This is a genomic window from Tautonia sociabilis (assembly GCF_003977685.1).
In the GTDB taxonomy this organism is placed as follows: domain Bacteria; phylum Planctomycetota; class Planctomycetia; order Isosphaerales; family Isosphaeraceae; genus Tautonia; species Tautonia sociabilis.
This window is the reverse complement of the sequence record NZ_RYZH01000007.1, coordinates 115,344-161,033: the sequence shown is the minus strand read 5'-3', so window position 1 is coordinate 161,033 and position 45,690 is coordinate 115,344. Positions and strand designations below refer to the sequence as shown.

The following is a 45,690-nucleotide window of genomic DNA, read 5'->3' as shown; positions in this document are numbered from 1 at the left end:
GATCCGACCCGACCCGACCCGACCCGACCGGCGAGCGTTCCCGAGACATCCTACGATCGGAGGCCAAGCTCCCCGGAAGGACGCCCGTTCGGGGCCGGTTCAGCCCACCCATCCCGCCGCCGCCGTCACCCACTGGATCAGGGGCACCAGCGCCACGTTCGCCGCAAAGATCAGCAGGACCGACGCCACCACCCCTCGTGTGGCCGATCCGCCGATCGCCTCCGTCGACCGCTCCGATCTGAGGCCCTCCCAGCACCCGACCAGCCCGACAATCAGCCCGAAGATCGCCGTCTTGAGCGTGCCGGGCACCACGTCCGCCAACCTCAGGGAGTCAAGGCAGCGCTCGCCGAAGGCTCGAGCCGAGAGCGATCCTCCCAACAGCTCGGCCGCCAGGCCGCCCAGCAGGGCCGAGGCGTCGAGCACCACCGTCAGCAGCGGCACCGCCAGCGTGCAGGCCACCACCCGAGGGGCGACCAGGCTTGGGATCGGAGGAGCCCCGAGCACCTCGGCGGCGTCCAGCTCCTCGGTCAGCACCTTGGAACTCAGCTCCGCCGCCAGCCCCGCCCCCAGCCGGGCCGCCACCAAGAGGGACGCCAGCATCGGTCCCGTCTCCACCAGCACGGCCGCCGCCAGCACGCTCGGCAGGGTCGCCTCCACGCCGTATCGGATCAGCAGCCTCCGGGTCTGCAACCAGGTCACCAGCCCGATGCTCGCCCCCGCCACCGCCACGACCGGCAGGCTCCCCCAGGCCACCCGCTCGAACTGCCGGAGCACGTCCCCCGGCCTCCTGATCGGCGCCAGCGTCGCCGACAGCGTCGCCCTCAGGGCGAACTCGGCGAACCGGCCCAGGCTCATCAGCATCCCCAGGAGCACCGATTCCGCCTCCTCGACCGCGACCACCCCCGGTCTGTTCGGCCCTTCCCCCCCGATCTCAAGGGAGACAGCCCCACCGGCCTCCACGTTCGATGACGGCCCAGGGCCGCCCCCCTTCCCAGAACAGGACCCCGGCCCGCCTCCTGATCGCACCCGTTGCCGGCCCGGCACCGGAACGATCGGGCAAGATGGGATGACCGTGTCGAGTACGGTATGATAGGCTATCCGTGATGGCTTCCCTGGCCGATCCCACGACCGGAAGGCCGAACGCCCGTCCCCTCCCCTCGAGCAGGCCCGCCATGAGCGACCTCCCCCGAGACGACTCCTGGAAGGCGATCCATCACCGGCTCGTCCCCCTGATGCGGCCGGACAACCGCACGAACATTCTCTACCTGGTCAAGGAGTACGTGCTGCTGGGCCTGGTGCTGACCGCCTGCGGCCTTTGCTTCGCGAGGTGGTCCGACGGCCTCCTGCCGACCTGGGCCTTCCTGCCGATCTCGGCGCTGGGGATCTTCGCCGTCGGGGCGATTCAGCACCGCTTCTCGGCCCTGGCCCACGACGCGAGCCACTACGCCCTGTTCCGGAACAAGCTGGCCAACGAGCTGGCCAGCGACCTTCTTCTGATGTTTCCCATCTTCGGGATGACGCAGCGGTTCCGGGCCACGCACCTGGGGCACCACCAGTACCTCAACGACCCGGAACGCGACCCCGACATCGTCCGGCTCAACCACCCCGTCCCGCACCGGTTTCCCATGCCCAAGGGGGCGTTCGTCCGCCGCTATGTGATCGCCGCGGCTCTTTGGCCGCCGGCCACGCTGCGCTACCTGTTCGGCCAGGCGAAGGGGGCCAACTCCAGCCAGGGGGCGGTATCGAACAACCTCCGGACGATCTACCGGTTCCGCCTCGGCCGGCAGCTTCGGGGGGCCTACTGGCTGTCGGTCCTGACGGTCGTGCACGCGATGGGGCTCTGGCCCCAGTTCTTCCTCTACTGGGTGCTCCCGGCGCTGACGATCTTCCCCATGCTCATGCAGCTCCGGGAGATCTCCCACCACAGTAACGCGCCGGGGGAGGACCGGATCTCCGGCTCCCGGATCTTCCGGGTCAACCCGATCTGGGCCGCCTGTGTTTTTCCCTACGGGCAGGACGACCATCTGACCCACCATCTCTTCGCCATGCTGCCGCACTACAACATGAAGGCGGCCAACCGGATTCTGCTCGAAGACCCGAGCATCCGCGACCGGGCCGTGATCTGCCGGGGGTTCTTCTTCCGGACTTTCGGGACCGACGGCCCCTCGGTGCTCGACGTGCTCTCCCGACAGCCCGAGCCCGGCGACCTGATCTGGGACGGCCCTCCCCGACGGCCGGATCCCGATCCCGTTCGGGAGCCGGTTGCCGCCTCCCCGGAGCCCGCCCTCGCCCCTGCCTCGGGGGCCTGACCGATTCCGATCTTCCCGCCAACCCTCGATGCCCCGATGGCCCACGCCCCCCTTTCGGTCGACGACCTGGCCGCACTCCAGTCCGAGCTGCGCTCCGACCTGCTGCGGGTTGCCCTCCGGGACCGCTGGGAACGCCCGCTGCTGGCAATCGGCTGGCTGCACCTGCTTGCCTTCGCGGTCCACCAGGGGGCGGCGATGGCGCTGAACGCGAGCTGGCCCCACCTGATCCTCTGGCCCGCCGAGGTCGCCGCCGACGTGATGCTGCTCCGGCTGATGCTCGGCCCGTCCTGGTGGCGATCGACTCCGCTGGCGGGGGTCCTCGCCCGGGTCTGGATCACCTTCCTGATCCTCTCCTTCAATGCCGTCACGCTGAACGCGATGACCGGCCTGGGCCTCCGCTGGTACTTCCTCGTCTGGGCCGGCCTGGCCTCGTTCGGTTTCGCCACCACCGCCTGGCTTTGCGGGGTCGGGTTCCTGATCCCCGCCTTCGTCATGTATTTCTCCAGCCTGGCGATGGTCCGATGGATCGAGTGGAGCTTCCTGCTCCAGGGGATCACCTGGTGGCTTGTCCTCCAGGGGATCGCCCTCTGGCTCGTCCGACGCCGGCTCCGGTCCGACTCCGGCGCCGACGACTTCGCCTTCGACGGCTGATCGCCCCATGTCTCCCACCGCCGTCCCCGACCCGACGCCCCCCCGCCTGCACGTTGTGCTCTACCAGCCGGAGATCGCCAGCAACGCCGGGTCGATCGGCCGGACGTGCGTGGCGGTTGGGGCCCGGCTCTGGCTGGTCCGGCCGTTGGGGTTCCTGGTCGGCGACCGCCACCTGAAGCGGGCCGGCCTGGACTACTGGGAGCACCTCGACTGGCGCCTTGTCGACGACCTTGACGAGGCGGTCGCGGCCATTTCCCCCGGCCGCCTCTGGTCCTTCAGCACCCGGGCGGGCCGGTCCTACACCAACGCCCGCTACCTCCCCGGCGACGCCCTCCTCTTCGGCCCCGAGAGCCGAGGGCTTCCTCCCCGGCTGGTCGAGGATCGGCCCGAGTTCGCCGTCCGGATCCCCATGCGAGCCGAGGCCCGCAGCCTGAACCTGGCGGTCTCGGCGGCGGTGGGCGCCTTCGAGGCGGTCCGGCAGCTCGACGAGCCGACGGCCGGCTGATCCTCGATCCTCGATCCTCGGCCGGCGCCGTCCGGTCCTCCCCGGCCGGGACACGAGGGCGGGCGGACCCCTCCGACCGACCGCCGGGGAGCCCGCAGACCCCCCGAAGCCTGCCTCCTCCTCGTCCCCGGGCTCGCCAAGCTCGACCCGGCCGCCGGGCCGAACCGACCCGGGGAGCACCCTCGGGCCGACTCGACCGTCGAGCCCACCCGCCGGGAGGCCGCGGAGGCCTCCCGGAACCAGGGGGGCGCCGGCGACGAGGGCCGGGAGTGCCTCGATCGGGGCGGGCCCGGATTCCGAGGCTGGGGAGACGGCGAGACGCCCCGGAAGGCCGGGACGCCTCGTCCTCGGTCACGGCGGGGTCGCCTCAGAGCGCGTGGAGGTCGGCGGCGACGATCGTCACGCCGCTGTCCAGGTGCAGCCGTTCGACGGCCTCCTCGCTGACGGTGAACGTCATGCTGTGCCGAGGAGCCAGGGAGAAGCCGGCGATCATCGACGGGGAGATGTCCGGCTCGGCCGCCGCCCCGGCGACGGCCAGGCCGTTGAGCAGCAGGGGGGAGGCGTTGTCCACCCGCAGCTTGTAGGTCTGGTGGCCGTCGACCTTCTTCCCCTTGGTCACCTGGCCGCGCACCAGGCGGCCGAGGATCCCGCCGGCCAGGTTGTCGGCCAGCTGCTCGGCCGGGGCGTCGGTGGGGATCGCCAGGGAGAACTTGCCCATCGGGGCCCAGGAGCGGGCCTCGGCGTCGCTGGCGTAGACCAGCACGGTCGCCTCCCGGTCGGACCCCTCGGCCGGCGCCTTGTGGAACCGGATCAGGCAGGCGAGCGACGACTCCTCGGGGGAGGCCGGCGCGTCGAGCCCGACCTCCATACCGAACATTCGGGACCCGCCCAAAACCTGGCAGAGCGGCTCGGCAATCGGGTCGCTTCCGTCCATCTCGATGGAGATCCGCCCCGGAGCGGCCAGCGGAGCCTCCTCCCCGGTCCGTTCCAGCCGCTCGACGAACTGGCGGGCCAGGGTCACTTCAAAGCCGTTGGCCCAGCTGCGGGACAGCTCCGACAGCGAGGTCCAGTCCAGGTCATAGATCAGGTGCCAGAGGACCAGCTGGGAGACGGCCTCGGGGGCCTTCTCCAGCGCCAGTTGACGCAAGGCCTTCTGGACCAGGGGGTCGCGTCCCGCGTCGGTCTGGGCGATGTCGGCCAGCCGAAGGGGCTCCCCCTCGCTGGGCAGGACGGCTCGGCCGCCGACCGGCGGGGCCAGGCTCACGGCTCGGGTGCGGAGGTTCCGGGTCTGACCGGGCTGGAGCGCGGCCGTCGGCAGGCCGGTCGGCGGCACCGAGCGGAACCCCCCGCCCATGCCGCCCATGCCCATGCCTCCCATGCCCATACCGCCCATGCCCATGCCGCCCATGCCCATACCGCCCATACCGCCCATCATGCCACCGCCCATCATGCCCATGCCGCCCATCATGAGGGAGGTGTAGTCCCAGGTATCGGGCTCGATCATCCGCATGATCATCATGCCGAGCATCATCATGCCCATCGAGGCCGGCATGGTGCCGCCGCCCATCATGCCACGGCCCATGCCCATACCGCCCATGCCGCCCATACCTCCCATGCCACCCATGCCACCCATACCGCCCATACCCCCGCCGAAGCCACCCATGCCGCCCATACCGCCGCCGAAGCCGCCCATGCCGCCCATACCGCCGCCGAAGCCGCCCATGCCGCCGAACTGGCCGGCGGCGCCGGAGGCGACCAGACCGGGGGGCAGCACCACCCGAAGGGGATGACTTGTGGTGTTGGTGACCGAGATGGTCATCGTCCCGCCCCGGGCTCCCTCGGCGCTCAGGCGGAGCTGACCGGTTCGGGCACCGTCGAGGAGGCCGAGGATCGGGGGGGAGTCATCGGGGACGGGGACCGAGGCGGTGGGGACCGAGGGGGCCTCCACCGTCGGCGACGGAGAGGTCGCGGGATCGTCCCCGTTTCCGGAATGAGACTGCGCCGAGGCGAACGAACCGAGGAACACGCTGAGGCCGCCGATCGCGGCGGCGAAGTATCGAGAGAACGTGCCTGAGGACATCGTTGAGAGGCTCTCGATGGGCAGGGCGATCACGCGCACCGGCGTCGTCGGGGAGAACCGTACCTAGGGCCACCCAGGCCGACGAAACGCTGGAGGGCGGATTGTCGATCACCAGCATTCTACGCGCGAATCCCTCGCCCAAGTCCCACGTCGCGGCCGAGAGGACCGCGACGACAACCCGTCAGTCGATCCGACGATTGGGGACACGTGCTTATTCGCGCCGGAGTCGGTTGCCGATTCCAAGGAGGCCGGCGATTCCGAACGGCCCCCCAAACGCGCAACGACGCCGCCACGGATGCATCCGTGGCGGCGTCGCGGGAGGGACCAACCCGGGTGATCAGTCGATCCGACGATCAGGGGAGGCTCAAAGGCCGCTCAGGTCGGCGGCGACGATCGTCACGCCGCTCTCCAGGTCCAGTCGCTTGACGGATTCCTCGGTGACGGTGAACGTCATGCTCCGGCGGGGGGAGAGGGCGAAGCCGGCGATCATCGCCGGGGAGACATCCGGTGCCGTGGTCGCCCCGGCGACGGCCAGGCCGTTGAGCAGCAGGGGGGAGGCGTTGTCCACCCGCAGCTTGTAGGTCTGGTGGCCGTCGACCTTCTTCCCCTTGGTCACCTGGCCGCGCACCAGGCGGCCGAGGATTCCGCCGGCCAGGTTATCGGCCAGCTGCTCGGCCGGGGCGTCGGCGGGGATCGCCAGGGAGAACTTGCCCATCGGGGCCCAGGAGCGGGCCTCGGCATCGCTGGCGTAGACCAGCACGGTCGCCTCCCGGTCGGACCCCTCGGCCGGCGCCTCATGGGCCCGGATCAGGCAGGCCAGGGCCGGACCCTCGGGGGAGGCCGGCGCGTCGAACTCGACGGCGAGCCCCAGCATCGGCACGCCCTGGAGCACCTCCCGCAGCGAGGCCGACAGCTCCTCGTCCCCCTGGAACTCCAAGTAGAGCGTCGCCGGGGCGATCGGGCTGAGCTCCGACTCCGGCTGGGTGATCCGATCGGCGAACTGCCGAGCCAGGGTCAGCTCCTGCGCGTTGGCCCAGCCGCGGGAGAGCCGGCCGATGGTCGCCCAGTCCAGGTCATAGATCAGGTACCAGAGGACCAGCTGGGAGACGGCCTCGGGGGCCTTCTCCAGCGCCAGTTGACGCAAGGCCTTCTGGACCAGGGGGTCGCGTCCCGCGTCGGTCTGGGCGATGTCGGCCAGCCGAAGGGGCTCCCCCTCGCTGGGCAGGACGGCTCGGCCGTCGACCGGCGGGGCCAGGCTCACGGCTCGGGTGCGGAGGTTCCGGGTCTGACCGGGTTGCAGCGCGGCGGTCGGCAGGCCGGTCGGCGGCACCGAGCGGAACCCCCCGCCCATGCCTCCCATGCCCATGCCGCCCATGCCGCCCATGCCCATGCCGCCCATGCCTCCCATGCCCATGCCGCCCATGCCGCCCATGCCGCCGCCCATCATGCCCATGCCACCCATCATGAGCGAGGAGACGTCCCAGGTGTCGGGCTCGATCATCCGCATGATCATCATGCCGAGCATCATCATGCCCATTGAGGCCGGCATGGTGCCGCCGCCGCCCATGCCGCCCATGCCCATGCCACCCATGCCGCCCATGCCACCCATACCGCCCATACCGCCCATACCGCCCATACCGCCCATGCCACCCATCCCGCCGCCGAAGCCACCCATCCCGCCGCCGAAGCCACCCATCCCGCCGCCGAAGCCGCCCATCCCGCCGAACTGGCCGGCGGCGCCGGAAGCGACCAGGCCGGGAGGCAGCACGACCCGGAGCGGGGATTGCGAGCGATTGGTCACCGAGAGGGTCATAGAGCCGCCTCGGGCCCCCTCGGCCTTGACGGCGAGCTGGCCGCTGCGGAGCCCTTCGAGCAGATCGATCACCGGCGGCTCGGCGGTTGGGGCCGCGTTGTCGGTGAGGGCCGGGGCGGCGGCCTCGGTCTGGGCCGAGGCGACCGGCCCGGAGAAGACGAGGACGCCGACGAGGGCGGCCAGGGGGGAGAGTCTCGTGAGGAGCGATCGCATGATTCGAATGCCTTTCCTCGATTTGGGAATCGCGCGGGATCCCGGAGGCGGAAAGGACGTCCCCGGAACTGGATCCCGGCCGACAGCGACTTGAGCCCGGCTCGGCCAGGGACTCGGTGAGGAACCGAGGAGCCCGGCCGCTCAAACGGACCCGAGGGGATCGGGTCGTCGGAGGGTTGGCCCGTCGCTTCCAGGGACGGCCCCGCCCCGGTCGGTATTCGATCGCACCGGGGAAGCTCGGCTCGAACCGGGGGAGCCGACGGCGGGGATCCGCTAGAATCCGGCAAGGCGACCCCGGCGGCCGGGTTGCCCCGGCCCGACGACCGCCCGGAGCCCGGAGCGAGGTATGCGATACGTCTCCCACCTCTCCTGCACCGTCTGCGGAGCAACCTACCCGGCCGACCGGGTGATGAACCTCTGCGAGCGCGACGGGAGGCCGGTGCAGATCGTGCTCGACCTGGATCGCCTGAGGGCCGAGCGGGGCCCCGATCGGTTCTGGGACCCCGGCCGGCGCGACCTCTGGCGGTTCGGCGGGCTGCTGCCGATCGACCCGACCGACCCGGACGACCGCCGGCACGTCGTCTCGCTGGGGGAGGGGGGGACGCCGATCCTGCCGTACCCGCACCCGGCCGCCGAGCGGATCGGCTGCCGCTTGGAGGTGAAGGACGAGGGGAAGCCGCATCCCGGCTTCGGGGCCAACCCCACCCTCTCGTTCAAGGACCGGGGGATGGCGATGACCGTCTCGATGGCCCGGGCCCTGGGGCTCTCCCGGCTCGCCGTGCCGACCCAGGGGAACGCGGGGGACGCCCTGGCCCGGTACGCGGTGGCGGCGGGAATCGAGGCCGTGATCGTCATGTCCCCCGACACCGACCGGCCGGTCCTGGGGAACGTGGCCGCCCTGGCGGTGCTGCACCCCGACCGCGTCCGGCTGGAGCTGGTGCCGGGGACGATCGTCGACTGCGGGGCCCGGATCCGAGACCATTACGTCCCGATCGGCTTCTTCAGCGTGGCCACCTTCCAGGAGCCCGGCTGGAGGACCGAGGGGAAGAAGACGCTTGGCCTGGAGATGGCCGAGCCCTCCGGCGACCGGCTGGCCGACCGGCGCTGGGAGCTGCCGGACGTGATCGTCTACCCGACCGGGGGGGGCACCGGGGTGGTCGGGATGGCCAAGGGGTTCGACGAGCTGGAGCGGCTCGGCCTGGTGGGGCCGAAGCGGCCAAGGTTCGTCTGCGTGCAGTCGTCGGCGACGGCTCCCCTGGTCCGGGCCTTCGAGTCCGGGGCCGAGGACATTACCCCCGAGCCGGCCGGGAAGACCATCGCCACCGGCCTGAACGTGGCCCGGAACGTCGGGCACATCAACGTGCTCCGGATCGTCCGCCAGACCGGAGGCTGCGCCCTGGCGGTCGACGACGATCGGATCCGGTCGGTCCTCCGGGAGGAGTGGCGCCAGCGTCGGTTCGCCTGGTCGCCGGAGGGGGCGGCCACGCTCGCCGTCCTGGAGGAGCTGGCCGACCGCCGGGTCGTCGGGGCCGGCGACCGCGTCGTGCTGGTGAACACCGCCGCTGCCGAGAAGTACCTGCCGACGATCCGGGACTGCCTGGACGGGGGGCTCTGAACGCGATCGGAACGCGATCGGAACGCGATCGGTGCGCTCGGATCCTTGAGAAGGCGTTTCTCGCAATCAATTGTGAAAAGCCGAGTTGCGTCGATCGATCCGGGCCGGCTTGGGTTCGTTCCGCGCACCGTCGCGCCGGGAATCGAGGGCGGGGATCGGCTCGACCTCGGCCGAGGCAGGCGTCGGCCCCGGGCCGTCGCCGAGCGGGGCCGGACACCGTTCGGCGCGCTCAAGACGAGCGACGGGCGATCTCCCGAACGAACGGTCAATCCGACGAACACGGGGGATGACCTGACGGCGGTGATGGTGGGCGCGGGTGTCTGTATGTTTGGGTGGGTTGCCAAGGAGCGAAGGGGTTCCTCTCCTGGATCATCTGGAGGGAAGGGGAGGGGCGGTCAGGGAATTGGTGAGGAGAGAAAGACGAAGCCGTCGCGGTCGATGCGGGCGAGCAGGCCGGTGTCTTGCCAGGAGGGGGAGCCGGCGATGCGGGCCTGGAGGCGGCCCTCGGTGTCGGCGGGCAGGGGGGAGCCGTCGTCGCCGACGACGCGGAGGGCGACGCCGGGGACGGCCTGGCCGACGGAGCCGGGCTTCTGGCCGATCTGGCGGATGCCTCCGCGGTCGAAGTTGGCGGTGGAGGCGGCCAGCAGGCCGAGGGAGGGGTGGTGGAGGCGGGGCAGAGCGGGGTCGAGCGTTTCCAGGGGCCTGGCCTTCGCCCGGGGGGGCCGGGCCTCGAAGGCGGAGACGCCAGCCAGGAGGATCGCTTGCCGGGCGGAGAAGACGGTCAGGGGACGCTCGACGGGGGGGCCGAAGGAGACGACGACCGTGCGCCGCCAGTCGCTCGGCCACTTGAAGAAGAAACGGCCGCCGGAGTAGCTCAGGGGGCTCCCCCAGAGGTTGTCGAGGTAGCAGGGGATGACCGGGACGTGTTCTCGGGCCGAGGCGATGACCTCGATGCCGCGGTAGAGGGGGCCCATCAGGCCGTTGCGGGAGATCTGGGCCTCGGGGAAGAGGCCGAGCACGTCGCCTCGGTCGAGGACCTCGAAGGCGGCTCGGAGCATGGCGCGCTGGGCCTTCGGCCCGCGATCGGGCACGGGGATCATCCCCGACCGCTTCGCCAGCGGGCCGAGGATCGGAATGCCGAGATATGTGGCGTTGACCAGCGCGTAGCCCCGGCGGGGGACGGCCGCGGCGAGGATGAACCCGTCGATCCAGGAGACGTGGTTGGCGATCACCAGCGCCGGGCCGGTCGGGGGCAGGTGCTCGGCGCCGAGGACCTTGATCCGGTAGCACGGCCAGAGGACCAGCCGCAGGGCCGACTGGATCGAGTCGGGCCGGACGGCGGCGACCAGCAGGAGGAACAGCAGGGGACAGAGCAGCAGGAACGCCGCGCCTCCCAGCAGGCCCAGCGCGATCCAGAGCGTCTCGGACATGGTCAGGCGGCCTCCGTCCCGGTCGGTTCGGCGCTGGGGTCGTCGATGGTGATGGCGATGGCCTTGAGCCTCGCCAGGGGGCGGACGGCGAACAGCGCCAGGCAGGTGACGAGGGCGGCCGCGACGAAGGCGGGCGCGAAGCGGTCGCCGAAGGCGGCGACGGTCCGGATGAACAACCAGCTTCCCATGACACTCAGGTTCGAGACGGCCATGAACAGGGCGAAGGTGGAGGCGGCCATTCTTGGGTCGGAGGCCTCCATCGCCAGGACGTAGAAGAGGGCCTCGGTCCAGCCGTTGGCGACGCCGAAGAGGAAGCTCAGCAGCCCGGCCCCCCAGGGCGAGTCGGCGGCGATGAGCGCCTGGGAGGCCTCGGTGACGGCCAGGCCGAGCACGGCGACCCGCAAGGTGCCGCGACGGCCGAGCCGGGAGGCCCCGAGGGGCAGGAGCAGGCCGCCGAGGGCTCGGCCGAGGGTGCGGGCGGAGCCGAACCGGCCGATGGCGCCGGGACCGTAGTCGAGGCGGTCGTAGTGGATCGGCAGGTTGATCTCCACTCCCCAGGCGACGACCGCGTAAAAGGTGCCGAAGGCGATGAGTACCAGGGCTCGGGGTCGGATCAGCACCTTCAGGGCGGCCCAGCGGAAGCGCTCGGCGTCGGCGGATCGGTCCGGCTCGCGCAGGACCAGGGCGACCGCCAGCGGGACGAGGGTGAGGCCGGCGCAGGCCCAGAGCACCCCTTCTCCCCGGCCGGGCCCGGTGCCGGTGGCCTGCAGCCAGGCGCCGAAGCCCAGGGTGGCGACGGCTGCGGTGGCGAACCGGGAGAAGATGAGCATCCCCTGCACGCGCTCTCGGTCGCCGGGGGGGGTGATGTCGATGACCAGGCCGTCGGTGCAGGTGTCGTACAGGGCCAGGCCGACGACGGCCATCAGCGCGACGGCGGCGAAGGCGGTGGTCGAGGAGCCCGGGTCGATCCGGGTCAGGCCGACGAGGCCGACGGCCTGGATCGTCAGCCCGAGGACGATGTAGGGGGAGCGGTGGCCGAGGCCGAGCAGGCGGATGCGGTCGGAGAGCGGGCCGAAGACGAACTTGAAGGCGAAGGGGAGCAGCACGACGAAGCCGATGAAGCCGATGGCCTCGTCGGAGACGCCGGCGGCTCCCATGTAGCCCTGGTTGAAGTTGGCGAAGTAGGCGAAGACGACTCCCTGCACCGCGTAGAGCAGGCAGAACAGGGTGAGGTAGGCCAAGGGGACCCGTCGGGCAAGCGGACGGGGAGGCGTTCCGGCCGGGGTCGCCGGGGGGATCGAGGCGCCCTCGGCCGGCTCGGGAGGCGCGGTCATGCCAGGCCTCCCTGGGTGAGGGGGGGCGCCGAGGGGAGCCGGCCCAGGCGGAGCCCCTCGGCGTAGAGGCGCTTGGCCCCTTCGGGGAGGTCGGTGGCGTCCATGCGGGCGATCGTCTCCGCGATCGGGTAGGGGACCCGCTTGAGCAGGATCTTGCCGTCCTCGATGACGGCGTAGGAGGCTCGGGGGTCGCCGTCCCGGGGCTGGCCGACGCTGCCGGGGTTGAGCACGACGACTCCCCCGGCGACGAGGTTGAACTGCATGTGGGAGTGGCCGACGCAGACGATGTCGGCCTCGGCGCCGTCGACCCGGCGGGCCCAGGTTTCGGGGTCCTTCATCAGGTACTCGTCGAGCGGGTCGCGCGGGGTGCCGTGCACCAGCAGGTAGCGCTTGCCGTGCAGGGTGAGGCGTTGCATCAGCGGGAGCTGAAGCAGGTAGCGGCGCTCGGCGGGGCCGAGGGCGGACCAGTGGCGCTGCCGGGTCAGGCCGGTGAGGTAGCGGTAGCCGTGGTCTCCGCTGACCTCGATCCCCTGGGCGACGCCGTGATCGTGGTTGCCCCGGATGCAATAGTGGGCGTGCGCCATCGCCCATCGGACGCAGGGGAGGGGGTCGGGTCCGTAGTCAACGAGGTCGCCGAGGCAGAGGCAGACGTCGTGCGGCTCGTCGATCGCCGCCAGGGCGGGCCAGTTCGCGTGGATGTCCGAGACGACGAGGATCCGCACGACGAGTTCCCTTCGATCGCCGATCCCGGGCACGGGAGAGAGGAGTTCGGGAGGCCGGGGCGGGGGCCGGGGCCGAGAGCGGGGCCAAGGGCGGGCCAGCCGATCGCTCCCCTCGACTCCGGGGGCCTCCCGTCCGGGGGATGGCCCCGATTTCCCCCGGCCCCCTCGCCGGGAAGCCGCCGGTCTGCCGTCCGGTCAGCCGCCGTCGAGCCAGCGGTCGATCCAGAGCTGGAGGACCAGCAGCGTCCAGAGCGGCTTGCGGTGGTCTCGGACGCCCTGGCGGTGCTCGAGGATCAACCGGGAGACGGCCTCGGGCCGGAGCAAGCCCTGCTGGCGGAGGCGGTCGGGGGCGAGCAAGCGGTCGAGCAGGCCGGAGAGGGGGCCTCGGAGCCAGCGCGCCACCGGGATGCCGAACCCCTTCTTCGGCCGCCGGAGGATCGACGCCGGTAGCCTATCCCACGCCGACGCCTTGAGCAATCGCTTCCCGGAGCCTCGGGCGAACTTGTAGGAGGCCGGCAGGCGCTGGATCTCCTCGACCAGCTCGGCGTCGAGGAACGGGGCGCGAACCTCTAGGCTGGCGGCCATGCTCGCTCGGTCGACCTTGGTGAGGATATCCTCAGGAAGGTACGTTTCCTGGTAGAGCCGGAGCGACCGGGAGAGGGGGTCCAGCCCGGGGGGGATCGCCTCGAACCGGGCCAGGTGCTCGGCCTCGACGTCGACCGAGGGGGGGGCGGCGAGCACCTCGACTAGCTCGGGCCCGCTGAAGGAGCCGATCCAGCGCTGGTGGGCGATGGCGTCGGGAGCGGAGGCCCCCCGGACGAACCGCTTGAGCTTGAAGTCGAGGCTGATGTTGCCGTGGTCGACCGGCAGCCGGTCGACGGCCGCTCCGACGAGCGACCGGGCCGATGAGGGGAGCCTCCGGAAGATTCGGGCGGCGCGCTGAGCGGCGAAGGTGGGATAGCCGGCCAGCAGCTCATCGGCGCCGTCGCCGCCGAGGCAGACGGTGACCTCGGCCTGGGCGAACCGGCTGAGCAGGTGGGTGGGCAGGATCGAGGCGTCGCCGAAGGGCTCGTCGAGCCAGTCGGCGACCTCGGGGAGCAGCTCCAGGACGTCGGAGACGGCGAAGGTGCGCTCGTGGTGGTCGGTCCCCAGGTGCCGGGCGACGGCCCGGGCGTGGGCGCTCTCGTCGAAGCTCGGGTCGTCGAAGCCGATGGAGAAGGTGCGGATGGCCGCCGGAGGCTCCAGCTCGGCCAGCGCCGCGGCGACGCTCGACGAGTCGACGCCGCCGGAGAGGAAGACGCCCAGGGGGACGTCCGACCTCCGGTGCCGGGCGACGGCGGCCCGGAAGTCGTCCCAGAAGCGGGAGCGGGCCTGGTCGAAGGGGGGGGCGTCGGCCTCGGAGACGGGAAGGGCCGGGACGTGGTAGCGCCGGACGGCGGCGCCGGGGCGGTCGAGGGACCATTCCAGCAGGTGGCCGGCCGGGAGCTTCTTGATACCGTCCCAGATCGAGCCCGGGGCCGGGACGTACTCGTAGAAGAGGTAACGCGCCAGGCCGTCGGGGTCGAGCCGTCGGGGGACGTCGGGGTGGGCGAGCAGGGCCTTGGGCTCGGAGCCGAAGACGAGGCCTCCCCGGGAGGTCTCGCAGTAAAAGAGGGGCTTCTGGCCCATGCGGTCTCGGGCCAGGACCAGGCGGCGATGGCGGGAATCCCAGAGGGCCAGGGCGAACATGCCGTTGAGCCGGCGGACGAAGTCGGGCCCCTCGTCCTCATAGAGGTGGACGAGGGACTCGGTGTCGCATCGGGAGCGGTAGCGGTGGCCCCGGGCCTCCAGCTCGAGGCGGAGGGCGGGCTCGTTGTAGATCTCGCCGTTGTAGGAGATCCAGACGGAGCCGTCCTCGTTGCTCATCGGCTGGGCGCCGAGCGAGGGGTCGATGATCGCCAGGCGGCGGTGGCCGAGCCCGGCGGGGCCGTCGACGAAGGCGCCGTCGCCGTCGGGGCCCCGGTGGCGGATCGGTCCGGTCATGCGGCCGAGCAGGGCGAGGTCGGCGGGCTCGCCGACGCGATTGACAAAGCCGGCGATGCCGCACATCGGTTCGTCTCGATCCTTCCCGCGGACAGCGGTCGCTCCCGATCCATTATGCCAAGGGATCGCCTCGGGCCAAGCCGCCTGCCCCTCGCCTCGGACGTCCCGGTCCCGGCCCGAACCCGGCTTCGGCCGGACCAATTCTCGGTTCAACATTGGGCCGAGCCTCTGGATCTCCCCCGGCAGCTCCGTCCCGCTCTCCTGGGAGGGGCCGTTCACCGGCCATCGCTTCTACCGGGTGTCGCAGTTCTCCGACGGACTCTCGCAGACCATTGGTGCCTCCGAGCGTCGCCAGGGGGACTGGACCTCGGGGCGATACGACCGGGGCGGGGACGACTTGCTGGGGGACATCGACCTCCAGGCGCGGAGCGACGATCCGGACTGGGCCGTCTCTGTCTGCACCGGATTGTCCCCCCGGTCCGTCCCTCACGAATCCCGAGGGGGCGAGACGTGGTTCCTCTCCGGCCTGCACTGCTCGAACTCCAATCATGGTGCTCCACCCAACGCGACGACCGACGATTGCTCGGTCGACCCCCTGAACGTCGACCTCCACACGAGAACCCTCCACTCGGGGGTCTTCGCCGCCCGGAGCGCCCACCTCGGTGGGGTCAACACGCTGGCGATGGATGGCAGCGTTCGGTTCGCGAGGGACTCCCTCGCCCTGCCGGTCTGGCGGGCGCTGGCGACGAGAGCCGGGGGAGAGGCGGTTTCCCTCGACGACTAGGAGACGATCGGCCCGGAAGGCGAGCCAGACACGGTCCAGGGGCACACCAAAGCGGGGACGCTCCCGGAATCGGGACGTCCCCGGTCCGTTCCCCCCCCCCCCCCGAGAGTCGGGGAGGCGGTCATGGGCCAGGAGAGCCGAGGGCGAGGGCCCGGCCCAATCGGGACGGGGAGTGGTGGGGCCCTTGAGGATCGGCCGGCTCCGGGCAGGCGTTGAATTCGGCGGGGGGCGCGCATACGCTTGCCTTATCTTGGTATCGGGCCCGGCGGTTCGGCGCCGACGTCCCGGTCCCCTCCGCCAGGAGACGCCCCCCGATGGCCTCGTTCGATCCGATCGATTTCGATCCCGATGCGCCTCCCCCCCGGCCCGAGACCCCCCCGGTCCGCCGGGGGTTTCTGCTCGTGCTCTTCGTGCTGATGCTGATGGCCGGGGCGGTCTACGGGATGCCGTACCTGGCGCAACAGATCGGCTACCGGTACGAGATCGGTCGGGCGACCGCCGCGGCCGAGATGCTGGAGACGCTCGACGAGCAGGAGATCATCGCCCGGTCGTCGGCCCTGTTCCGGCTGGCCAGCACCCGGGTGCAGCCGGCGGTGGTGAACATCCGGACGGCGGCCCAGGGGGGGCCGATGTTCGGCGGCCCCGGCGGGGGGCCGGGGACGATCGCGCTGGGAGCGGGCTCGGGGGTGGTGATCGACGTCGAGAACGGCTTCGTGGTGACCAACCACCACGTGATCCAGGACGCCGACCGGATCACCGTCCGGCTGGGGCGCCGGGAGCTGTCGGCCCGGCTGGTCGGCTCGGACGAGAAGACCGACCTGGCCGTGCTCCAGGTCGAGGGGCGCCTGGAGGCCGAGGCCCCTTGGGGAGACTCCAAGGCGGTCGACATCGGCGACTGGGTGCTCGCCATCGGCAGCCCCTACGAGCTGGACCGGAGCGTGACGGCGGGGATCGTCTCGGCGACCGGCCGAGGGGGCCTGCCGCTCTCCGGCGACCTGTACCAGGACTTCATCCAGACCGACGCGGCGATCAACCCGGGGAACTCCGGCGGCCCGCTGATCAACCTCAAGGGGGAGGTGATCGGGATCAACACCGCCATTCTCTCGGAGACGGGGGGGTACCAGGGCATCGGCCTGGCGATCAGCTCGGCGCTGGCGAAGAAGGTGGTCGAGCAACTGATCGAGCAGGGGCGCGTCATCCGGGGGTACCTCGGGGTGACGATCCGGGACGTGCTGCCGGAAGAGGCGAAGGCGCTGGGGCTGGAGGAGGCCCGGGGGGCCCAGGTCATGGGGGTCGTGCCCGGCGGCCCGGCCGACGAGGCGGGGCTGAGGGTCGGCGACGTGGTGCTGGAGATCGACGGCCAGCCGGTGGACGACTCCAACGCGCTAAGGACCCGGACGATCACCCTGCCGATCGAGCGTTCGGTGCCGGTGACGGTCGTCCGGGGAGGAGAGCGGGAGCGGGTGGCGGTGACGATCCGGGCCATGCCGGTGCTGCTGGATCTGGGCCTGCTGGTGGTGGAAGGGCCGCCGGGGAACCTGCCGGCCGAGCTGGCCGACCGGGTGCCGGCCGACGGGCTGTACATCGCCGACGTCTCCCCCGGCAGCCCGGCGGCGCGGTCGGGGCTGGACCCCAGGCGGATGCCCCTGTTGCGGATCACGGCCGTCGGGCCGGTGCCAGTGACCTCGATGAAGGCGCTCAATGAGCTGGCCGCCTCCCAGTACGACCCGGAGCGCGGGCTGCAGTTGCAGCTCGAGGCGATCGACGGCACGCCGCTGATGCTCACCATCGGCGGGCCCGAGCCGAGGGGCCGCCGCCCCTGATTCCCGGCCCGGCCGTGTCGGCGCCGGGGTCGGATTACGGTCCCAAAACCAGAAGGGATGGGCCGCTCCGGACGAGGCCCGCTCGCCCCTCCCGCTGATGCGGCCATGCCTCCATCCGTCCTTCCGGGCGTCCGGGGGCGGTTGCTCCGCGTCGGGCCCCGGCGGGAATGGGGCGGGGCCTTGACTCGGACACCTGGGAAGCGGGACAATCGCGCCGATTTCACGCCACGCGGGGCGGATTCCGGGGCCGGATCCCGCCGTCCTGGGGGGATGGGAACAGCCGGGCGGGCCGTGTCAAGGGGCTGGTGCCGCCATCGAGGGGGGCCGGCGGGGGGCGTCGGGAGGGTGATCGTCGCAAGTGCTAATCTCGTGCCGGCTTGGAGAGTTGCGCGGGGGCATCGGCAGGACGGCGACCCAACTTGACCGGTTTTGGGGCGGAGGTATAATTCCGCATCACCGCCGTGCAGGAGACGGCCTTACGACGAGTGCGCGACGCATCGGACCGGCCTCGGGCGAGGCTCGGCCCTGGGGTCGCTTGCGGTCGTCGTCCTCCCGCAACGGATCCGGGATTGCGACCTCAGCCCAGGAGCTCCCGGTGCCGCGACACTCCGAAGCGACGCTCGCCGCCATCAAGGGCGCGATCGACATCGTGTCCCTGATTGGCGAGTACCTCCCTCTGCACCGGGCCGGATCGAAATTCAAGGCCCTCTGCCCGTTCCACGACGACCACAACCCGTCGCTCGAGATCAACCCGGAGCGCCAGACGTACAAGTGCTGGAGCTGCGGGGCGGGCGGCGACCTCTTCGACTTCGTGAAGGACTACGAGCGGGTCGAATTCCCCGAGGCGTTGCGCATGCTGGCCGAGCGGGCCGGAGTGGCCCTGGAGACCCCGAGCCCCGCGAGCGGATCCGGCCCCGGGAAGGCCGAGTTGCTGCGGGCCTGCGCCTGGGCCGAGCGGGCCTTCCGCACGGCCCTGGTCGGCTCGGACGAGGCGCGCGGCTACCTCCAGCGGCGGGGGCTCTCGGCGGCGATGGTCGAGCGGTTCGGCCTGGGCTTCGCGCCGGATCGGCGGGACTGGCTGCTGGCCCGGGGCCGTCGCGAGGGGGTGGATGTTGCCCTGCTGGAGCGGGCCGGGCTGGTCTCCCGGGGGGAGAAGGACGGCGGCCTCCGCGACCGCTTCCGGGGCCGGGTCATCTTCCCGATCCGGGACATCCGCGGCCGGGCGATCGCCTTCGGCGGTCGGATCCTGCCGTCGGTCGAGCAGCGGATGGCCGAGTCGGGCCGGGGTGTCGCCAAGTATCTGAACAGCCCCGAAACCCCGCTGTTTCAGAAGCGGCGGAACCTCTACGCCGTCGACCTGGCCCGGGAGGCGGCGCGATCGGCCGGGTGGGTGGCGGTGGTGGAGGGATACACCGATGTCGTCGCGGCGCACCAGGTGGGGCTGGCCAACGTGGTCGGCACGCTCGGCACGGCGCTGGGGGACGACCACGTGCAGGCCCTCCGTCGGCTGGCCGACCGCGCCGTGCTGGTCTTCGACGGCGACGAGGCGGGGCAGAAGGCGGCGGATCGGTCGCTGGAGCTGTTCCTGAGTCACGAGGTCGACGTCCGAGTCCTGACGCTGCCCGGGGGGCAGGACCCCTGCGACTTTCTGCTGGGGGAGGGGAAAGCGGCGTTCCTCGGTCTGGTGGAGGCGGCGGCCGACCCGCTGGACTACCTGGTCGACCGATCGTCGTCGGCCTTCGACCTGGACGACGTGGACGGGGCCCGGAGGGCGGCCGAGGCGGTGCTCGACGTGCTGGCCCGGCTGCCGGGCGCCCGGGGGGCCGGTCGCGCGGGGCTGGACCTGAAGGCGGCCAAGGCGCTGGACCGGCTGGCCCACCGGCTGCGCCTGCCGGTCGAGGCGTTGCGACGCGACCTCGCGAAGCGGCGACGGCCCGACCGTCCGGCGCATCATCACGTACAATTGGGAAGAATCGAGGAGGGTCCGGCCACCAGCGGCCGGACCGGGGGCGACGGCGAGGCGTCCCCCGCGCCGGCGATCCGGCCGGCCGACCTCGACCCGCTGGACCGCGAGCTGATCGAGATCCTCCTGAATGAGCCCCAGGTCGTCGGCCAGGTTATCACCCGGGTGGAGCTGTCGTCGCTGCGGAGCCAGGCGGCCCGGGCGATCCTGGGAGCCTGCTACGACCTGCACGGCGAGGGGCGCCAGGCGACCGCCTCGGAGGTGGCCGACCGGCTGGAGGACCCCGGCTTGCGCGCCCTGCTGGCCTCGCTGGTTTCCCCGATCGACCCCCGGCCGCTCTCGGAGCGGTACCGGAACGGTCGCTACCTTCCCCGGCCCTGGCGCGACCGCCTGGCCGAGTTGCTTCCCCGGCTGGCCGAGCGCGCCGGCCGAGACCGCCTGCGGGATCTCGAGGGTGCCCTGGCCGAGACCGACCCCGCCGCCGAGCCCGAGACCTATCGCGAGCTCTGGCGGGAGAAGATGCGGCTGATGCTCGAGCTCCGGCGGATGGTCGCCACCAAGAAGTCGTCCGACGCGTCTTGAACGAATCCGACGGCGGTCCTTCCTAGGAGAGTGTGTCGATGGAAAAGCTGGACGAGGGCTTCAAGACGCTCCTCGAGCTGGGCAAGCGGCGCGGGTTCCTCACCTACGACCAGGTCAACGACAACCTGCCCGACGAGATCTCCAGCAGCCCCGAGAAGCTCCACGAGCTGCTCGAACGGCTGGACGAGATGGGCATCGAACTGGTCAACGAGGAGGAGGCCGAGGCCCGCCTGCTCGATTCCGGCGACCTGGGGGACGACTCCGACGACGACCTTGTCGAGGACGCGGGCGACGAGGAGGAGGACGACGGCGAGCTGACTCCCGAGGACCTCGACGAGATCTCCCGCCGGATCGACGATCCGGTCCGCATGTACCTCACCCAGATGGGGGAGATCCCGCTGCTGACCCGCGACCAGGAGATCAACCTGGCCAAGCGGATCGAGATCACCCGGCGAAAGTTCCGCCGCAAGGTGCTGGAGTGCGACTACGCGCTGCGCCTGGTGGTCGACGTGCTCAAGAAGGTCGACAGCGGCGAGCTGCCCTTCGACCGCACGGTGAAGGTCTCCGTCACCGAGAACCTGGAGAAGGACCAGATCCTCCAGCGGATGAAGCCGAACCTGGCGACGCTGGATCATCTGATGGACTGCAACCTCCGCGACTTCCGGTCCTACATCCGCGCCAAGGACGACCCCGACGCCGCCCGGGTGCTCCGCGTCGAGCTGGCCCGCCGTCGGCGCAAGGCGGTCACGCTGGTTGAGGAGCTGTCGATCCGCACTCAGAAGGTGCAGCCGCTGATGAAGCGGCTGGAGCAGATCGCCGGGAGGATGAACGAGATCCTCGCCCAGCGGGAGCTGGTCCGGGCCGGCCGGGGGACCCAGGACGACCTGGCCAACCTCCAGAAGGAGCTCAAGGACCTGATGGTCATGACCCTGGAGACCCCCAGGAGCCTGACCCGCCGCGTGGCGAAGATGAACGCTCGGTACAAGGAGTACGAGGAGGCCAAGCGGCAGCTCTCCGGCGGCAACCTGCGGCTGGTCGTCTCCATCGCCAAGAAGTACCGCAACCGCGGCCTCTCCTTCCTCGACCTGATCCAGGAAGGGAACACCGGGCTGATGCGGGCGGTCGACAAGTACGAGTACCGCCGCGGCTACAAGTTCTCGACGTACGCCACCTGGTGGATCCGCCAGGCGATCACCCGGGCCATCGCCGACCAGGCCCGGACGATCCGGATCCCGGTGCACATGATCGAGACGATGAGCAAGCTGCGCAACGTCTCCAAGAAGCTGCTCCAGGAGAAGGGACGCGAGCCGACGATCGAGGAGATGGCCAAGGTCGCCAACATCTCGGTCGAGGAGACGCGCCGGGTGATGAAGATCAGCCGGCACCCGATCTCGCTGGACCGCCCGGTGGGCGAGAGCGAGGACAGCTACTTCGGCGACTTCATCGAGGACGAGGCCGCCGAGAGCCCGATCAACGCCGCCACCCAGGAGATGCTCAAGGAGAAGATCGACGCGGTCCTGAAGACCTTGACCTACCGGGAACGCGAGATCATCAAGCTCCGCTACGGCCTCGGCGACGGGTACACCTACACGCTCGAAGAGGTCGGCCGCATCTTCAAGGTCACCCGAGAGCGGGTCCGGCAGATCGAGGCCAAGGCCGTTCGCAAGTTGCAGCATCCAGTCCGAAGCCGGCAACTGGAAGGCTTCCTGGAAAGCACCGGCTGACCCCGGCCACCTGAACCGCCGGTCGCCCCGAGGCGACCGGCGGTTTTTTTGTCCCTGGAGGGCACCGCTGCCGCATCGCTCCCCCGGCCGAGGCCGGCGACGCCGAGCAGGACGAGCCGATCAGCAGGGGGAGAAGCGACGCCCCGCCCATCCTCTCAATTAGGAGCTTGACCCCGATGCCCGCGACCGCCGACGACCTCCGCGGACTCCACGAACTTCACCGCCGCGCCAGCGCCCTCCGCGATCGGCTGGAATCGGGCCCCAAGACCCTCGCCGCCCGCCTCCGCGGTCTGGAGAAGCGGAAGGCCGACCTGGAGGCCGCCCGGGAGGCGTTGAAGAAGCGGAAGGCGGAGGTCCAGCGCCAGGAATTGCAGGTGCAGAGCCAGCGGACTCGGGTCGACGACCTGCGCGTGAAGCTCAACACCGTCAAGAAGAACGACGAGTACAAGGCGATCATGAGCGAGATCGCCATGATCAACAAGGCGATCTCCCACCAGGAGGACGCCATCCTGGAGCTGATGCAGGGGGTCGAGACCGCCTCGGCCGAGCTGGCGGCGCAGGAGGCCGACGTGGCCCGGTTCGCCTCGGAGGTCGAGGCCTTGCGGTCGGACATCGAGACCAAGACCGACGCCCAGCGGGCCCAACTGAAGGAGCTGGAGGCGGCGATCGCCGAGAGCGAGGCCGTCGTCCCCGAGGACGACCGCGAGCGCTACCGCCGCACGGTCCGGGGCAAGGGGGACGACGCCTTCGCCGCCGTCGATCCCCACACCCGGGCCTGTCACGGCTGCTATCAGGTCGCCACGATCCAGGCCATCAGTGAGCTGATGAACGCCGATCGCCTGGTCTACTGCAAGACCTGCGGGCGAATCCTGTACCTGATCGAGGAGTGACGCCGGAGGGGGACGAGGCCCCCCGACGGTTCCCCTCGAGGCGATCCTCCCCCGCCGGGGGCCTCATTCGGTTCCCCCGGCGGCGGGAGGAGGCGCGCCCGCCTCGGCGCCGGCGCGGTGGTGGCCCTCGCCGGCGGGGAGGACGAAGAAGGCGACGGCGAGGATGGCGTAGATCATCAGCAGCATCGCCCCTTCGAGCCAGTTCGACTCGCCGTCCTCGGCCACCATGCGGGCGATGAAGACGGCCAGTAGGACGGCGACGACCTCCAGCGTGGTGAAGAGCAGGTCCATCGGCTCGTCGCGCAGGTAGCTGGCGAAGACCAGCACCGGCGCCACGAACAGGGCGATTTGCAGGGCCGATCCGATCGCGATGCCGACGGAGAGGTCCATCTTGTTCTTCCGGGCCACGAGGATGGCCGTGGAGTGCTCGGCGGCGTTGCCGACGATGGCGACGACGATGACGCCGACGAAGATCCCGGTCAGGCCGAGCGCCTCGGTCGTATGCTCGACGGCGCCGATGAGGATCTCGCTCATGATCGCCACGAAGGCGGTGGCGACCAGCAGCGTGCCCACCGATCGGCCCAGGCCCCAGCCGGGACCGTGGCCGTGCAGCGACTCGTCGTGGGTGCCCTCCTGGGCGTCGGGATTAAAGAGATTTTGATGGGTCTTGAGGCTGAAGACGAGGTAGAGGACGTACGACAGCATCAGGATCAGGCAGACGCCGACGCTGACCTCGTGCTCCAGCAGGAGCCGCTCTGAGTGCGGTCGGGCGTGGTCCCCCTGCCGAACCACGTCGGGCAACGAATAGAAGATCGCAGGGATGAGCATGCCGAAGGCGGCCAGGACCATCAGGGTCGAGCCGACGCCGGCGGCGGTGCGGTTGAACTGCTGTCGGGGATAGCGCAGGCCTCCGGCCAGCAGGCTGGCCCCCAGGACCAGCAGCAGGTTGCCGATGATCGAGCCGGTGAGGGAGGCCTTGACGACCTCGTCGTAGCCTCGGAAGAGGGCGAACAGGGCGATGATCAGCTCGGCGGCGTTGCCGAAGGTGGCGTTGAGCAGGCCGCCGACGCCGGGGCCGAGCCGATGGGCGAGGTGCTCGGTTGCCTCTCCCATCAGGCCGGCCAGCGGGATGATCGCCAGCCCGGCGGCGATGAACTGCCAGGTTTCGCCCACTCCCGCGACGCGAAGGCCGACGCCGACGGGGAGGAACAGCAGCAGCAGGTTCAGCCAGCCGACCCGACGGGGGTCGAGCCAGTCTCGCCAGCCGCCGCCTCGGGGTTCGGGGGCGCCCGATCGGGGAGGAGGCGCCGGGGGATGGGTTGTGCTCGGTCCGGAATCGCGCGGCCCCCGGGGGTGGCCTCGCCGTTGGTTGACTCGCTTCCTGGCCAATTTATAATGACTCCGACAGACACCCCCAGGGCGGGGGCGGCATGGCCGCTCCCGGCCGAGAATCCCCACACGGCGAGGCGCCCCTCATGGCTGGGAACGTCCAGGAGTTTACCGACGCGACCTGGCAGTCGGAAGTGCTCGATTCGGATGTCCCCGTGGTGGTCGACTTCTGGGCCCCCTGGTGCGGACCGTGCCGGATGCTGGCCCCGACGATCGAGAAGCTGGCCGGCGAGTACAGCGGTCGGGTGAAGGTCGGCAAGATGGATACCGACCAGAACAGCGACATCCCCAGCAGCCTGGGCATCTCCTCCATCCCCACGGTCGTCTTCTTCCAAGGGGGCCGAGAGGTCGGCCGGCTCGTGGGAGTGAACCCCGAGGCGAAGTTCAAGGCGACGCTGGCGGAGATGGGCGTTTCCTGAGCGCCGAGGGCGTCGGCCGCGCGCCTGTTGGCGGGCGGCCGACGCCCGGCCGCGTCGGCCGGATCCGAGATCGAGCCCAGCCATCGACCCTCAGCCCTTCCCCCTGATCAAGATCTGCGGCGTGACCACCCCGGACGACGCCCGGATGGTCGCCGAGGCCGGGGCCGACTGGATCGGCATCAACTTCCACCCGCCCTCGAAGCGGTTCGTGCCTCCGGAGCGCGCCGCCGGCCTGGTGGCGGCGATCGCCGGCCGCTCGGAGGCGGTCGGGCTGTTCGTCAACCGCCCGGTGGCGGAGGTCGTCGCGGCGAGCGAGCGGGCCGGCCTGACGATCGTCCAGCTCCACGGGGACGAACCGGCCGAGGACGTTCGCGATTTGATCGCCGCCGGCTACCGGGTCGTCCGGGCCTTCCGTCTGGGGGACCGCTCGGCGATCGATCGAATGGAGGCATGGCTGATCCACGCCGAGGCGATCGGAGCGGCGCCGGAAGCGGTGCTGGTGGACGCCTTCGTCCCCGGCCAGGAGGGGGGGACCGGGCACGGCATCGGCGGCGAGGTGCTCGACGCCCTGGTGGAACGCTGGAATGTTGCCTCAGTTCTTGCCCGCCACGCCGAGCCGAGCCCGGCGCCGAAACGGATCCTGGCCGGCGGCCTGACCCCCGGGACCGTGGCCGGGCTCGTGCGGCGAGTGCGGCCGTGGATGGTGGACGTGGCCAGCGGCGTCGAGTCGTCTCCCGGCCGGAAGGATCCGGAGGCGGTGCGGGCGTTCATCAACGCGGTCCGGTCGGGCTGAATCCGGGCCGAGGCCGGCGCCGACGGTCGTGCGGCCCTTGCCTTGCCTCGGCCTCCGCCGCTGTCAGGAAGCCTTCCGTCGCTGGAGAAGGCCGCCTTCCCGGCCCCGAAGATTCCCCGAGGGCCGAACCGCGTCGCGAGCGGGGAGGGGGAGCCTCAGGACGAGCAGGAGCACGGGATGCGGCCGGGTCCCGGTCCGCTCCGGCCGGAGCGACCGGCGTTCCCCGGTTGCCGAGGAGACGTTCGAGCCGCTCCCCCGGTCGAGAATCGGGGAGAGCTGGGCAATCGCTCGGCGATCGCGTTCCTCCAGAAGAGGGAGGGACTTGCCCAGGGCTTAACGAGATATTTTATGATAATCTGATAGAGTAGAGTGATGAGATCGTGAAATGGTCGATCGGATCGGAGTCGTCCTGGTACGAGACCGGCCCCGGCCGCCCGACCACGACCCCGACCGACCTTGAGGCCGGATCCGGGATCGGCGCGGGTCAGGGCGTTGGCGAGGACGAGGGGCTGGGGGCGGAGTTCCGCCCTGGAGCGGATCGGGGAGGGGCCACCGGGAGGAGCCGCCGCGCCGGTCGGGGGTCGGGCGGGAATCCCCCTATCCGAGCGACGGTGGTTCCGGATAGAATCAAGAACTTGCGTCTTCTCCCGGCCGCGCGCGGGGCCGGGAGCCATCTCCTCGCGATGCTCCTCTTGCTTCCAGGGCGGCGACGACCCCGACCCGACGCGCGACGGGGCGGACGGAGGCCGCCGGGCGGTCCGGACCGACCTGATTCCATGGTAGATCGCAACCTGCTCCGCGAGTTCGACGTCTCCGACGAGGAGTTCTCCACCGCCGTCTTCACCGAGGACGGCCAGGAGGATCCGATGGCCCCCTACCTCGAGGAGGGCCAGGAGTATGTGCTCAACACGATCGTCCAGGGCAAGGTGGTCGACATCGTCGGCGATCAGGCGATCGTCGACGTCGGCTACAAGGCCGAGGGGCTCGTGCCCCTGAACGAGTGGGACGAGACCGAGGGCCGGCCGCAGGCGGGCGACCAGGTCGAGGTGCTGCTCGAGGGCATGGACGACGACACCGGCGAGATCCTCCTCTCCCGCAAGAAGGCCCACCGCATGCGGGCCTGGGAGAACGTGATCTCCAAGCACGCCGAGGGGGACGTCGTCACCGGGCGCGTCACCAAGAAGATCAAGGGCGGGCTGCTCGTCGACATCGGCGTCAACGTCTTCCTACCGGCCAGCCAGGTCGACATCCGGCGCCCCTCGGACATCGGGGACTACCTCGATACCGAGATCCAGTGCATGATCCTCAAGATCGACGAGAGCCGGCGGAACATCGTCGTCTCCCGCCGCAAGCTGATCGAGGAGCAGCGCGCCCGGCAGAAGGAGAAGCTGCTCTCGGAGATCGAGATCGGCCAGATCCGCAAGGGCGTGGTCAAGAACATCGCCGACTTCGGCGCGTTCGTCGACCTGGGCGGCATCGACGGCCTGCTGCATATCACCGACATGTCCTGGGGCCGAATCAACCACCCCAGCGACATGGTGCGGATCGACGACACGATCGAGGTCATGGTCCTCAACGTCGACCGCGAACGCGAGAAGATCGCGCTGGGTCTGAAGCAGAAGTCCCCCAGCCCGTGGGAGAACATCGGGGAGAAGTACCCCGAGGGCTCCCGAGTCACGGGCGAGGTCGTCAACGTCATGTCGTATGGCGCCTTCGTCAAGCTCGAGGAAGGGATCGAGGGCCTGGTCCACATCTCCGAGATGTCCTGGACCAAGCGGATCAACCACCCGAGCGAGCTGGTGCAGATCGGCGACAAGGTCGACGTGGTGGTGCTGGGCATCAACCGGGAGAAGCAGGAAATCTCCTTGGGCATGAAGCAAACCCAGCCCAACCCGTGGGACCAGGTCGCCCAGAAGTACCCGCCCGGCACGATGGTCGACGGCACGGTGCGCAACCTGACCAACTACGGCGCCTTCATCGAGATCGAGGAAGGCATCGACGGGCTGCTGCACATCTCCGACATGAGCTGGACCCGCAAGATCGGGCACCCCAACGAGCTGCTGGAGAAGGGCCAGAAGGTCTCCTGCCAGGTGCTCAACGTCGACCAGGAGCGCAAGCGAATCGCCCTGGGCCTGAAGCAACTGAAGCAGGACCCGTGGGAGACCGACATCCCCGACCGCTACCACCCCGGCGACGTGGTGATCGGCAAGGTCACCAAGCTGACCAACTTCGGCGTCTTCGTCGAGCTGGAGCCGGGCCTGGAGGGCCTGCTGCACATCTCCGAGCTGGCCGAGCACAAGGTCGATAGCCCGGAGGAGATCGTCAACGTCGGCGACGACATCGAGGTGAAGATCCTCCGCGTCGACCGCGGCGAGCGCAAGATCGGCCTGTCCAAGAAGAAGGCCGCCTGGAGCAAGGAGGAGATCGAGGCCGAGGAGTCGAAGGCCGAAGGCACCACCCCTGCCGGCGCTCCCGCCGCCGCCCCGGCGAAACGAGACAGCGCCCTCAAGGGAGGCCTCGGCGGCGGCGGCCCGCTGTTCGCCATGCCCGGCCAGGAAGCGACCAAGGCCCCCGACGGCGACGAGGAGGCCGAGCCGACCGAGGGCGAGTAACCCCGCGCCGGGATCGCCCCAGCGGCGGTTCCCGGCCGGCCCCTCGACGCGAACGTCTGCGGTCCCCAATGGAGGCCCCTCGCGCCCGGCGCGAGGGGCCGTTTTCGTTACCCGGAGCGACCAGCGGCCCTCCCTTCACCGGGAGGGCCGTCGCTTTGCGCCCCGAGGGAGCTGCCGTAATAATCCGCATAATCCATCTTGCCGAGCGAATCCCGTCTTCCCAGTTATCCCATTTTCGCAACTCCACTTCAAATGCGTACCCTCCGTGGACGATAATCTACCCGAACCGAGAACCGGGAACGCCCGGAGGTCGGTCGATGAGCCGGGGCCGAGCCCGAGGGGGTCGGGGAGGCCATCGGCGGACGGACCCGCCGCACCAGGGCGACCGACGCGAGAGGGACCTTCATGGCTCGTATCAGACGACACCGACGTGATGTGGTCCAGAGCCCGCTGGAGACCTATCTCCGGGAGATCAACGAGGTCCGGCTCTTGAGCGCCGAGGAGGAGAAGGAGCTCGCCCACCGGATTGCCAAGGGGGACAAGGACGCCCGGGACCGGATGATCCGGGCCAACCTGAGGCTGGTGGTGAACATTGCCCGGCACTACACGGGCAAGGGGCTGGCGCTTCAGGATTTGATCGAGGAGGGGAATCTGGGGCTGTTGCGGGCTGTCGAGGGGTTTGACCCATCGATGGGGACGCGATTTAGCACCTATGCGAGCTACTGGATCAAGCAATCGATCAAGCGGGCGCTGGTGAACACGGCCAAGCCGATCCGGATCCCGGCGTACATGGTGGAGCTGCTCTGCAAGTGGCGGCGGATGCAGGCGGAGCTGCAGGACCGGCTTGGTCGGACGCCGACGGTTGAGGAGATCGCCCGGGAGCTGGAGCTGCCGAAGAAGAAGCTGGCGATCGTGAAGAAGGCGATCAAGGTGTACAATCTCGTTCCGCAGACCGACCAGCCGGAGAACGGTTGGAGCCTGGGGGAGATGCTCATGGATGAGCGCACCCGGGCGCCGGACGTGGAGATGCTCGAGGCGGACAATCTGAAGCTGGTCATGCTGCGGCTCGACGCGATGGACAAGCGGGAGGCGACGGTGCTTCGCATGAGGTTTGGCCTCAACGACGCGCCGCCGAAGACGCTCAAGGAGATTGGCGAGTCGCTCGGGCTGACTCGGGAGCGTGTTCGCCAGATCGAGAACGAGGCGCTGGGCAAGCTCTCGGCGTCGTTCCTGGCGGATTGACGGAGGGCCTGGCCCCGGGGCGTGTCTCGCCGCGGGGCCGGGTGGTTGTCGCCGGGGGAGCTGGCGATCACGTTTTCCAGAGGCATCGCTGGCCAGACCGCGCCTTATCTTGGAATTAGGGTCCGGGCTCCGAAGCGTCCCGGGCCAACCGCGATTCCGAGAGGCCCGGACGGATGAGGGCGCGCCCGCCCCCGTTCCGACGTGCGAGGCCGGCGCATGACCGAATCGAACGGAGCGATCGGGCCGACGTACCCAAGGCGATCGGGGGCAGGCCGAAGGGGCGGCGGACAAGGTCCGTTGCGGGAGGGTCGGCCCGAGAGTCGGGACGGGTTGGCGTCGCTTGCGGAGGCGGTGGGCCGGGCGGCCATCATCGCGATCTTCGACGCCCGGGGCCGGATCCTCCACCTGAATGATCTCGGCTGCGCTGTGCTTGGTTGCTCCCGAGGCGAGGTGATCGGGAAGGGCCCCCGGCGGCTCGACGCCGGGGGGAGGGGGCCGGGTGCCCTCCGCGAGTGCCGGGCGGCCCTCCGCCGCGATCGTCGCTGGCGGGGAGAGGTTTGCCTGCGAGCCCGGGGGGGGCGGCTCGTCTGGATCGATGCGACGGTGGTTCCCTGCCTCGGGGCGAGGGGAAGGCCCGATCGTTTCCTCGCGGTCGGGTTTGAGGTCACGGAGCGGAAGCGGCTGGAGAGGGCGCTGCGGCAGGACGTGGCTCGGCTGGAGGCGGTGCTCGACAGCTCGGAGGCGGTCGCCTACCTGAAGGATCTGGAGGGGCGCTACCTGTTGATCAATCAAAGGTGGGCCGCGCTGTTCGGCGTCACCAAGACGAGCGTGGTGGGGAAAACCGACTACGATCTGTTCCCCGCCGAGATTGCCGACGCCTTCCGGAGGAACGACCAGCGGGCGCTGGAGGCGGGCCGGGCGATCGAGATGGAGGAGATCGCCCCGCATGAGGACGGGCCGCACACCTACCTGACGATCAAGGCTCCGTTGTTCGGGCCGGGGGGGGAGCCGTATGCGACCTGCGGCATCTCGACCGACATCACGCAGCGCAAGCGGACGGAAGAGGCGCTGCGCCAGAGCGAGGAGCGATTCCGCCGCGCCTTCGAATCGGCGGCCATCGGCATGGCGCTGCTGACCCCCGAGGGGAGGTGGTCGCGGGTGAACCGGGCCCTCTGCGAGATGGTCGGCTACAGCCAGGAGGAACTGCTGGCGACGACCTGCGCGGCGATCACCCATCCCGAGGATCGCGAGGTCGAGCGTCCGGTGGCCCGGGCGCTGCTCTCGGGGGAGCTGTCGCAGTATCGGGGGGAGAAGCGGTACATCCACAAGGACGGGCACGAGGTGTGGGCCCTGGTCAGCTCCTCGGTGGTGCGGGACGAGGGCGGGGCCCCGGTGCATTTCGTCGCTCAGATCGAGGACATCACGCCGAGGAAGCGGGCCGAGGCGGCGGTGGCCGAGCGGGCCCGCCTGGCCGAGCTGGGTTCGGAGGTGGGGCTCTGCCTGACCCGCCGAGGACCACAGCGGGAGATTCTCCAGCAGTGCGCCGAGGCGATCGTCCGTCGGGTCGATGTGGCGCTCGTTCGGATCTGGACGCTCGACGCGGGGGGAGAGGTGCTGGAGCTGAGGGCCAGCGCCGGCAAGTATACCCACCTCGACGGCCCTCACGCCCGGGTGCCGGTCGGTAGCCTCAAGATCGGTCGGATCGCCGAGGAGTGCCGGCCGTGTTTGACCAACGCGATCGTCGACGACCCGGACCTCTCCGACCTGGAGTGGGTGAGGAGGGAGGGGATGGTGGCCTTCGCGGGCTACCCGCTGCTGGTGGACGGCAGGCCGCTGGGGGTGCTGGCGGCGTTCGCCCGGCGGCCGCTCTCGGATCTGGAGTTTCAGGCGATGGGATCGATCGCCAGCGGTCTGGCCCTGGCGATCGAGCGCGAGCGGGCCGAGGCCCTGCTGGCGCACCAGGCGACGCACGACGGCCTGACCGGGCTGCCCAACCGGTGCCAGCTCATCCTTGAGATCGAGGAGGCGGTCCTCGAGGCGCGGAGGACCGGAGGGCGCTGCGCGCTGCTGCTGCTGGACCTGGACCGCTTCAAGGAGATCAACGACTCGTTCGGGCACCATCTCGGCGATGAGCTGCTCAAGCGGCTCAATCCCCGGCTGACCGGGGTGGTCCGCCCGACCGACCGGGTCGCCCGCCTGGGGGGGGACGAGTTCGGGATCTTGCTGCCCGGGGCCGACGAGGGGGGGGCCCTGGGAGCGGCCGATCGGATTCTGGCGGCGCTGGAGCGGCCGGTGGTGGTGGAGGGGAAGGCGCTGGTGGTTGGGGGGAGCGTGGGCATCGCGCTGTGCCCGGACCACGGGTCGGACGCGGCCACGCTGCTGAAGCGCGCCGACATTGCGATGTACGCCGCGAAGCGAGGCCGGCTGGGCCGGGTCCTGTACGCTTCGGAGCTGCCCGAGTGCACCCCGCAGCGGTTGCAGCTCATCGGCGACCTGAGGCGGGCGATCGAGGAGGGCCGGCTCCGGCTGCACTATCAGCCGAAGGTGGCGCTCCCGACGGGCGAGGTGGCCGGGGTCGAGGCGCTGGTCCGCTGGAATCATCCGACCGAGGGCCTGATCGCGCCGGGCCGGTTCATTCCGCTGGCCGAGCAGACGGGGATGATCCGGCCGCTGGGGAGGTGGGCGCTCTGCTCGGCCCTGCGCCAGTGCCGGACCTGGCGGGAGGCTGGGATCGGCGTGGGGGTGGCGGTGAACCTCTCCCCCTGCAACCTGCACGACGAGCAGCTCGTGCCGACGATCAGCGAGCTGCTGGAGGCCTCGGGGGCCAGCCCCGGGTGGCTGACGCTTGAGGTCACCGAGACGGCGATGATGGAGGACCCAGCGCACGCCCGGCGGGTGCTGGAGCTCCTGCATGAGATGGGGATCCGCGTGTCGATCGACGACTTCGGCACCGGCTACTCATCGCTGGCGTTCCTCAAGGAGCTGCCGGTCGACGAGGTGAAGGTCGACCGCTCGTTTGTCCGGGACATGCTGGGGAGCGTCCGGGACGCGAGCATCGTGCGGGCGGTGATCGACTTGGGGCACAACCTGGGGTTGCAGGTGGTGGCCGAGGGGGTGGAGGACGGCGAGACGGCGCACCAGCTGGCCCGGTGGGGCTGCGACCTGGCCCAGGGGTACCACTTCGCCCCGCCTTTGCCGCCGCCGAGGTTCGCCGCCTGGCGGGCCGGCCGGTTCCGGTCGGGGGAGGAGTCGGGAGGAGGCCTGGCGCCGCTGCCTTCCTCGGGAGGGCCGGGGCCAGAGGCGGGGGAGCTTGTCGCCGACTCGCGGAGCGGGACGGGATGGGAGGGGGTGGCGGCCCAGGAGGGCTAGCGCCCGAGTCGGGTCGGGGGAGCCTCCCCGAGACGAGAGACGGCCGGCCGTCCCCTCGCCCGGGACGGCCGGCCGCGTTGGCTCAGTCAGGTCTGCAGAGGTCTCCGCTCCGAGGAGCGGGTGCCGCGGAGGTTGGCGGGGGGCCGCACTCAGGCGGCGGGACGGCGACGGTGACGCCGGTAGAGCAGCGCCGCGCCGCCGCCGAGGAGCACGACGAGCGTCGTCGGCTCGGGGATCGGGAACGGCTCGGGGGAGTTGTAGGATCGGATGTTGCTGACCGGCTTCAGCCCCGTGAAGTCGTTCGCGAACGAGCCCTCGAAGGTGCTCTCGATCAGGGGGGTGAACTCCATGTAGGCGGAGTCGCCGTAGAACTTGGCGAGCTCGCCTCCGGTGATGGCGATCTCGGCGTCGAAGGTGTCGAGGCCGAGCTGGGGCATGCTCGTTCCACCCAGGTCGAGCCAGCCGAAGTTGGTGGGGGTACCGGTGAGCAGGATGCCCTCGAAGGTCTGGCCGTTGGCCTCGATCTTCCCCTTCAGCTCGTAGAAGTTCAGCGGGTCGTCGATGACGTTCCCGCTGCTATCGAGCACGACGCGGAGGAACTGGGACTTGTTGGCCCCGTCGGGGTTGTCGATGGGGAAGGAGGAGGTTTCGGAGCCGGCGATCTCCCAGGGGGTGTTGGTGACGGTGAGCACGCCGCGCTGGGAGGCCTCGTCGTAGTCGTATTCGATCCGGCCGTTGATGGCGGCGGCCAGTACATCGGGGAAGGCGAGCTTCGGGTCGTTCCGAATCAGGTTCGCCCGGGCGGGGCTGCCGGACAGGGCAGTCGCCCCGGCGATCAACCCGATGACGGCGACGTAGTGACGCATCCGGTGCATGGGAACTCCTTCGGTCCGATCGCGATGGGGAGACCCCGCTCGGACCTCAATCACTTGCGACTCACGCCAGCTCGTCCCCGTCTCGCGCCCATCCTGTGGCGCGAAGGACGGCGGGGATCGGCGACATCGTCCGCGGTCCGCGAGGCGATCCAGTCCGTGCCGCCCGACTGGGCGACCGAGGCAGGCCCGGCGCGGAGCGCCGGGCGGCGAAGGCGGGCGGATCGGGAGGTGTCGAATCAAGGGTGGTCGCCCGACCCCGGCCTCGGGGCCGTCGGGTCGTTCTGCGGATCTCCGGGAGACGGCTGGGGGCCCGATTTCTCGGTCCTGCACCCCATCCCCCTAAAGACGGGGCGAACAATACTCCGACATCTTCGGGCTGTCAACGCGGAAATTCCCTTCGTCTAAAGGTGGGGGGCGGCCCCCCCGGATCTCCTCCCGGGGGGCCGGAGCCGATCGCATGGCCGGGGCCCCCCCGGACCCGACCGATGGAGCCCCCCGACCATGAGATCCGCCGACGTCGCCCGCATCCTCGACGAGATGGGCACCCTGCTGGAACTCAAGGGGGAGAACCCCTTCCGCTGCCGGGCCTACCACAACGCCGCCGATGCGGTGCGAGGGCTGGGGGACGACCTGCCCGATCGGATCGCCTCGGGCAAGCTGGCCGAGGTGCCGGGCATCGGCGAGACGATCCAGCGGAAGATCATCCAGCTGGTCACCACCGGATCGCTCCCGTCTTACGAGCAATTGCGGGCCGAGCTGCCCCCGGGGCTGGTGGCGCTGCTTCGGGTTCCCGGGCTGGGGCCGAAGAAGATCAAGGCGTTGCACGAGGCGCTCCAGATCGAGAGCCTGGCCGACCTGAGGAGAGCGGGCGAGTCGGGGAAGATCGCCGGCCTGAAGGGATTCGGAGCCAAAACGCAGCGGAAGATCCTGGAGGGGCTGGCCTTCGTCGAGTCGACCGGCGGCCGCATTCTGCAGAGCACGGCCTGGAGGCTGGTGGCGCCGATCGTCGAGGCGGTGCGGTCGTGTCCGGGGGTGGTGCGGGTGGAGGTCTGCGGCAGCCTGCGGAGACGGCTGGAGACGATCGGCGATCTGGATGTGCTGTTCGCCGCTGAAGACCCGGTTCCGGTGCTCGACCGCTTCGTGGGCCTGCCGGAGGTGGCGGCGGTGCTCTCCCACGGCGAAACCAAGGCCAGCGTCCGCCTGGCCGGGGGGGTGCAGTGCGATCTGAGGGGGGTGCGGCCCGAGCAGTTCCCCTTCGCCTTGCACTACTTCACCGGGTCGAAGGCGCACAACATCGCCCTGAGGAAGCGGGCGATCGCCCGGGGGCTCCGGCTCAACGAGTACGGGCTGGAGGGGCAGGAGGGGCCGATCCCCTGCTCGTCGGAGGAGGAGCTGTTCCAGGCCCTGGGGCTGCACCCGATCCCTCCGGAGCTTCGCGAGGACCGAGGCGAGATCGAGCGGGCCGAGGCCGGGCCGATCCCCCCCCTGATCGAGCGGAAGGACCTGACCGGCACGTTCCACTGCCACACCGACTGGAGCGACGGCGGCAACACCCTGCTTGAGATGGCCGAGGCCGCCCGGGCCCGGGGACTATCGTACCTGGGGATCGCCGACCACTCGCGGTCGGCCGGCTACGCCGGGGGGCTGAGCATCGACCGGGTGCGTCGCCAGGGGGAGGAAATCGACGCGCTGAACGACCAGCTTGGCCCCGACTTCCGGCTGTTCAAGGGGATCGAGTGCGACATCCTGGCCGACGGAACGCTCGACTACCCCGACGAGGTGCTCGCCGGGTTCGACTACGTGGTGGCCAGCGTCCACTCGAACTTCGGCCAGCCGATCGGCGTGATGACGGCCCGGATCGTCAGGGCGGTGCGCCACCCGATGGTGACGATGCTCGGCCACCCGACCGGCCGCCTGCTGTTGAGGAGGGACGGCTACGCGGTCGACCTGGAGGCGGTGATCGCCGAGGCGGCGGAGGCGGGGACCCTGATTGAGATCAACGCCAACCCGCACCGGCTGGACCTGGACGCCGAGCATTCCCGGCGGGCCCGGGATCGGGGCGTGAGGCTGGTGATCAACCCGGATGCTCACGCCGTCGGCGGGCTGGACGACCTGGACTACGGAGTCGGGGTGGCCCGCCGCGCCGGGCTCGGGCCGTCGGACGTGTTCAACACGGCGCCGCTTTCCCGGATCGCCGCCGAGTTGCGACCGGGAGGCGCCGGGGCCTGATCGCGTCGATTCTTCGAGCGGGCGTTGTCGGGACGACCTTGCGATTGAGGCCTCGTCTCCTATAATACGCGTGCCGGGCGCTCAGATGCAGGACGCTGGCCCGCAGCGCGGGGACCGAGTCGGTCGGTCCGATGCCGCAAGACGATGCCGTCGCGCCTCCCGGCCCCTCCGGGACGATCGGGGTCCGTCCGTGACCGTCTCCGTCCTCCCCGCCGCCTTCGAAACGACGGGTGCCCGAGCCCCTCCCCGCCGCTGGCACACCATCGCCGATGATTCGGGTCCGACCCTCCCCGGGCCCCCGATGCAAGGGATCAACCGCCATGGAACAGCCGAAGTCGGTTGCCTCGGGACGCCGCTACTTCTCGGTCGAGGAGGCCAACCGGGCCCTGCCGTTGGTCCGGGTGATCGTGGCTGACATTGTTCGGCAGTGGCAGGTCGTCAGCGAACTGGAGCAGCGGCTGGCCCCCGTGCTCGAGCGTCGCAAGGCGTCGAAGTCCGAGGACGACCCTTACGACGCCGAGCTGGCCAGCCGACGCGCCGAGCTGGCCGCCGAGCAGGACACCTTCCGCTCCTACCTGCACGAGCTGGAGAAGCTGGGCGTCGAGCTGAAAGGGGCGCACAACGGCCTCTGCGACTTCCCCAGCCTCCGGGACGGCCGGGAGATCTACCTCTGCTGGAAGCTCGGCGAGCCGGAAGTCTCCCACTGGCACGAACTGCACTCGGGCTTCTCCGGCCGCCAGCCGATCGAGGATCTTGAGCCCTCGCACGCCGCCGAGCCGGCCGTCTGAACGCGGGCCGCCCTCCCGGATCGGAGGGCCGGCCTTCCTCCTCCTCCTAAGGCCGGGCGCACGACGCCAGATCGAGCGATCAGGAGACGGAGTCCCGGGATCCGTCCTCGTCGATGCGTCCGGAACGGAGGCCGACGGGGCGCGGTCGGCCGGGCGATCGCCCTTCCCGGACGAAGGGGCCCGGCGATAGACTCGGTGCTGGCCGGAGGCCCCGGGGAGGACCGGGGTCGGGACCGGGTCGGATCGCGAGCGGGGCCGGGCAGGGAGGGCGTCGGGCTGATGCGCCGAGTGGTGACGATCGACGGGCCGGCCGGTTCGGGAAAGAGCACCGTGGCCCGGATCGTGGCCGATCGGCTGGGCTGGCGGCTGCTGGACACCGGCGCCATGTATCGCGCGGTGGCCCTGGCGGCGCTTCGGGCCGGGCTGGATCTGGCCGATGAGAAGGCCGTGGGCGCCCTGGCCGACCGGCTGACCGTCTCGCTGCCGCCGGGTCGGGTGCTGCTGGATCACGATGATGTGACCGCCGCGATCCGGACGGTCGAGGTGACTCGGGTCACCCGATTCGCCGCCGACAACCCGGCCGTCCGGCGCCGCCTGGCCGCCTGGCAGCGCGCCTTCGCCGCCGAGAACGACACGATCACCGAGGGACGCGACCAGGGTACGGTCGTCTTCCCCGACGCCTCCTGCAAGTTCTTCCTCACCGCCGACCCGGTCGAGCGCGCCCGGCGACGACACGCCGAGTTCCTGTCCCGGGGGGAGTCGATCCCCCTGGCGGAGGTTCTTCGGGACCAAGAGGAGCGCGACGCCCGGGATGCCTCCCGAGCGATCGCCCCGCTGCGGCCGGCCGAGGACGCGACGGTGATCGACACCACCGGCCGGACGATCGACGAGGTGGCCGCGATCATCGAGGCCGCCGCCCGCTCCTGCCGATCCCCCGAGCCCCCCGCGCCATGACCCCCGACGACTGCCCCTCGCCCCGGGACCGCTCCCTCCCGGCGCTGGCCTTCTACCGAACCGCCCAGGGCCTTGTCCGGCTGCTGTTCGCGCTTCTTGGGGGCTTCCGCGTGACCGGCCGGGAGCACGTGCCCGACCGAGGGGCGACGCTGCTGGTTTCCAATCACCTGAGCTTCTGGGACGTGTTCGTGCTGGGCTCGGGAATCTCCCGCCCGCTGAACTTCGTCGCGCGGTCCTCGCTGTTCAAACCGATGCTCGGATGGCTGATCCGGTCGCTGGGCGGCTTCCCGATCCAGCGTGAGGGGATCGGCGTGCAGGGGTTCAAGGAAACGCTCCGCCGCCTGAAGCGAGGGGGCATTGTCGCCCTCTTCCCCGAGGGGACCCGATCCCCAGACGGCGCCCTGCAACCGCTGAAGCCCGGCATCGCCCCGCTGGCGACGAGGGCCCGCGTCCCGATCGTTCCCGTCGGCATCGCTGGCACCTTCGAGGCCTGGCCCCGCCATCGCCGATTCCCCCGCCCCCACCCCCTTCGCCTGCACATCGGCCCCCCGATCGTCCCCGAGGAGCTCGATTCCCTCTCCCCCGAGGAGGCCGCCGCCCTGATCCGGGAACGCATCCAGCAGGCCGTCGACGCCGCCCGCCTCGGCCTCGCCCCCCGCCCCCCCGGCTGATTCCCTCGCCTTCGTCAAGGAGGCCGGGCGGCCGAACCTCCGACAGCGGCCAGCGGCCAGCGGCCCTCCCCCCCGGGGCGTCCGCCCTGCGTTCGGAAAATTCCGGTTGGCCGATTGGTCCCGTTCCGTTAGAGTCCCGATCCGCCGGCCGGGCCGCCCCGGCGGCGGCCTCATCCCGATCCCGTCGCCAAGGTCCGGGGTCTGCCGGACGATCTCCCTGGGCTCGGGGCGACGGGGAGCAATCGGAGGTTGAACCCGGCGCCGGGAGGCCCGGGGGAGCCGACCGGCATCGAGGCCGGTGGCGAACCTTCGGCACAGGAGCATCGCCATGCGACGCGTCTCGATGCCGTGGCGGCCCGGCCCGGCGGGCCTGGCCCTCGCCCTGGCCGCGCTGGCGTCCGCGGCCGGCTGTACTCGCAATTACTATATCTACGGGGAATCGCCCGCTTATATGGTCCCCGGCGAGACGGTCGTGCTCGACGAGGTCTGCGAGCTGCCCAGCCGGGTCTTCTCCACCAGCCCGGCTCCGTCGGTGGCCTCGAAGGGGTCGGCCGTCTCGGAGGCCCCCGATGACCCGGACGTGGTGGCCAGCTCCGGCTCCCGGTCCTCCCGGGTCGTGATCAGCCGGCCCAGCTCCGGCCCGATCTCCGGCAACTGGATCGCCCGAGGGAGCCGCACCGTCACCACCCGGACCCAGGGGAGCGCGGATCTCTCCCGGATCGAGTAAAGCCGCCACCGTCGCTCGCCGGCCTCGGACGAATCGGAGCCGTTTCTCCCCCCGAGAGTCCGGCGCCCGTTCGCCCCTCCCCGATCTCCCGGTCTGCGGATGGCGCAAGGGCTCGGCTCCCGGTGTCGTCCGAGTCTCCCCCGATCGCCGCTCCTCCCCCAGATCCGGGGAGGGAGACGGACCGGGGCCGCGACCTCCGGCCGATCCGATTGGGCCATCGCTTGCCCAGACGAGAGGCTGGGGGGACGCAACCGTCGGATGGATCGGCGGCGTTCTCCTCGGGAGAATGACCCGAATGGTCTTCCCTCCGAGTCGGGAACCCGACCGCTCGGGTTCCGCGGTCGGAGCTCGAGGCACCCGAACCCCGGCCGCCCGCCGGGGCCGACGCCCCGGCCCCGACCGCTTGACTTCCCGGATCGTCGCTGGTGTCAAGTCGACCCTAAAGGCGAGGGCTCCCCAACGGGGGTCGACACGACTCCGGCCTTCCCGGGTTCTCCTCGTGCGTCACTGCGACCGGTAACATCCGGTTGGCCGAGGCGCTCCCGGCCGTCAAGGCCGTCTCGGGGCGGGGAATTCCGGCAATCCGACCGATCAATTGCTTGTCATCGACTCCGCCTTCATCCCCAGCGCCGAGGAGGACGTCTGAACGATGCCCCGCCGCCGCCGAGAATCGTTCCAGGGGGCGAGGTGCCTGGTCACGGGCGCCTCGTCGGGCATCGGGGCCGCCTTCGCTCGCCGGCTGGCGGCGGAGGGGGCTCGGGTGGTGGTCACCGGCCGGTCGGCTGACCGGCTGGAGGCGGAGGCTCTTGCCCTGGTCGAGGCCGGCGCCCGTCCCGGCGACGTTGTGGCCGTGGCCGCCGACCTGACCGACCCCGACGACCGGCGGATGCTGCTCGACGTCTCGGCCGACCGCCTCGGCGGCGCCCTCGACCTGGTGGTCAACGCGGCCGGCGTCGGCGCGTACGGAAGGTTCGAGTCGCACGACCCGGCGGTGCTCCGCCAGGTCTTCGAGATCAACGTCTTCGCCCTGGCCGAGCTCTGCCGAGGGGCCCTTCCCCTGCTGCGCAAGGGGGACCGGCCGGCGGTGCTGAACGTCGGCTCGATCGTCGCCCGCCGCGGCCTCCCCGGCCGCCCGGAATACTCGGCCAGCAAGTTCGCCGTCGCCGGCCTGACCGAGTCGATCCGGGCCGAGTGGGCGATCGACGGCATTCACGTCCTGCTGCTGAACCCTGGGTTCACCACCACCGCGTTCGAGCGGAACCTGCTGGTCCACACGGCGGTCTACCGCACCGAGTCCCAGCGCAGCATGTCCCCCGACGCCGTCGCCCGAGCCGGCCTCGACGCCCTCCGCCGGGGCCGCAACGAGGTGACGCTCACCGGCCGAGGCCGCCTGCTGCTGGCCGTCAACCGCTACCTTCCCCGCCTCGTCGACTGGGGCTTCGGCCGTTGGACCCGACGCCTCTACGCCGACCACGCCTCCCTCTCCGCCGCCGAGTCCCGCTCTGCTTCCCCCTCCTGATTCTCCTCCCCTTTGCCCGGAGCATCCCCTCTCCGCTAGAATCGACCGGGCTGACACACCGGGCGATTAGCTCAGCGGCGAGAGCGCCTGCCTTACACGCAGGACGTCGGGGGTTCGAATCCCTCATCGCCCATTGTCATCCGTCTGGGAGACTCCGGGAGACAGGGTGCCGGGCGAGTTTGATCGGTTCGAGGATGGCGGCGGGAGGCCCCGGGGCCGATGGGTCGGGATCAGGGAGCGGAGCCCGCCTCCCGTTCCGAGTCGGTCGCCGGCCGGTGGCGGGCGATCTTCGAGCGGAAGTCGCCCAGGCTTGGCCACTCGGTCGGGTCGTTCAGGTCGACCTCGGCCACGGCGACGGTTCCCCACTCGGTCGCCTGGGAGAGCACGGCGCCGGAGCGGTCGTAGACGGCCGAGATCATCCAGTTCGAGGAGACGTCCTCGTAGGTGCTGCTGACCACGAAGACGTGGTTCTCCGCCGCCCTCGCCTCGGCGAGGTGGGGGTTGCAGCCCCAGACGGGCCAGGCGATCACCTCGGCGCCGTTGATGGTCAACTGCCGGGCGACCTCGGGGAAGAAGCCGTCGTAGCAGATCATCAGGCCGAGCTTGCCGAACCTCGTGTCGAAGACCGGGTAGTCGGATCCGGGCATGATCCCGGCGTCCGATTCGCTGGTGGGGAGGGTGACCTTGCGGTACTTGCCGACGAGCGAGCCGTCGGGGCCGAGCAGGGCGGCGACGTTGTAGATCAGGTGGCCGTCCCGCTCCACCAGCCCGGCGACGACGTACAGGTCGTGCTCCTTCGCCAGCCGGCCGAAGTACTCGGTCGAGGGCCCGGGGACCGGCTCGGCGACCTCGGCGAAGGACTTGCCGGAGCCGAAGTAGGTGAGCGTCTCGGGCAGGACGACCAGGTCGGCCCCCTGCCGGGCGGCCTCGGCGATCAGCGGGGCGAACTGCTCGCGCTTGGCCTCGGGGGTCGAGCCGTCGACGGGGCGATGGTGGACGGTCGCCAGCCGAACCGTCCGGCTCGGGAGGGGCTCGGCGGGCTCGAACGAGACGGCCCCCCACTCGACCCGGCCGCCGGGGGAAGGCCAGCGGAGCCGAAGCTCGACCACCGCGCGGGTGGCCTTCCCCGGGGCGAGGTAGGTTCCGGAAACCTCGGTCCAGCCCTCGGGGTCGGTCGGGCCGTCGCTGGGGTGCTCGGCCTCGGCGGGGGCGTCCTTCCAGTGCCTGAGGAAGCCGGGCACCAGGCCGCGATCGTTCGGGACCTTGCGGCCGTCGTCGTCTTGCCACCGGATCATCGCCAGCGCGCTGATCCGGGGAAGGGCGACCCCCGAGGTCCTCCGGAACGCCCGGAAGCGGTAGGTCTTCCCTCCCTCGACCGGGAAGGTGGCGATCCAGGCGCCATCGAGCCCGTCTCGGTCGTCGGCCGCGATGATCAGCCGGGGAGCGTTGCCGGGCCCGCCGTCCGGCTCGGAGAAGAACTCGGGCCGGATCTCGTCCCGGGGGGCCTCGGCCCGCCACTGGACCGCTCCCGGAGGCGTTGTCGCTCGGGGGTCGTCGGCCCGGGAGGGGATCGAAGCCAGGACGGCCGTCGCGAGGGCGGCCGGCGCGACCCGGAAGATGCTCGTGATCGGGACGTTCATGGCCGGTGCTCCCGCCGGCCGTTCGGCCCCGAGCCGATCCGGGCCGGCCCCCCGAGGCTATCGCGGCGGCCCCGGCCTTCGCAAGCGAGGTCCGGCCCGATCAGAGCGGGCCGATTCTCCCCGACTCGGCCGGGAGGTGTCCGGACGGGCCGACCCAATCCGGACGACGGCCGGCCTCCGCTCGCTCATCGGGAGGACCCGGGGCGGTTCCCGCCCGAGGGCGATCAGGAGCTCGGACCCGGTGCGGTCGAACTGTTCGAAGGCCCGTCGCTGCGCCTCGGCGATGGCCGAGGAGGCGTCGGGGATGCGGGCGATCGCCCCGAGGACGATCGCGAGGGCGGTCAGGTGGAGCCGGGGATCCGCGGGCAAGCCGAGGCGCATTGGAGCGCTCCGATCGGTCGCGCTCGCCTCCGGCGTGACGGTCGCGAGGGAGAGGTGGGATTGGACCTGAATGAGGACTTGTTCGAGGATCGCGGCTCGGGTCAAGCCCGGCCGCCGACCCGAAGTCCCTGAAGCCTCAGGCGGCGATCGGGTCGGGGGTCGCCTCTCGAGAGGCCAGGTCGAGGCATCGGGAGTCGGGGCGGGGGAGGCCCTCGGCGAAGGCCAGCAGCAGGGCGAGGTCGGCCAGGCGGTTCAGGCGTCGGGGGAGGCCGTCGGCCATCCGGTACATGGCGGCCAGTTGCTCCCGGTCGAACAGGGGACGCCGGGCGCCGGCCGCCGCCAGCCGGCCGGTCACGTAGGCCGCCGACTCCTCCTCGGTCAGCGGGCCGAGGCCGTACCGGGCGGTCAGGCGATCGTCGAGGCCCGGCGGCAGGCGGAGCAGCACCTCCGGGGTCCCGACCAGCAGCAGCCGGAGGTCGGGAGGGCCGGCGCCGGCGAGGTTCTGGAGCAGGCGGAGGGCCTCGAAGGTGGCCGGGTCCTCGATGAGCTGGGCCTCGTCGACGACCAGCAGGACCGGCCTGCCCCGAGCGGCCGGCCCGGCCAGTTGCCCCCGAAGGCGGCGGAGGGTGGCGTGCATTCCCGGAGGCTCGGCTCGGGCGGTTCGTTCCAGGCCGTCCAGCTCGTCGGCGAGGAAGGCGAGCAGCTCGGCGGGGGACATGGCCGGGAAGCCCAGCAGGACCGACCGGCCTCCCAGCTCCCGGGCCAGGGCCGAGGCCACCAGGGTCTTGCCCGACCCCGGGGGCCCGAACAGCAGGGCGGGCCCCTTCCCGTGCTCCAGGCCGTACCGGAGCCGGCGCCGGGCCGCCTCCCGGCTCGGCAGCGGCACCATCATCGAGGGGTCGGTCGACTCGCCGAAGGGCAGGGCCGTCAGGCCGAAGTGATCCTGGTACACGATCGGCTCCCGGGGCCGCCGCGGCCCTGCTCCCCTGTCGGACGCGCCGGGAGCTCTCCCGGCGGCCCTCATCCGGCATGCGTGCTCATCCCCCCGTTCGTCCGGGGCCGCCGCTCAGACGAACGTCTCCGCCAGCCCGAGCAGCGGGACGCCTCCGGCGTCGAGCACCTCTCTGGCGCGCAGGAGCGTTCGGTCGCCGGTCAAGGCCCGGTGGGTGACCAGCACGGCGGCGTCGACGGCCCGGTGGAGCACGGCGGCGGAGAGGCCGGCGAACAGGGGACTGCCGTCGATGAGCACGAACTCATAGTCGCGGCGGAGCCGGGCCATGAGGCACGACCAGCCGGGGCTGTTGAGGAACTCGCGGGGGCGGGCGACCGGCCCTCGCAAGGGGAGGATGCTCAGGTGGTCGTCGGGCGCGTGCATGATGGCGTCGGCGGCCGGCACGCCATCAAGGACCACGTCGTCCAGGCCGGATCGCGGGCGAAGGCCCAGCAGTCGGGCGATCATCGGGCCGCCGAGGTCGCCGTCCACGAGCAGGACCCGACCGGGGCGGCGGGCCAGGGCCCGGGCGACGGTCAGAACCAGGGTCGTCCGCCCTTCGGCCCGGTGGCAACTGGTCACCAGCAGCACGCGGACCCCCTCGAGGTCCCGGGCCTCGATGAGCCGGTCGGCCAGCCGCTCGAACCGGGCGCCGTGCTCGCGCTCGAGCGCCCGAACCGTCGCCGGCCAGTTCAGGGTGACCGTGGCGGCGCCGGGGACGAGAAAGTGGGGCGGGGGAGGGGCCGGGGAGGGCTCCCGGGCCTCGGCGGGGGGGAGGGAGTCGGTGGAGCAACGGCGCGGGGAGGAGGCCGACCGGGAGGGGTCTCGGTATCCGGCCTCCTTGCCGTAGGCCTCGGCCAGGGCGCGATCAATCTCTCTCATCGCCGTGCTCCTCGTCGCCGTCTCCCGGCAGGAGATAGCCCGGGAAGGCCACCGGCGGCCCTTCGGCCCACGGATCCGGGTCGATCGCCCCGGCCGGCTCGGGGATCGGGGAACGCAGCTCGATCGCGAACGGGTCGGGGAGGGTGGCCGGCCCGGCCTCCAGGGCCGAGGGGGAGGGCGAGGGCCGGACGTCGTCGGCGCCGGGCCATCGGCCCCGGAGCCCAAGCCACGCCGGGCCCGCCGAGGCGGCGACGATCCCGACGATCCCCAGCGCCAGGCGGACCTCCCGGCGGAGCCGGCGCCGGACCTGACCGGCGGCCGCGACGCGAGCGGAGGAGGGCCGGCGGGCCTGGTGCGGTCGGTTTCCCGGCAGGGTCGGGACCTCGATCAGCACCGGCGGTGGGGAGAGCCGGGATGGCCCCGTCCGACCGGGCGCGGGCGCCTCGCGGACGAGAGAGGTTCCGATCATGGGAGGGGTCCCGGTCGGGTGTCATCGAGGTGGAGCCCAGTCCCGAGGAGACGGGAAACCCTCCCGGTTCCTCGGGGGCCGGGGTCCCGCCACCTGTTCCCGATGATCGTCCTGCCCCCGTGGCAAACTTGAACGGCCGTGCCGACGATGATGGCCGCCGTCGTCGACCCGGGCGGTTGTGCCGAGGGTGAGGAAAACGCGGGACTTCCGTCCTGTCGGGAGAGGAGGCCGGGTTCGGTCCCCCCCGTGGAAAACGACGCGACCCCCGAGCGGCCGGAAGGGCCGCTCGGGGGTCGATCGCGGGAGAGGGGAGGGGGCTCAGCGGGAGAAGAGCCGGGAGAGGACGCCTCGGCGAGGGGTCGGGGCTCCGGGCAGTCCGTCGCCGGAGCCGAGGCCGCCGAAGACCGGGGCCCGGCCGGCCTCGAAGGTGGACACCGGCCGGAACTGCGGAGGAGAGCCAGCGAACCGGCCGATCATGCCGCCGCCGTTGGCCAGGTCGATCGCCCGGATGTTCGCCTCGGTGACAAAGGGGTTGTGCCCCTGCCACCGGGTGTCGTTGGCCAGCTCCAGCACGTTCAGCGGGGCGTACATCGCGTCTCCCCGGACGGCCACCCAATCGCACTGGTAGGCCTTGGACTGGTCGATCTCGCCGTCGAGCCCGTAGACCAGTGTGTATTCATAGATGGCCACCCGGGGCTTGGGGTCGCTCTCGTTCAGGTTCGACCCGGTGTTCGTCTCGACCTCGACGACCAGGCGAACCGAGCGCTCTCCCTTGCCAGGCTGGGCGTAGTAGGTGGTCGTGACCTTGCCGATGCCCTGGTTCCAGACCTCGTTCGGGGTGCCGTTGGGGGGGAAGGCTCTCATGTTGGACAGCAGCGCCTGGCGCTGACCTCGGACGTGCTGCTCGAGCATCCGGTGCACCTGGGGGGCGAAGCGGTCGGTCACGTCCGGGCCGGGGCGGGGGGGACCAGCGGGGATGTCGGTGGCGTAGTCGGCGATCCGGTGGTTGAGGTGGTTCTCCCCCAGCTCGGCCCAGAGGGCCTTCAGCTCATCGCGGGTCATGCCCGATCCCGGGGCGGGAACCGGCTCGTTGAGCAGGATCGACGCCACGGCGCCGCCGAGGCAGTGGCCCGGCCAGCGGTTGATGTCCTGGTTTTGGGCGTTGGCCGCCTCCCAGCCCCGGGCGTTGGAGCCGAAGAGCTGGTCGTACTTCAGCAGGGGGGAGGGGGTGGAGAAGAGGGTGCCGTCGGGCCCGCGCCAGGTCAGGTCGTCGTAGAGGT

Annotated in this window: 34 protein-coding genes and 1 tRNA gene (1 of these 35 cut by a window edge); 21 read left to right on the top strand and 14 right to left on the bottom strand. The window is 71.1% G+C overall.

What is annotated here, in order from left to right; genetic code table 11:
* Positions 1-99: 99 nt before the first annotated feature.
* Positions 100-873 (bottom strand): MlaE family ABC transporter permease, encoded by a 774-nt coding sequence (locus tag TsocGM_RS05675; protein WP_233578390.1) that lies wholly within the window; start codon positions 871-873, stop codon positions 100-102.
* A 299-nt stretch (positions 874-1,172) separates the two neighbouring features.
* Here TsocGM_RS05675 and TsocGM_RS05670 point away from each other — a divergent pair, with 299 nt between their 5' ends.
* Genes TsocGM_RS05670 through TsocGM_RS05660 form a run of 3 tightly spaced genes read left to right on the top strand, consistent with a single transcriptional unit; the run spans position 1,173 to position 3,465 of the window.
* Positions 1,173-2,309: a fatty acid desaturase family protein gene (locus TsocGM_RS05670; protein WP_126724329.1), complete on the top strand. Its 1,137-nt coding sequence runs from the start codon at positions 1,173-1,175 to the stop codon at positions 2,307-2,309.
* A gap of 36 nt (positions 2,310-2,345) precedes the next feature.
* Positions 2,346-2,960 carry a hypothetical protein gene (locus TsocGM_RS05665; RefSeq protein ID WP_126724328.1) on the top strand — a complete coding sequence of 205 codons (615 nt, stop codon included), beginning with the start codon at positions 2,346-2,348 and terminating at the stop codon, positions 2,958-2,960.
* 7 nt (positions 2,961-2,967) lie between these two features.
* On the top strand, positions 2,968-3,465 hold the full coding sequence (locus tag TsocGM_RS05660) for a tRNA (cytidine(34)-2'-O)-methyltransferase (RefSeq protein ID WP_126724327.1): 498 nt from the start codon (positions 2,968-2,970) through the stop codon (positions 3,463-3,465).
* A gap of 367 nt (positions 3,466-3,832) precedes the next feature.
* Here TsocGM_RS05660 and TsocGM_RS25655 read toward each other — a convergent pair whose 3' ends face one another.
* On the bottom strand, positions 3,833-5,545 hold the full coding sequence (locus TsocGM_RS25655; RefSeq protein WP_148114866.1) for a hypothetical protein: 1,713 nt from the start codon (positions 5,543-5,545) through the stop codon (positions 3,833-3,835).
* A gap of 364 nt (positions 5,546-5,909) precedes the next feature.
* Positions 5,910-7,571, bottom strand: coding sequence for a hypothetical protein (locus TsocGM_RS05645; RefSeq protein ID WP_126724325.1), 1,662 nt, complete (start codon positions 7,569-7,571; stop codon positions 5,910-5,912).
* A gap of 346 nt (positions 7,572-7,917) precedes the next feature.
* Here TsocGM_RS05645 and TsocGM_RS05640 point away from each other — a divergent pair, with 346 nt between their 5' ends.
* The gene (locus TsocGM_RS05640; protein WP_126724324.1) at positions 7,918-9,186 is read left to right on the top strand and encodes a threonine synthase; all 1,269 of its coding nucleotides are present in this window, start codon (positions 7,918-7,920) and stop codon (positions 9,184-9,186) included.
* A gap of 395 nt (positions 9,187-9,581) precedes the next feature.
* Here TsocGM_RS05640 and TsocGM_RS27530 read toward each other — a convergent pair whose 3' ends face one another.
* The 4 genes from TsocGM_RS27530 to asnB form a co-directional block, all read right to left on the bottom strand.
* On the bottom strand, positions 9,582-10,616 hold the full coding sequence (locus TsocGM_RS27530) for a 1-acyl-sn-glycerol-3-phosphate acyltransferase (protein ID WP_126724323.1): 1,035 nt from the start codon (positions 10,614-10,616) through the stop codon (positions 9,582-9,584).
* A gap of 2 nt (positions 10,617-10,618) precedes the next feature.
* Complete coding sequence (locus TsocGM_RS05630) at positions 10,619-11,950, bottom strand: MFS transporter (RefSeq protein ID WP_126724322.1); 1,332 nt, start codon at positions 11,948-11,950, stop codon at positions 10,619-10,621.
* Entirely contained in the window at positions 11,947-12,672 is a 726-nt protein-coding gene (locus tag TsocGM_RS05625) for a metallophosphoesterase family protein (protein WP_126724321.1), read from the bottom strand. The genes TsocGM_RS05630 and TsocGM_RS05625 overlap by 4 nt, the downstream gene beginning before the upstream one ends.
* Before the next feature lie 195 nt (positions 12,673-12,867).
* Positions 12,868-14,760, bottom strand: coding sequence for an asparagine synthase (glutamine-hydrolyzing) (gene asnB, locus TsocGM_RS05620; protein WP_126724320.1), 1,893 nt, complete (start codon positions 14,758-14,760; stop codon positions 12,868-12,870).
* Here asnB and TsocGM_RS05615 point away from each other — a divergent pair.
* The 5 genes from TsocGM_RS05615 to TsocGM_RS05595 all read left to right on the top strand — a co-directional run bounded on the left by TsocGM_RS05615 (position 14,750) and on the right by TsocGM_RS05595 (position 22,460).
* On the top strand, positions 14,750-15,478 hold the full coding sequence (locus TsocGM_RS05615; RefSeq protein WP_158633389.1) for a DUF1559 family PulG-like putative transporter: 729 nt from the start codon (positions 14,750-14,752) through the stop codon (positions 15,476-15,478). The two genes, asnB and TsocGM_RS05615, sit on opposite strands and share 11 nt — an antisense overlap.
* Positions 15,479-15,792: 314 nt before the next feature.
* Positions 15,793-17,301: a S1C family serine protease gene (locus tag TsocGM_RS05610; RefSeq protein WP_126724318.1), complete on the top strand. Its 1,509-nt coding sequence runs from the start codon at positions 15,793-15,795 to the stop codon at positions 17,299-17,301.
* Positions 17,302-17,896: 595 nt separating this feature from the next.
* Complete coding sequence (gene dnaG, locus TsocGM_RS05605; protein WP_126724317.1) at positions 17,897-19,846, top strand: DNA primase; 1,950 nt, start codon at positions 17,897-17,899, stop codon at positions 19,844-19,846.
* 38 nt (positions 19,847-19,884) lie between these two features.
* Positions 19,885-21,570 (top strand): RNA polymerase sigma factor RpoD, encoded by a 1,686-nt coding sequence (gene rpoD, locus TsocGM_RS27795; protein ID WP_126724316.1) that lies wholly within the window; start codon positions 19,885-19,887, stop codon positions 21,568-21,570.
* A gap of 176 nt (positions 21,571-21,746) precedes the next feature.
* Positions 21,747-22,460: a zinc ribbon domain-containing protein gene (locus tag TsocGM_RS05595; protein WP_126724315.1), complete on the top strand. Its 714-nt coding sequence runs from the start codon at positions 21,747-21,749 to the stop codon at positions 22,458-22,460.
* Positions 22,461-22,523: 63 nt separating this feature from the next.
* On the opposite strand, the gene cax is transcribed toward TsocGM_RS05595, so the two are convergent.
* The gene (cax, locus tag TsocGM_RS05590) at positions 22,524-23,849 is read right to left on the bottom strand and encodes a calcium/proton exchanger (protein ID WP_199756704.1); all 1,326 of its coding nucleotides are present in this window, start codon (positions 23,847-23,849) and stop codon (positions 22,524-22,526) included.
* An 86-nt stretch (positions 23,850-23,935) separates the two neighbouring features.
* Here cax and trxA point away from each other — a divergent pair, with 86 nt between their 5' ends.
* From trxA to TsocGM_RS05565, 5 genes are all read left to right on the top strand, one after another.
* Positions 23,936-24,268: a thioredoxin gene (gene trxA / locus TsocGM_RS05585; RefSeq protein WP_126724314.1), complete on the top strand. Its 333-nt coding sequence runs from the start codon at positions 23,936-23,938 to the stop codon at positions 24,266-24,268.
* 82 nt (positions 24,269-24,350) lie between these two features.
* Positions 24,351-25,061 carry a phosphoribosylanthranilate isomerase gene (locus tag TsocGM_RS05580; protein WP_391731606.1) on the top strand — a complete coding sequence of 237 codons (711 nt, stop codon included), beginning with the start codon at positions 24,351-24,353 and terminating at the stop codon, positions 25,059-25,061.
* Between the two features lie 776 nt (positions 25,062-25,837).
* Positions 25,838-27,673: a 30S ribosomal protein S1 gene (locus tag TsocGM_RS05575; protein WP_126724313.1), complete on the top strand. Its 1,836-nt coding sequence runs from the start codon at positions 25,838-25,840 to the stop codon at positions 27,671-27,673.
* A gap of 405 nt (positions 27,674-28,078) precedes the next feature.
* Positions 28,079-28,915 carry a sigma-70 family RNA polymerase sigma factor gene (locus TsocGM_RS05570; RefSeq protein ID WP_126724312.1) on the top strand — a complete coding sequence of 279 codons (837 nt, stop codon included), beginning with the start codon at positions 28,079-28,081 and terminating at the stop codon, positions 28,913-28,915.
* Between the two features lie 330 nt (positions 28,916-29,245).
* Complete coding sequence (locus TsocGM_RS05565) at positions 29,246-32,284, top strand: bifunctional diguanylate cyclase/phosphodiesterase (protein ID WP_158633388.1); 3,039 nt, start codon at positions 29,246-29,248, stop codon at positions 32,282-32,284.
* Between the two features lie 149 nt (positions 32,285-32,433).
* Here the strand turns inward: TsocGM_RS05565 and TsocGM_RS05560 are convergent, their stop codons facing one another.
* Positions 32,434-33,159, bottom strand: a complete 726-nt coding sequence (locus TsocGM_RS05560) for a PEP-CTERM sorting domain-containing protein (RefSeq protein WP_126724310.1) — start codon at positions 33,157-33,159, stop codon at positions 32,434-32,436.
* Between the two features lie 501 nt (positions 33,160-33,660).
* On the opposite strand from TsocGM_RS05560, the gene polX reads away from it, so the two are divergent.
* The 7 genes from polX (at position 33,661) to TsocGM_RS05525 (ending at position 40,180) form a co-directional block, all read left to right on the top strand.
* Complete coding sequence (gene polX / locus TsocGM_RS05555; RefSeq protein WP_126724309.1) at positions 33,661-35,388, top strand: DNA polymerase/3'-5' exonuclease PolX; 1,728 nt, start codon at positions 33,661-33,663, stop codon at positions 35,386-35,388.
* Positions 35,389-35,708: 320 nt separating this feature from the next.
* Positions 35,709-36,176 (top strand): DUF2203 domain-containing protein, encoded by a 468-nt coding sequence (locus TsocGM_RS05550; protein WP_126724308.1) that lies wholly within the window; start codon positions 35,709-35,711, stop codon positions 36,174-36,176.
* Positions 36,177-36,455: 279 nt separating this feature from the next.
* On the top strand, positions 36,456-37,130 hold the full coding sequence (cmk, locus tag TsocGM_RS05545) for a (d)CMP kinase (RefSeq protein ID WP_126724307.1): 675 nt from the start codon (positions 36,456-36,458) through the stop codon (positions 37,128-37,130).
* On the top strand, positions 37,127-37,801 hold the full coding sequence (locus TsocGM_RS05540; protein ID WP_126724306.1) for a lysophospholipid acyltransferase family protein: 675 nt from the start codon (positions 37,127-37,129) through the stop codon (positions 37,799-37,801). The genes cmk and TsocGM_RS05540 overlap by 4 nt, the downstream gene beginning before the upstream one ends.
* Before the next feature lie 328 nt (positions 37,802-38,129).
* On the top strand, positions 38,130-38,528 hold the full coding sequence (locus tag TsocGM_RS05535) for a hypothetical protein (protein WP_126724305.1): 399 nt from the start codon (positions 38,130-38,132) through the stop codon (positions 38,526-38,528).
* Between the two features lie 649 nt (positions 38,529-39,177).
* The gene (locus TsocGM_RS05530; protein ID WP_126724304.1) at positions 39,178-40,047 is read left to right on the top strand and encodes an SDR family NAD(P)-dependent oxidoreductase; all 870 of its coding nucleotides are present in this window, start codon (positions 39,178-39,180) and stop codon (positions 40,045-40,047) included.
* A gap of 60 nt (positions 40,048-40,107) precedes the next feature.
* A tRNA-Val gene (locus TsocGM_RS05525) sits at positions 40,108-40,180 on the top strand.
* 97 nt (positions 40,181-40,277) lie between these two features.
* Here the strand turns inward: TsocGM_RS05525 and TsocGM_RS05520 are convergent.
* From TsocGM_RS05520 to TsocGM_RS05495, 5 genes are all read right to left on the bottom strand, one after another.
* Positions 40,278-41,687 (bottom strand): carbon-nitrogen hydrolase family protein, encoded by a 1,410-nt coding sequence (locus TsocGM_RS05520; protein WP_126724303.1) that lies wholly within the window; start codon positions 41,685-41,687, stop codon positions 40,278-40,280.
* A 517-nt stretch (positions 41,688-42,204) separates the two neighbouring features.
* Positions 42,205-43,020: an ExeA family protein gene (locus TsocGM_RS05510; RefSeq protein ID WP_233578379.1), complete on the bottom strand. Its 816-nt coding sequence runs from the start codon at positions 43,018-43,020 to the stop codon at positions 42,205-42,207.
* Between the two features lie 114 nt (positions 43,021-43,134).
* Positions 43,135-43,941, bottom strand: coding sequence for a CpsD/CapB family tyrosine-protein kinase (locus TsocGM_RS05505; protein ID WP_126724300.1), 807 nt, complete (start codon positions 43,939-43,941; stop codon positions 43,135-43,137).
* Positions 43,928-44,410 carry a hypothetical protein gene (locus tag TsocGM_RS05500; RefSeq protein WP_126724299.1) on the bottom strand — a complete coding sequence of 161 codons (483 nt, stop codon included), beginning with the start codon at positions 44,408-44,410 and terminating at the stop codon, positions 43,928-43,930. Before TsocGM_RS05500 ends, TsocGM_RS05505 begins: the two co-directional genes overlap by 14 nt.
* A 318-nt stretch (positions 44,411-44,728) precedes the next feature.
* Positions 44,729-45,690: the 3' portion of a hypothetical protein gene (locus TsocGM_RS05495; RefSeq protein WP_126724298.1), read on the bottom strand. Its footprint extends 592 nt past the window's final position; the window shows 962 of its 1,554 coding nt (coding positions 593-1,554); its start codon lies beyond the right edge, outside the window; it ends in the stop codon at positions 44,729-44,731.

Bases quoted from the DNA above. Each gene is read 5' to 3' on its own strand.
- TsocGM_RS05535 (WP_126724305.1), top strand. From the start codon at position 38,130: ATGCGACGCGTCTCGATGCCGTGGCGGCCCGGCCCGGCGGGCCTGGCC.
- TsocGM_RS05575 (WP_126724313.1), top strand. From the start codon at position 25,838: ATGGTAGATCGCAACCTGCTCCGCGAGTTCGACGTCTCCGACGAGGAG.
- rpoD (WP_126724316.1), top strand. From the start codon at position 19,885: ATGGAAAAGCTGGACGAGGGCTTCAAGACGCTCCTCGAGCTGGGCAAG.
- TsocGM_RS05530 (WP_126724304.1), top strand. From the start codon at position 39,178: ATGCCCCGCCGCCGCCGAGAATCGTTCCAGGGGGCGAGGTGCCTGGTC.
- TsocGM_RS05540 (WP_126724306.1), top strand. From the start codon at position 37,127: ATGACCCCCGACGACTGCCCCTCGCCCCGGGACCGCTCCCTCCCGGCG.
- asnB (WP_126724320.1), bottom strand. From the start codon at position 14,760: ATGTGCGGCATCGCCGGCTTTGTCAATCGCGTCGGCGAGCCCGCCGAC.
- TsocGM_RS05500 (WP_126724299.1), bottom strand. From the start codon at position 44,410: ATGATCGGAACCTCTCTCGTCCGCGAGGCGCCCGCGCCCGGTCGGACG.
- TsocGM_RS05560 (WP_126724310.1), bottom strand. From the start codon at position 33,159: ATGCACCGGATGCGTCACTACGTCGCCGTCATCGGGTTGATCGCCGGG.
- TsocGM_RS05670 (WP_126724329.1), top strand. From the start codon at position 1,173: ATGAGCGACCTCCCCCGAGACGACTCCTGGAAGGCGATCCATCACCGG.
- TsocGM_RS05520 (WP_126724303.1), bottom strand. From the start codon at position 41,687: ATGAACGTCCCGATCACGAGCATCTTCCGGGTCGCGCCGGCCGCCCTC.
- TsocGM_RS05550 (WP_126724308.1), top strand. From the start codon at position 35,709: ATGGAACAGCCGAAGTCGGTTGCCTCGGGACGCCGCTACTTCTCGGTC.
- TsocGM_RS05645 (WP_126724325.1), bottom strand. From the start codon at position 7,571: ATGCGATCGCTCCTCACGAGACTCTCCCCCCTGGCCGCCCTCGTCGGC.
- trxA (WP_126724314.1), top strand. From the start codon at position 23,936: ATGGCTGGGAACGTCCAGGAGTTTACCGACGCGACCTGGCAGTCGGAA.
- polX (WP_126724309.1), top strand. From the start codon at position 33,661: ATGAGATCCGCCGACGTCGCCCGCATCCTCGACGAGATGGGCACCCTG.
- TsocGM_RS05610 (WP_126724318.1), top strand. From the start codon at position 15,793: ATGGCCTCGTTCGATCCGATCGATTTCGATCCCGATGCGCCTCCCCCC.
- TsocGM_RS05630 (WP_126724322.1), bottom strand. From the start codon at position 11,950: ATGACCGCGCCTCCCGAGCCGGCCGAGGGCGCCTCGATCCCCCCGGCG.
- TsocGM_RS25655 (WP_148114866.1), bottom strand. From the start codon at position 5,545: ATGTCCTCAGGCACGTTCTCTCGATACTTCGCCGCCGCGATCGGCGGC.
- cmk (WP_126724307.1), top strand. From the start codon at position 36,456: ATGCGCCGAGTGGTGACGATCGACGGGCCGGCCGGTTCGGGAAAGAGC.
- TsocGM_RS05570 (WP_126724312.1), top strand. From the start codon at position 28,079: ATGGCTCGTATCAGACGACACCGACGTGATGTGGTCCAGAGCCCGCTG.
- TsocGM_RS27530 (WP_126724323.1), bottom strand. From the start codon at position 10,616: ATGTCCGAGACGCTCTGGATCGCGCTGGGCCTGCTGGGAGGCGCGGCG.
- TsocGM_RS05665 (WP_126724328.1), top strand. From the start codon at position 2,346: ATGGCCCACGCCCCCCTTTCGGTCGACGACCTGGCCGCACTCCAGTCC.
- TsocGM_RS05595 (WP_126724315.1), top strand. From the start codon at position 21,747: ATGCCCGCGACCGCCGACGACCTCCGCGGACTCCACGAACTTCACCGC.
- TsocGM_RS05615 (WP_158633389.1), top strand. From the start codon at position 14,750: ATGCCGCACATCGGTTCGTCTCGATCCTTCCCGCGGACAGCGGTCGCT.
- TsocGM_RS05505 (WP_126724300.1), bottom strand. From the start codon at position 43,941: ATGAGAGAGATTGATCGCGCCCTGGCCGAGGCCTACGGCAAGGAGGCC.
- TsocGM_RS05660 (WP_126724327.1), top strand. From the start codon at position 2,968: ATGTCTCCCACCGCCGTCCCCGACCCGACGCCCCCCCGCCTGCACGTT.
- TsocGM_RS05640 (WP_126724324.1), top strand. From the start codon at position 7,918: ATGCGATACGTCTCCCACCTCTCCTGCACCGTCTGCGGAGCAACCTAC.